The following is a 57,671-nucleotide window of genomic DNA, read 5'->3' on the forward strand; positions in this document are numbered from 1 at the left end:
ACAGCGATAAAATCGGCGCTCACCGTATGGCTTCCCTGGTGCAGCAATTGGTAAAAGGCGTGTTGCGCATTGGGCCCTACATCGCCCCAAATGATGGGGCACGTGGGGTGCGGCACCAGTTTGCGATCAAGCCCGACGCTTTTACCGTTGGACTCCATCTCCAGTTGCTGCAGGTAAGCGGGCACGCTGGCCATACGGGCATCGTAGGGCAGCACGGCGTGGGTTGGAATCTCGAGAAACTGCGAGTTCCACGCACCTATCGCGGCCATTAAAACCGGCATGTTCTCTTCCAATGGCGTTTCGAGGAAATGCTGATCGACCGCGTGGGCCCCTTCCAGCAACCGCTCGAAAGACGCCATTCCCAACTGCATGGCCACGCTGACCCCGATGGGCGACCAGAGCGAAAAACGCCCACCGATCCACTCCTTGAAGTGGAGCTGGTGCGCCTCGGGAATACCAAACTCGCTCATTTTATCCGCGCGGGTCGACACACCCACCAGCTGATAGCGGCAAAGCGTTGCCACGTCGATCTCGAGCGCCTCGCTAAGCCAGCTCAAAGCGGTGTTCACATTGAAGCGGGTATCGGCGGTCGTGAAAGACTTAGAGGCCAGCACCAGCAGCGTGGTTTCCGGGTTGAGGCGCTCCATTAACGGTAGAAGCTGGCTACCATCCATGCTGGAAACGTAGTGTACACTGACGTGCTGTTCGCTGGGGCAGGCCCCCAGGGTCTCGCTAATGAGCTTTGGCCCCAAATCGGAGCCACCCACGCCAATATGCACCACATCGGTCACCGACTGGCCCGTGGCGCCAAACCACTGGCGCGCGTGCAATCGCTCGACCATATCCGAGAGCTTTTGCCGCTGGGTTTGGCAAAACGCGACCGCCTCTTCCATGCCCTCCGGGGCATCGGCATCACTTGGCCAGCGCGCCGCCATGTGCAGCGCCGGGCGCCCCTCGGAAACGTTGACATGGCTGCCCGCAAACAGGGCCTGGCGCTTTTCTTCCAGCCGGCAGCTGCGCACCCAATCCATCAACAGGGTAAGCGTTTGTTCGCTAACACGCTGCTTGCTGAAATCGATATGGAGCGACCCCAGCGAAAATTGCAGAGCCTTGCTCCGACGCAGGGCAACGTCGCTGTCGCCGGCGAGCAAATCGGTGAGGGATTTCGTCTGAATCTGCTCGGCATGCGTCTTCAAGGCATTGAGCGGCGTGTAGACACGCCGGGCAGTCGAGAGCGTGGATACATTCATTGTGTCGTCCTTGAGTCTTTCGAAGATGATTCATTCATCTTGTTACCAGCAATTTTCGAGCCACTTTGGTTGATCCAGCCACCAACGCTATATATTACAAAGCTATAAGCGTACTGCCGGGTCGGGGCAGCTCGAAATTTTTCCGTACCCGCTCACGTTAAAACGCGTTATGTGTCGATAAGCCCCTAAATTAGCTTTATAAGCGCCATCCTGGCACACAACGCCTCAGTGAATGATACGGCGTGTAAGTTGCCAACAGCGTAAGCCATATTGGCAATTTTACAACATTTGAGAGGCTATCCAGCCTCTCAAGCTGAGCGCTAACGGCTTATTGCGCCAGCACCCCGGCCAGAAGCTGCTGGGCGCTGCGAATCAGCTCATCCAGATGCTCGGGGCCCTTGAAGCTTTCGGCGTAGACCTTGTAAAGCGACTCGGTGCCGCTGGGTCGTGCAGCGAACCAGCCGTTTTCGGTCACGACCTTGATCCCGCCAATACTGGCACCGTTGCCCGGCGCGTTAACGAGCACCGCCGTAATGGCATCCCCGGCCAGGGTATCTACGGTAACACTGTCGGCGCTCAGTTTTTTAAACGCGGCTTTTTCCTCCGGGCGACAGGCGGTGTCGACTCGCTTGTAGCTGGGCGTGCCCAAACGCTCGGTGAGTTCCTGGTAGTACGCGCTGGGTGTTTTGCCGGTGACCGCCATGATCTCGGCTGCCAGCAGGCACAGCGCAATGCCATCCTTGTCCGTGGACCAGGCGTTGCCATCGCGGGTGAGCAGGCTTGCCCCGGCGCTCTCTTCACCGCCAAAGCCCAAATACCCTTCGTGCAGCCCTTCTACGAACCACTTAAAGCCGACCGGCACTTCATAAAGCTCACGCCCGTGGGAGGCCACCACGCGGTCGATCATCGAGGACGATACCAGGGTCTTGCCGATCTTGAGTGCGCCCGCCCCGCTGCTTGGCCACTGGGGGCGGTAGCTCAGCAGATAATCCACGCATACCGCTAAAAAGTGGTTGGGGTTCATCAACCCGCCTGCATCCACGATGCCGTGGCGGTCGGCGTCCGGGTCGTTGCCGAAGGCGATATCGAAGCGGTCTTTGATTTCCAGCAGGTTGGCCATGGCCGCGGGGCTTGAGCAGTCCATGCGGGTTTTGCCGTCGTGGTCCGCCGGCATGAAGCCGAAGGCGGGGTCGACGGTGGTATTGACCACTTCGACATTGACCGCGTAGCGCATCAAAATGGCCTGCCATACCGGCAAGGCGGTACCGCCCATGGGGTCGGCGCCCAGGGTCAGCCCCGCCTTTTCGATCGCCTCGATATCCACGACCTGGGGCAGGTTTTCGACATAAAGACCAGTGAAGTCGAACTCGGTGGCGTGTTCCAGCGCCTGTTCGAGCGCTACCCTGGGCACATCATCGATACGGGTGAGGTAGTCGTTGGCGCGCGCTTCGATCCAGCCGGTCGCCTCGGTGTCTGCCGGGCCACCGTGGTAGGGGTTGTACTTGATGCCGCCATCTTCCGGCGGGTTGTGGGACGGCGTGATGATCAGGCCATCTGCCCGGAGCGCATTTTTGTTGGCGTTGTGTTGCAGGATGGCGTGGCTGACCAGGGGCGTGGCGGTATAACCCCGGTCCTTTTCGATATTCACCGTCACGTTATTCGCCGCCAATACCTGAAGCACGCACTCCCAGGCCGGGCGCGACAGCGCGTGGGTATCCAGCCCTAAAAACAGCGGCCCCTGGTAGCCCGCATCCACCCGGTAGTCCACCACGGCCTGGGTAATCGCCCAAATATGCGCAGCGTTGAAGGTGCGATCCGTGGCGCGGCCACGGTGGCCCGAGGTACCAAACGCCACGCGCTCGGCGGCTGCCTCGGCGTTGGGGGTTTGTTCATAAAACGCGTTTAAAAGGGCTTCCACATGCACCTCCTTTGCAAAAAATAATGACGATCCCATAGAGAAGATACTACTACAAACCTCCCGCAAAACTCTAAACGCTTACGCGTAGGTCTTCGTCAGCGATCTCTTTATGCGGGTATCGTGGCCCAAGGAAGGCTGGCGCCTTCCATCGCCCAATGGAATTGGGCTCCTACAAAACCCGCAGGCGATCCGGGTTCGCCACCCGCACCGTAGGAGCAGGCTTTAGCCAGCGATTTCTTTATGCGGGCACCGCGGCCAGGGAAGGCTGGCGCCTTCCATCGCCCAATGGAATTGGGCTCCTACAAGAGCCGACGACGATCCGGGTTCACTACCCGCACCGTAGGAGCAGGCTTTAGCCAGCGATTTCTTTATGCGGGCACCGCGGCCAAGGAAGGCTGGCGCCTTCCATCGCCCAATGGAATTGGGCTCCTACAAAAGCCGACGACGATCCGGGTTCACTACCTGCACCGTAGGAGCAGGCTTTAGCCAGCGATTTCTTTATGCGGGCACCGCGGCCCAGGGAAGGCTGGCGCCTTCCATCGCCGAAGTGTCGGACCACCAATGAATTGGGCTCCTACAAAAGCCAGCGGCGATCCGGGTTCGCCACCTGCACCGTAGGAGCAGGCTTCAGCCAGCGATCTGTTTATGCGGGCACCGCGGCCTGGGAAGGCTAGAGCCTTCCATCGCCCAATGGAATTGGGCTCCTACAAAAGCCGGCGGCAATTCGAGGTTGGCTATATATTCATCCAAAATTCGGCGGTATGTTCAGGGTTGCCGATGCGTTGGGCGTCCTGGGCGGCCTGGGTGGCCATTTGGGCGGTGGCTTGGGGATTTTCCAGCAGTTGGGTGATGGCGGCTTGCCACTGCTTGGGGTCGTCGTTTGCCAACAGGCCGTTTTCGCCGTGGCGTACGACCTCGGTGTAGGGGTAGCGGTTGGAGTACACGCCTACTGCGCCCATGGCGGCGATATCCAGAAACTTGATGAAGGATTTACCCCCGTTGAAGGGGGTATCCCATAGCGGCGCCAGCCCGATGTGTATGCGCTGGCGGCGCTGGTAGGCCTGAAATGCCGGCCAGCCAAGCGGTGTGGGTGTGTCTACCCGGGGAAGCGTTGCCAGTGCGGGGGGCGTGTATTCACCCAGCATGATTTCCAGGCGGGTGTCATCGCGGTGGGTTTGCAAAGCGCTGAGCGCCGGGGCGATATGTTCAAGATCCGGCAGGTGGGCGCGGGTGCCGTGAAAGCCCAATTGCCACGGGCTTTCACTACTCGGGCCTTTCTCGAAATGATGGCGTGAAGGCAGCGGCGCCAGCAAAGCCGGTGTGAGTACCCGAACGTTTTTATGCAAAGCGCGTAGCCGCTGGGCCAGCTGTTCGCTGCAGGCCACAACGGTATCGGACAGAGCAAACAGGCGGGGCTGAAGCGCGGCAATGCGCGCCATGCGTTCGCGGTATGCGCTGGGCAGCGCCGTGTCGCGTGCAGCAGCTGGCAGGTCGTCGTCGATGAGGTAAATGATCGAGCCGAACCGATCACGATGGCGCTCCAGCCACGCAAGCCAGCTCGGCGATAGCGAACGGCAAATCACCAAGTGGTGGTCACGCAAATGCTCACGCAAGCGCCATTGCCGCCACCAGGCCGATACGGAGGTACGCGAAGCAAGCACCCGCTGAACGCGATACCCCTGCGCTTCAAGCAGTGGCGCCGCCGAGGCGAGTAAATAAATATCCTCCGTCGGCCGCGCCCCATCGCTCAATACCGTCCAATGCTGGCCGCTCACAAAGGCTCCTTTAGATGAAGGTGTTGCGGATGATCAACGCTGCCGTTACGTATGTCGCGTGGCACACGCGGGTACAATTCACCATTCACCATTCACCATTCACCACTCACCACTCACCCAACATCAACGCAGCGAGAAATCCTCGTGCACCAGGGTCAGGTTGGGGTTATAGGCGGGGTCGCTGTCCAGCAGCTCGCCCCAGGCTTTACGCATATAGGCGAATTCACGCAGCCAGCGTGCGCGTTTTTCGGGGGTGTTGTCTTGCCCGCGGGAAATCGATTCATGGTGATAAAGCGCCGCGTAAGGGGTCCAGAGATTCCGGTAGCCCGCTTCGCGCACCTTGATACAGAGATCCACATCGTTATAGGCCACGGCCAGGTCCGCCTCGTTCAAGCCGCTCACCTCATCGAACACTGATTTACGCAGCAGCAAACAGGCAGCCGTTACGGCGGAGAGGTTTTGCGTGACCTTCAGGCGGCCCATATAGCCGTCGTCATCGCGCTGAAAGAACCGGTGCGAGTGGCCGGCCATACCGCCCAGGCCCAAGATGACACCGCCATGCTGCACGGTATTATTGGGATAATAGAGCTTGGCGCCCACACAGCCGATGTCCGGACGCGAAACCTGCTCGACCATTTCGGTCAGCCACGTGCCCTCGGTCGGCTCGACGTCGTTATTGATCAACCCGATAATGCTGCCCTTGGCCTGGGCGGCACCGAAGTTGTTGATCGAAGAGTAGTTGAACGGGTGGTTGTAGTGGATCACCCTCACCCGTGAGTCCCGCGCTTCTACATCCTTTAGATACGCAAGCGTTTCCTTACAGCTACTTTGGTTATCCAGAATCAGCAGCTCGAAATGGGTGTAGTCGGTGCGCTCCAGAAGAGCATCCACACAGGGGCGCAGAATATGCACGCCGTCGCGGGTGGGCACCAGCAAACTCACGAGCGGTTCCGGTTCCGGCATGGGCCACTGCACACGCTGGGTGCCGGGCAGTAACCCTTCACTTACGCGGGTATTAGCCCCCAGCGCTTTAAAATGGTGCTGCAGCAGGGATACAAAACTGGTTTCAGCACCACTTTGCGCGCCGTGGTAAGCAATGTGGGGCACGTGGGCAAACCACGCCGGCGTAAACGCTGGTTGCCGGGTAATGCTCAAAAGCTGGGCATAATCGAGCCAGTCCGGGTCTTGGGCGTGCTCGCCGCCAGCCTCTAAACCCAAGGGGTTCAATATCCCGCGCTGATAACACACCCCGCGGCCCATATAGGGCATGGCGTATAGAAAATCGGCGTTGTATTCCGGCTTAAACTGCGGCGAATTGCGCACGCCCTGCTCGTCCAGGCTGTCCTCATCGGCGACCAGCACCTGGGCGGCGGGGTTATCCGCCGAAATGCGCGCGGCGTGGTAAAGCGCGTTGTCCGCCAGGCGGTCGCCTGGGCGCAGAAAATACACCCAATCGCCTGCTGTATGGTCCAGGGCTTCGCTTCGCTGCTCGGCAATCGAGGACGACGGCGTTTCAACAACCTCTAAAAAGGCAAGCTCTTGCTGCCATTCGCTCAACCAGGCCGCCAGGCGTTGGTGCTGACGCGGCGAAAGCAGTAAAAGCGCTTGGCGTGGCGAAAGCGATTGTTCCGCAACGCTGGCAAGCGTGGGATATAGCCACTGTTTGAGCTGCTTGAGCGAGCGCTTTTGTTCGCCGGCAACCGCGATAACGACGCTACAGGCAAAATCTTTATAGGCGGCCGCTTCATGTTCATCCGGCGCGCGGCGCTGCTCGATCTGTTGAATCCACTGCTGATAGTGGCGCCGGGTCGACATGCTAATGAAGGTGCTGTCGTAATCCTCCCGCGCTAGCGTCTGCCATTTGCGGCTCTGTTTGCGAGCCTGCTGTTTGAGGCTGACCAGTACTTCGTCAGTCGTTAGGTCGCGGTAATGCTGGTGGGTACTCACCAGGCGCTGCAAAAGCCGATTATAAGCAAACGTGGGGGTCAGCCAAACAAACCGAAAATGGCTGTAGGAGAACGTACACGCCACATGGGATGGCCTGAGCGTGATCTTCTTCACGCCCCAGGGAACGAACACCAGCCTCTTGGTGGTTTTACCCATCCGCAGTGGAAAATCGACCGTGATCGAGCGCCGGACGGTTTCGATGGTCAGTGTGGCGACGATGCCGCTGATATCCCGGTCGCAGGCGATCTCGAGCATGTTCCAGCCCGCCCAGGGGAGCTGGCCTTCGAGTTTGAACTGCGCTTCTGCGCCCGTAGCCTGCCACTCGCCGGGGCGTTCGGTTGGAACGAGTTGCTGCTGGGGAATGAAGTGCAGCGGTGAACGATGGTGCAGATACCGTTTATTACTTGTTGCCATTTGATTCTTCTTCGTAGTTCTTTTTCATGGTACCTGACACGATCTCACTCATAAAAAATGGACATATTAACAGCCCGATGCGCCCACGGCATCCAGGCAACACGATTAGAGCGCCACCCAGGGCGTTAGGCCAAGCGACTGGATCAACGCATCATCGGTACTTACGCCTACCTGACGCTTGGTCACCTGTTCCTTCTCCTCGGGTGTCAAACGTGCGCGTTTTTCTTCGATTAGCGCTTTTAACGCCTGCTTGGGTTTGGGAACCTGCACCACGAAACGCGCATTGGTTTGTACGACCAGGTACTCGGGTTTAACAGCGTCCACGAGGTCCGGGTCCAGGTTACCAGCGCTATGCACGAACACGATACGAGTGAACAGACGACTCAAATAGCTCAGCATGGAATAGCTGGAAGAAGACCCAAAGACCACACAGGTAGCAGACACCAGCGCCTGTTCGTAGTGAATGACCAGCAAGCGGCCGAAGTTGGGTAAGCCGTTATCGAAATAGCGGTGATTGATGAAGCCAAAAGACTTCAACGCCTCGGTTTCGCTGCGTTTTTCTGGCGAAAACTTACTGCCCAAATCGCCTGTATGCATATAAACCCGATAACGATCACCTTCAAAAACGCCATTGACGGCGTCCGGGCTTAGGCCAAGCGACTGGGCTAGCGCTTTGGTCGCTACCATGGCGCCACGGTGTGTCCAGTGGGTATCGGTTTGAATAAAAGCGTCATCATTCAGCGCTTTCAACTCATTAGCCGGATACACGAACCCGGCGGCGCCAGGCAAGGTTAAAAGCTGGTGGATCGGCCCGCCGGAACCCTCTTCTACAGGATGATAGCGCGGCCCCATCACACTCTCCTTGGAGGGCGCCACGATAACCGCGCTTTTAGCGTTCTGACGCTTTGCCAGTGCGTTCAAGTCGCTCAGGTACGTCTGCCATTTTTCCAGGCCTTCATCGGTCAGTAGTAAACGCCCACGGTACTGATCCACGCTATTATTGGTATCGTTATCCAAAAACAGCCACCCCTGCTTGCCCTCCAATACTTTAAGGGCTTGCTCAGGCGGTACATCATCGGTATTGGCAATATCCACACTTTGCAGCAGCCATAACTTGCCCTGAAGTTCGAGGCAGAGGCTGAACGCTTGAATGTGCGGGGGGATAGTAAAACGAAACCCACAGCAGCACTGAGGGTGGCTGTCAGGGTCGGCCTCTAGCACCCGCTCGATGACGTCCGGGCGTTCTACCTCTAAAGGGTAGCGCAGCTCGAACGTGCTCTCCCACTGCGCAACGATATGGGCACTGGGCAATCGGTCCATAAAGGCGTCGTCAAGAAGCACCCAGCCCTGCACGACGCGGCCAGAAGAAACAAACCGTGGTTCGCGGGTAGTAGAAGGGTAATCCAGCTCCCAACGAAACACCGGCGTACTGCCGGTATCTTCTGAACTCTCGGGCCAGTGCCGTTTTAACCAACGCTTTACATCACCTGTTGTACTCAAACGGTCTATTTCCTTTTAACCTGGAACGAGCTTTAAAACGCTTTATTCAACACCTTGTAACTTTGTTCAAGCGCGACTTTTAAAGTATCGCTACTAAAATCGCTTAGCGCTCTTGCCCTGCCCGCTTCGCCCATTTGCTGGCAACGCTTTGGTGAGCGGCTTAGCTTTTCGATCTTGTTGGCAACGCGGGCCGTTTTCGCGAAGGCCACCAAATATCCGGTACGCCCATTAACGACAAGTTCCGGTATCGCGCCCCACCGGTAGGCCACTACCGGGCGCCCTGCGGCCATCGCCTCGAGCACCGTACGCCCAAATGACTCCTGGAAGCGAGAGAGGTTCACTACCATATCCACCTCAGCCAGCGCTTTTTCCGGGGATTCGACGTAACCGGCGTACACCACATTCCCCGGCGCGCCTGAAGCCTCCTGGCGCGCCAGCAGTTGGCTCAACGCCGGGCCAGGCGGGCCATATAGGCGAAACTTGATATGAGGGGCGCGCTCGGCAAGAAGTGCCGCCACGGCTTCGATATCATCGAGCCCTTTTTTAGCCACGTTGCTGCTCAACATGCCCACCCAAAACTCGCCGGCCGGGCGCACGGGGTGTTGGGCCAAGGCAAGCAGCGGTGCCATGTCGATGGTATTGGGCACCACACGAATAGGCGCTTTAGAAGTACCACGGGCACTGTTGGCAAAGGCTTTAGCCACGGTAGACGAATTGGCGATGATCAAATCAGCGCTGGTATGTACCCGGGTAACGATTTCTTCAGTAGAAGCGCCCAAAATGGCGCGCAGCGCTTCATCATGAGCGGGCAACTCACGCACATGCACCACCCGGGGCAAGCCTGCCTGGCGGGCGGCCTCGAGCGGTTCATCCAATACCAGCGTATTGGCATGGACTGCTTTCACCTCAAAGCGTTTTATCAAACGCTCGATATGTGAAACCGTTTCAAGGTTAGGCGCTTTGCCCTGTTGCCACCAACCATACGGAATGACCGCTAGCGCCGCACAGCGTTCGAGCAGCATGGCCTCGAAACGCGCATTCCCTGCCTCGGGCAACAAAACGATCACGTTCCACTGCAAAGCCTTCATGGCTTCGAGCACATCGAGCAGGCTGCGCTCGGCGCCAAACAGCGTTTTACCCAGTTGATGACCACAAAGCATGACCGTGGGCTGCAAGTCCTTTACGCACTTGCCTTCCCATACGGGCAGCGCTTTCTCACTCGTTGTGCTGCCCGCTTTTTCATTCAGCAAATAGTGGGCCCAGGGCTCTAAACCGCTTTCCTGAAGGGGTTGTTCGAAGCGGCGCCGATAACCCGAGGTGGAAAAGCCGGGGCCCGGGTCGCGCCCTTCCTGGGAGCCCACCGTGCAAAAATGCTGAAAAGGCTCGATCATGGCGGACTGTAGATCAACGTAACGCGCCAGATACCAGCCGGGGTCGAAAAGCGCAGAGGCTTGCAGCGCGTCCTCGGCACTATACACGCCGGGTGGTGGGGCGCTAGTAGCGCGTAACATGGCGCTGGGGGCATAAAAAGGCCGCGCGCCGGGTTTTGGTTTTAGGTAGAGATCCGTGGGGGCATTGGCCTGGGCGTGCCAGCGTTTGGCCGCCGCAATGTAGTAGTAGCGCATGCCGCTAAATTGCGAAGCCAAGTGCGAGGCGCTTTGCTGGCTCAAGGAGTGAATGCTGGAGCGCCCGAAGGAAACGGGAATACCGGGCAGCACCTCTTCAATGCTGCGCGGGCCGAAAGCCGCCTCGATCCGCTGGCGGTATTCGGTATCGGCGTTGACACTTACCTCATCCCAAAACCCCAGGGTGTCGACCACCTCGCGCTTGACCATCAAAGAGGAGATGTTGGGGTACACCCAGCCGTGCTCATCCAACCGCCAGCGGTGAAACAAAAGTTCGGGCGTGGTTCTTACCCAATAGGAGAGCGTCGCCTTTATGCTTTCATCACGGCCTAGCGCCTCGGCCTGGCGAACCAGTTTTTCAGGATGGGACCAATCGTCGCTATCATGAATGGTGATGAACGCTGCATTGGCATGGGCAGCGCCGGTATTACGTGCCGCGTAAGCCCCCTGGTTTTGCTCGTGGCGAACCAGCTTCAACGTTACGTGACCGGGGCAGCGTGCCTGCCAGTGTTCAACGACGGCCACCGAATCATCACCACTGGCATCGTCGACGGCGATGATTTCCAGGCATACGCCTTGCTGAGCAAAAAGCCCCTGCAAAGCGGTGCCCAAGGTACTGGCTGCGTTGTAAACCGGGACAATGACCGATATGAGCGGCGGGGCAACCTGTGGTGTTCGATCACCAGCTGCCGCAGACAGATTATCCAGCGCCAAGGGCTCGTTCTCGAGCGGTTTTACCAGAGGGTTCAAGCCATGGCGTGTGTAAAATCGATTTAGCGTGGTGAGCACTTCGTTTTCGAAACCCGCGTGTTCCACCCGATTGTCCAGAAAGCGCCGGGCGTTGGCATTCGCCAGCGCTGTATCGGCAGTTTCGGGAAAGGCCCGGTTCAAATAGGTGAGCGCTTGCTTTAAAAACGCCTGGTACTGTTTACTCCCGCCCTTTTCAATTAAAAACCGGCAACACGCTTCCACCAAAATAAGCGCTGGATTAGGCGAAAGCGCTACGCCCTGTTGAACCAGCTTTTCGCAGGATTCTATCAGCCTTCCCTTGGGCGTAAGCAGTCGAACGACCCGGTCCCACTGCTCTTGCCAACGGTACCAGCGTGCGAGTGCCAGCCTGGCCGTGTAGCGCTCGGCTGCCGTGGCACTCGGGGCTTCCAGCAGCCCATTAAGCCTGGCAAGAATAACGCCGTGTGCGCCCCGCCAAAGGGCGTGGTCCCACTCCAGGGCACGATTACGTCGAGGCAGCCGGTTTTCGAAGCGGCCGTGGCGCCAGTAGTGCTGCCAAGGGTCCATGCCCGCTTCTCGAACATCCGGGTTGGCATTTAGGTACCACGACGCGTCAAATTCCGAGCGCGCCAACACCTCGTCAGCGTCTTCGCGTTGACGAGGTGTTATGCCCAACAGGTGTTTAAACCGCTCTATCATTGCGGGCGGGGCTCGCGCTCTTCCTTGATACCAGAACGGAGGTAGTGCAGCAGCGGATTAATGCCGGTTGCGGCGATATCCGGATAGGCACGAAGGTAGCCCGCACTATCGAAGTGCGGCGAGGGGTCGCGCCCTTCAAAGCCGCCGAATTTCAAATAATGAAGCGCCGGTTTCTGGCCATACTGCGTTTCGCTTGCGATATCCGGGTACTGGTTTAGATACCACTGACCATCGAACCACTGGCTGGCTTCGAGTTCCGCTACTTCTTCTTGCTGCTTGCGCTGGGCGCGTTTGCGCTGGCTACGCGTTCCCTTTTTTAGGGAGCTACTCGGCGAGGCGTTCGACGCCTCTTGAGCCTTACTGGCGCTTAGCTGTTCCTGCTTTAAAGCTTCAAGCTGCGCCTCTTTCTTTTCCATGGCGGCGGTCAAATCGCCCAGCTCTTCAAAGCGAGCAGCCAACTCTTTATCTCGGCTTTGCAAAAGCTCTTCCAGCTTGGCAATCTTCGAAAGCGCCTTGTTCTCGCGGGCCGCAGCATCGCCATAGGCCGCCTCGGACGCATCGACACTATCGCGTAACTCGCTGATCTGCTCTTTGCGCTCTTCGTCTTTTACTTGGGCTTTAGCCAACTGGCGGCGGAACTCTTTCGCTTCAACCTTCTTCTCTTCATTGCGCTCGTGGAGTTGCGCGGCTCTGCGCTCTGCGTTCTCGCGCTTTTTATCCGCCTCCTCCACCATATTGGTGAGCACCGCTAGCTCGTTAAAGCGGGTACTGATACTGGCGTCTTTTTCGGTAACCCAAACCTCTAAAGCTGTTTTTTCGGCGTTACTTGCCTCGAGTGCGCTTTGTGCTTCGGCCAGCGTTTTGCATACCTGCGCAAGCTCCTCGTTGAGGGTTACAAACTCTTGCTCCCGTGCCTGAAGCGTTTCACTCAGCCTACTGGCCTGCTCGCTACTGGCATTTCGCTCCTGGGATACTTCATCAAGGCGCTGCTGTACATCACTCAGTTTCGCCACGTTCTGATCATTCAGTGCCTGGTCCGCTATGCCACGCCCCAAGCGCGCGAAGATATCGCGAACGGCCCGGGCAGCGCTGGTGGTTTTCCAACGCGCTAAAAGCGTTTCGATGAGCGCGGCAGGCGCCTCGCCTACGATGACGACCCCAAGGCCTTCACCGTGGTGAAACGAAATAGTGCGATAACGTTCTTGCAGGCTGACAAACAGTTCGTAGTTAGCGTGCTGGGCTTCACCACCGTTAATGCCGGAAAGCAAAACGACGCCCTGCGCTGAAATCAATCCAAGCCAGCGCTCGAGGATGAGATCCATATTTTCGTCATTGGCGGCGAGGTCCAATGCGATAATATCGATACCCGGCTGCATGTGCCTGGCAGCACGCGTGGGCGAAGTATTCACCAAGCGGTGGCACCCGCCATAACGGCGCTCAGCGGCAGTGGCAATGTCATTTGCACTTCTTTCATCGCTTACCAGTATGCACTCGGCGTCCGGGTCGGTTCGCATCGTCGCTTGGCAAAACGCCAGGTGCGGGCTACCCGGCCGCGCTCCCAGCGTGACACAACGCTTGGGTTGCATCGTCTCCATCAGCCAAAATATCCAAGGCAGATGCTGCAGCCAGGGGGAAATCTCAACGCTGTCCGGCTGCCAAAACATGGAGCCCTGGGCCAGCGACTGCAAAGGGGCCATAGAGGCAGCCGTCGTTTTTCTTTCAATTTTCATCAAATCATTCCATCGCTTTTAAGCACTACTTCAACGAATTCGAGTCGTCAGGCTGCTATCTTTTTCGGCTACCTTATACCAGGTGCAAATCACCGGCCCAATAACGGCTGGAAAATTTATTTCTCAGCACGGTGTCACGCTCGGAGAGTTTCAAGTTGCTTTTTACAACGCTTTCTTTTATGCCTTTCTTGGCATACTCCAAACTATCTTCATGGTTCATCAAATAAACGATACTAGGCGTTCTGATTAGAACAACGTCACGATTCAACTCTTCGCAGGTTGAATAAAACTTGCCATGGCCATCGAATTTGGAGAAAACCGTACCCTCATCTTCCCAGCTATTTGGTAACTCTTCTTTGGTAAACACGGGTAAAAAACAGGAGCCACAGTGGCGCGCAAACCTTTTATCGAGGAGCTCCATATCGCCATTACGAGCATCAAGGCGGTAGCCGGCATCGATGACGATCGAAACGGCCGGGTCGGCCTTTAAAGCTTCTTCAACCAAATCAGCGCTCACCAGGTCATCGGCATCGACGAAAGCTAGCCGGCACCGCTTATCGCAGTGCTGCTTTACCCAGGAAGCGGCTAAACGCCTTTTTTTAAGCTTATCCCAGCCTTTTCCGCGTTTGCTGGGAGGGCTAAAGGGTGCCGTAATGAACGTGATAGAACGCCAATCTATTTTTTCCATTTGTGGCTTTTCATGGCCAACTATGACGATATGAAATTTTTGACTGGTCGACTTCTGAATAGTGGCTACTGTTGTCTCGAGCATTTGGCATACCCGCTGCCAATCCGCCGCGTTCACTTGCGACTTTAGCGATATACAAAATACAACCTGATCATCAACAATCATTCAAACCACCTGATAAAGAAAGCTTAAAACCAAGCTTCGTCTTTTTTCTATAATCCGGATGAAACAAACGCAAATCGCTTCTTCATGTCATCCAGGTCGTTCTGGTCCAGAGGGGCCATTCGGTCCTTGTCACGCTCTCTTCCTGCGTGGGCAACCAGGTCACTATGGGCGTGCTCGGTTCTAATGAACATGCGCCTTCTCGAATCCATCACCACCGGGTAGCGTTTATCGACGTTTGTATGGTTGCCGGTCGAGAATACAGCGAAAGGCTCTTCGACTTCGTCTTTCGAAGCGACTGTCTTGACGAAAGCCAACCCTTGCGCATTGTTTATTTGCCGATGCTGGTAGTGGCCAGTATACGCATTGCCATCGTAAACACTTAAAATCCCCTCGGGAAACGTAACGCAGTAATCTTCGTGGTGCGGCTGCATATGCTGCTCGAGTACATCGCAAAAATCACTGGCTAACGCATCGTCATCATCCAACCGGACCGTTGCGTAGCATAGCGGGTATTCAAGCGTCTCAATCTCTTTGGCTACTCTAAGATCGATTTGCCTATTCAATGCTTTTTCACTGCGCACCTTGACAATTTTCAGCCATGTTCTTTCGTCGGCCAATTCCCGCAGGCGTGATTCGAACTCATCGGGTAACTCCTGGGAAATAAACACCAGCGCGGTGGCGCGCGCGGGGTCTACCATGCTATCCAACCCCGGCAGCGTAACATTCTCAAAAAGCGCCTGATGCGTTAGCAACCTGTCTCTATCGAACAGGTTCTTTTTGTAGACCTCCATTTCCACACTGTTACCAATCGCCCAGGCACTCTTGCTTTTGGTAAAAACGCTATACCGAATGAGGAAAAAACTATGCTTTCTCATGGTTTGATGTCCTTATCCCATTTTGGATTGGCCGGTTTCAATCAAGCGCTGCTCTTCAGCAATGCCCAGGCGCGCCAGGTGAACGTCGTAGCCAAACAAACCTCGAACGACCTGGAGCGCCACACGCACCTGTTCCTGGTAACGCGCGGGATCATTAACCAGTTCTTCGATCACAGGAACCACCTCTTCCGGGCGCGCATATACGGCAGCTTCACCGAACAGCGGCTTGTATTTCGGGTCGATGATGACCGGCACCCCCGCGGCCATGGCTTCGAACATGACCCGCCCAAACGCCTCTATCCAATCCGAATGGGTATAGTAGACGTAAAAATCGAGCTCGCGTAAGAACGTCGCTGGGTGAACCGAGCCAAATTCGTGCACGACCCAGTTGCCGGGCAAACGGCCGAGTATCTCTACCGGTGTTTGCGCCCCGCCCAGCACTTCGATCGAAAACCGGGTGTCGTCCGGGTAGAGTTGGGAAAGTACTTCAGCGGATTCCGGCCACTTGACGTACTGGTCGCGGGAATGGCGGCCAATGCGAATAGGCAGCCCTTGCACGGCGTGCGCCGAGCGCTGCCACTCATCTACGTTGATGATATTGACCCAGTCTTCTTCTGCCAACGCCACGCCGGTGAGCTCGCTGGCGTGATGGTCATGAAGCGAGGCGCGTACCAGCGGTCCGATAGGATACCAGCGCGGCTCTTTTCCAAAGGCCTGAACGATATGCTCCTGGCAGGTGGGGATATCATAAAGCGTGGCGCCGGTTTCACTGTATTCGCGTTTCGGCGGTTGATTCACGATGACCGAAATACGCGCTGCATCCACCTGGGGCAGTCGGTCGGGCAGGTTTTGAACCACCGGTGGATGACGAATCACCAGGTGGTCACAGGTGACCCGCTCGCCTGGTACGATAAACGACACCCCTTCGCCATCTACCAAATCGCGCACGTTTTCGTTAATCGTGCGCCCGGGGTTCAAATCGTAACGCGGCATGTTGAGTAAGCCGGTGCGCAGGCCAAAATGCGTTTGCGCCTTGATCTCTTCAATGTTGGAGTGGCTGGTACCGCCAGGTAAACGAAAATCCGAAGCAATGATGACGTCATAGTGGGTACGTGAGACGCCCTTATCCGCCCGCATGGGGCCTGGCTGGGCAAACTGCTTCCCGGCCCCCTCTTTGCCATAGCGTAGCGGCGTTGCGTTTATATCCGCACGCTTACGCCAATAAGCTGCCGACTCGTCGTACTCCTTGCGGGCACCGGTTTTGAAGCCCAGGTAGCCGAAGTCGCTATCGGCGGTCAATGAACCCGCTGCCTGGCGCTGAAAGCAAAGCGGTGCGCCGTCTAGCGTGGCTACAGCCTCTTGCCCAAATGCCTGGCGCAGCCGGGCCAGAAACTCGGAATCTGCCGCGAAGCGCACTTTGTCCCAATAACCCAGCTTCTCCTGTACCGGTACACGGCGGAACATAAGAGAAGAGAGGTTCATAAGAAGGAAAGAGCGCGCCTTGGGCCGCAAATAGATGCCGCCATCTTCACGTAAGCGAATTTGCGACGAGCAGTTGGCGATAACGCCGGGGTTCGCTTCTAAATGTTCTAGCTGGGTTTCGATCTTGCGTGGGTGTGACCAGTCATCGGCATCGTGCGTGGTGACGAACTCGCCCGTGCAGTGGTCCAGCGCACGGTTGCGTGCGGCGTAAGGGCCTTCATTCACCTGGGTGGTCAGCACGCTAATGCGCGCATCCTGTGCGGCATAGCGCTGTGCGACGGCCACGGTTTCATCGGTGCTGGCATCATCGCTAACGATGATCTCAAGCTCACGATGAGACTGGGCCAGCAGTGACTCCAGCGCGGTAGGCAGCATTGCCGCCGCATTATAGGCGGGAATGATAACGCTTACACGCGCCGTAGACGTACTCGCGCTTGTCGCAGTAGCGCCTACTCGTTCGTAAAAACTGGCGTCATCATGAGCCAGCTCGCCGTCGCGGCGAAAATAGAGCGTTTCCAGGTGATGCCGCTGATAAAGCTGGTTGAGAACCTCCAGACGGGCTTGGCTACCTTGCGTCAAATTCAGGTGGCAAAGCGCCCAGTCGTCGTCTCTTAAGCTGGCGGGAACGCTTGCCAGCAGCTCCGCTCCTGTATCGAGCTGGCCTAACCGCGCGTATACTTGGGAGAGCAGCTTTTTGGCGGTTGCCTGCGGCTGTTCATCCTGGGTCGACTCGATATACGCCAGGAAGAACCCGGCGGCTTTTTCCTGAGCGCTACTCTCCTGATTGCCGGCGTACCAAAGCCCCAGTTCCCAAAGCGCAAACTGGCGGGCGATGCCGCTTTCTTCCTGGGCAATGGTTTCAAGCTCCGGGATGGCGACATTGGCCATTTCCAGGCCATAGGCGCGTGCGACCAGGTCTTTAATACGCTGGTGCTGCTTCTTTTTGGTACGGCGACTTTTCAGCTGTGCAGATTCGGCCGCTTGAAGCGACACCCGCGGCGCAGGCAGGCGGTCTTCTTGCTGGCCGTGCATTAAATAGTGGACGAGGGGGCTTTCGCCGGATTTAGCGACATCCGCGTAGGTACTCAAATAGTAACGTGGGTCGAAAAAAGGCGACGGCATGCGCCCCCAGGGCTCACCGTATTTCACGTAGTGAACCACCGGGTCCATCCCGGAGCGCGCGACATCCGGGTAACGCTTTAAGTACCACTTCTCATCGATAAACCCGGAGTGGCGGATAAATTCGATACGCTTCCAATACATGGGTTTTCCCTGAGATCTGAACAATAATTCCGTTTAGTAGCTAACGCGAAAGGCACCCTATTTTGCGGATTAAAGCGTGATTTTCTATCAATTTTTAATCAATCCTGACCGAAAAGGTCGCGTGTGTAGACTTTTTCACGTACGTCGACGATCTCGTCGACCAGCCGATTGGCGATGATCACATCACAACGCGCTTTGAACACGTCCAGATCTTTAATGACTTCAGAATTGAAGAAATCAGTTTCTTCCAGCACGGGCTCATAGACGACGACTTCGACTCCCTTGGCCTTGATACGTTTCATCACCCCTTGCATGGCGCTAGCGCGGAAATTATCCGAACCCGACTTCATGATTAACCGATACACGCCCACTACCCTGGGATTGCGGTTCAACACAGACTGAGCGATGAAGTCCTTGCGCGTACGGTTGGCATCCACAATGGCGCTAATCAGGTTATTGGGCACATTTTCATAGTTGGCCAAAAGCTGCTTGGTGTCCTTGGGCAAGCAATAACCACCGTAACCAAAGCTGGGGTTGCGGTAGTGCGTGCCGATGCGCGGGTCGAGCCCTACCCCTTCGATGATCTGCTTGGCATCCAACCCGTGAGTTTCCGCGTAGGTATCTAGCTCGTTGAAGTAAGCCACGCGCATGGCAAGGTAGGTATTGGCGAATAGCTTGATTGCCTCGGCTTCGGTGCTATCGACAAACAGCGTGGGAATATCCTGCTTGACTGCGCCCGCCTTCAACAGCCCCGCGAAGCGTTCTGCGCGTTCAGAGCGCTCGCCCACCACGATACGTGAGGGGTGCAGGTTATCGTAAAGCGCCTTTCCTTCACGCAGGAATTCTGGAGAGAAAATAAGGTTTTGGGTGCCAAAGCGCTCGCTTGCCTCTTTGGTGTAACCTACCGGCACCGTGGATTTGATCACCATGACCGCCTTCGGATTGATGCGCATGACATCCTGAATGACCGATTCGACGCTGGAGGTATCGAAATAGTTGGTAACGGCGTCGTAGTTGGTAGGCGTGGCAATGATGACATAATCGGCATTGGCATAGGCCGATTCCTTGTCCAGCGTCGCCTTGAGGTTCAGCGTTTTATCACGGAAGAACGCTTCGATTTCAGCGTCTTCGATCGGCGATTGCCGAGCGTTGATCAGCTCTATCTTTTCGGACACTACATCTACTGCTACCACCTCCTGGTGCTGAGCTAGAAGCACAGCGTTGGAGAGGCCTACGTACCCCGTACCCGCAATGGCGACTTTCATGAACTCTATCATTACTTTATAACCCTGCTAAATTTTTTTCCCAAGACCAAGCATGCCGTATAATAGTTTCTAAGTCAGTTAAACTAGGCTTCCAACCAATTTCTATTTTTGCCATGGTAGCGTCTGCTACAAGTCTTGCTGGATCCCCTTCTCTTCGCGGCTTATCAACAACAAAAATTTCTTTATCATCCTCTGCTACGATTGCTCTAGCTGTTTCAATAACTTCCTGCACCGAAAAACCATCACCATTACCAAGATTATAAGCCGAAGCTCCTTTTTTTCTACCTGAAACCAAAGCAGTTGCAGCAAGTTCATGAGCTTGGCACAAATCCATTACATGCACATAATCCCGGATGCAAGTACCATCAGGAGTGTTATAATCACGGCCAAAAACACAAATATTTTCTTTTCTTCCGGATGCAGCTTGTAAAACTAGTGGTATAAGGTGAGTTTCAGGATCATGCTGTTCACCAATTTCGTTTTCGGGATCTGCTCCACAAGCGTTAAAATAGCGCAAAGATATAGAGTTCACACCATAAGCGTTAGAATAGTCCTTCAAAAGACCTTCAACTATAAGCTTACTCGTTCCATATGGATTAATGGGTGTTTGCTGATGATTTTCATCAATTGGTAAGTATAAAGGCTCACCAAATGTAGCAGCTGTAGACGAAAAAATTATATTTTTTACACCATGGGTTCTCATACAGTCCAGCAGGTTAAGAGTGCCAACTACGTTATTACGATAATACTTGGCTGGAGAAGACATGGATTCACCTACCAAACTTTTCGCTGCAAAATGCATTACGATATCAAAAATATCGACTTGAGACTCAAAAATTAAATTTAATTTATGCTGATCTAATAAATCACAATTAATATACGTTCGGCTTTTAGCTGAATTAACGTTACCAGTACTAAGGTTATCAATAACAGTTACCTTATGTCCAGAGCGAGCTAGAACTTTCCACATATGGGAACCAATGTATCCAAGCCCGCCCACTAATAGTACATTCATATTTAAAACTCGTTTAACAGTAAAGTTAAGACCAACCCTTAATTTCTTTCTCAAAAGCCTGAGATAACCATGAAAATGAAAACCTTCTCAGTTCATAAAGTTTTGACTCTATAGAGGTCCAATCAATAGGTTCATTGAGCAAATAAATACTGTCGTTTAGCTTGTCTTTTGTAACAATCCTATTTCCCAAACCCAATTTTGAAAATATCTGAAACCTAGAATTACCGCGCGATCCTTTTGGACAACATAAAAAAGGCTTATTAAAAATTACGGCCATGCAAGCTCCATGAAAAGAATCTGTAATAAGAAACTCTGATTGGGAAATACTTTTTACAAAATCTGAAAGGTCAGCATTATAGAAAAGGTCAAAACCTTCAAACTTTGAAACTCTATCCTTATTGATACCTGTTGTCAAAAACCTCAACTTTTCAAGACCTAATTTAATTTTTACCTCATTAGAAAATCCGAGAATATCAGAATCAGGATCTAATAAGTATCCTATAACAAAATTTTGAGTAAAACTAAAAGTCGATTTTTCGATCAATTCATCATAAAAACTACGAGGTGCCAAGAAAACTGGATCGAGAATCTGAGTTGAATTTAAACCAATGCTTTTTAATATATCGACACCAAGTTCTTCTCTTACGGAAAGATAATCAAAAGAACCCAACAAGTAGCTAACTATGTTAGCCTTCTCACCATCAAATGGAAGCTTTGCTTCATGCCCTCCAAAAGAGGTAGCAACAGAAATCTTTTTAACTGATTTATCACCACAGCCTAAAAATTCATACTCTGGATGAAAAGGGATCCATTTACCAGCCCAAAGCTGATCAGAAGCCATTACAAAAGTATCACAATGATGCCTCAGCTCGTTCAACTTTTCTACTGGCCTGTATTTTGTATAAGAAAAATATGTTTTAGTAATATTATAATTTTTCTGATTGGACTCATCTATTTTATCTTTTCCAGGTTTTCGTACTACTACAACGCTTAGCCCATTATATTCAATTAACTGATGAAGGCATAAAAAAGTCAACACACCACCTAAATTCGCTTGATTATGCCAACCAAACAAAGCCACATCATAATATTTTTTCTTATTTTTTACAGGGGGGTAGGAATGATCGTTTATATACTTATAAATATCAATTTCACGTTGCATTGGACCAGTAAACAGCTTCAAATCGGATGTTTCTAAAGCAGACCGAAAAGTTTCTAAGCTTAAACGTGACATTTTCTTTCTTTGTCTTACTAATTCGCCACGCATATCATTTGAACGCTCATAATCAGCTGAAACTCTTTTGATGGGTGCTTTAATATTATAAAAAGCGTCATCAGCTAGCCTAGAGCTTAACCCTATGCGTCGATGCCTTATACCGCCAGCCTGTGACTTTAAAGCATCTGCAATACTCAAATCATCTAAATTTAACTTCCCTAACTCATTTCCAGATTTAAGTAGTTCAGTTAACTCTGGATTTCTTGAAACGACAATATTAGTTCCTCGCCAATCATTAATATACCGAGGAAGCCAAGCATCGCCGAATACAATGTCTGCAGTCTCAGCAAAAACATCATCACAATAATTACAAGCGTTAGGCTGAAAGAAAGCATGTCCCCAATTACCGCCCATCAGTGATGATGTAGGTTTAGACACATGCTTAAGATCAGTAGAAGTAGCTATTAAATTGTATCGACTAGCTCTTTTATTAGGTATCTTGACTCGAAAATCGATTGACTGCAATTCCTCAGGCATAGCTCCTGCTTGCCAAGCCATAGATTGGGCGAAAAAAGCGCTTTTCATATGGCCACAAACTAATCCAAGAAAATACTTAATACAACTTTTTAACTCGGCATCATTTTGGGCCAATAGCCTAACTGATTTAATAAAGCAAGGAACGCCAATAATAGCATATCGAATATCAATATTTTCTCTTACTTTATCAAACACTTCACTCATAGTAGTAGAGTAATAAAAGCTCTTTCGCTTATCTCTAACCTGTTCAGCCGAATATGATATGCAATAATCGAAAAGGTCTTTACTCTTTTCAGAAGCACCAACGTGAATGACGGCATCAATTTTATTTTTATCAAATAACTCGGTAACCACCCAAGAAGTTAATCCCCCAGAGCTACTTCCCATTACATGTTTATCGTCTGCTTGGCGCCCAGCAAAAGCTGCATGATAATTACCAATTACAGGTTCATAAGGTAAATTTTTTGAATCCAGCTGAGGCGCTCCTAATTTATCTTCATTTTCAGACAGATCAGAAAATGGACAAACTGAATTTGCGGCAGCAAGATTAGTTTCATCAAGCTTATTAATATCGGAAAGATTAGCTGTATAAATACCATGCCGAGATTTTTCAATACCAACTTTTCCATTAGTGATAATTGAACATGCTCCACATCCAATACAAATATTTTTTTTAAGAACATCTTTAATAGTAAAATGTGATTTAGTCACAGTTATTTCATCCTTCAGATAAAAACATAGGGGCGAACCATCTAGCATCTCTGTAGCTATCTTATTTTTATAGTAAAAATTACTTTAATACAAAATATCCTTATTCATATAAACAATAATCTTATTGTTTAATGAAGATCACTTTGCGAAATAAAGCTTTCACCTTAAAAATAGCTATAATTTTTCTTAAGAGTAGTGCAGAAGCTCTTCACAACAAGTTAATAATTATTTCTTTAAAACTTAAAGCTATAATTTAAAAAATATATTTATCTATTTAGCTTAACAACAAAATCTCCATTCATCGCTTTTTCCATCCTTTCATTATCGAATACTATCATATTTCGATAAATATCCTTTAACCCTTCTTCACCTTGTTCTTGATATGCTTTTGATAAAATTTCCATTTGTTTATCTCTATGCCCACCTAAAATTCTGCAATATGCTGAACCTTCAATTCTACGAATTTGTTTTCTTTTAAAATCTTCAAATGTCATAGCATCAAAGTGCAAAAGACATAGCCCCTCAATTTTATGATTAATTCTTCTACCTGGTTCGGCTACTTTTGGGCCATGTATCGGAGGTCGAGATTTTAATGTAGCAACTCTAGAAAAGCTTTTACCTTCCGTATGCCCAAACAATCCATGCTTAGTTGTTTTTCCTAATTCTCCATATAAATCTATGATTAGGGGATGTGATTTACGGTTTATACCTTTTAAAGCCTTTTTAAAGTATACTGTGTCAAAGGCATTATCAGCACCGGGTTCCTCATTCAAATAAACCGCCTCAAGTGGAGGCATTAAAACTGAATCAACATCTTCAGGCACAGCAGCTAACTCAGACGCAACATCCATCCCTCTTGTAATATGGATTAACTCGTCCATATCAATATGAGTTGTCCAATCAGTCCATGTCCATCGATGCGAACGAGTCAAGTTCACCCTTTGTCTATCATCAACACCTTCTGGTCGTTTTCCTTTCCAGTAGTCGTCATCACATATTGTGTTCTTTACCCGCTGATCTTTATAAGGATATGCCATAGTAGGATCATCAAAAAACAAAAATATTCTACTTGCACCAAGCTCTAGATGATGTTCTACAACTTTATTAATGATATCTTGAGGTGCTCGCGCGGTACATACGACTGACCAGCTTCCATTATTATCTAAGCTCATAATAACTCCGTTTTACCAAGTTAAAGATTTTCAGAATATTGATAAAATGCACTATTGTATTTAATATATAAAATTTAAGGACTTTAGAAAAACTAATTATTTTCTAAGAGCCCAAGGTGTATCGCAATATGGATTTAAACTCCGCGTCGCTTCACTCATCCTTAGCCTAAACACGTCAAGTTGAGTTTTTAATGTCCTATCTTTTGAAGAGGATATTGTTTCTGGTGCGCATCTCATTAGATAAAGAGGTACATTTACAGCACCAATAGAATTTATACCATATTGTTTTTTAATGCGGTTAATGTATTCTGTATCTCCACGTGTACGAACATCAGCAAAACCGCCAACATTTATATATGTTTCTTTTTTGAATAAACTTGTTGCTGGACTTCTATCAAATTGAATAGGATTTACCTTATCAGGCACGTAATACATTTCCTCCGTAAACCGTGCCTGCATACACATTACCAGTTTTAATTTACTAGAAGACTTAAGCAAGGCAAGTTGTTCAGCTAATCTGTTAGGATGTGAAAAATCATCATCATCTTGAATTGCAAAATAATCACAACTGGGATTTTCCTCAATTGCTGTATTTCTTGAAATATACTGACCTCGATTAACACTATTTTTAATGAGTTTTATCCTATTATCATTAAGGCTCATCACTAGCGAAGCTATATTTTTTGAATTTTCTTCATAACTACAGTCATCTACTAAAATTAACTCAATGTTAGTATAAGTCTGTTGTAAAATAGATTTAACAGCAACTTCAAGCTTATTTATTTCTGGGTTATATGTTGTAATTAATACTCCTATTTTTTCTTTTAATTTATTATAAGTTTTTTGGGGTGGGGCTGCTAAAAGCTCTTGATAAAAATCATTTAAAGAATTTTGCTTAATAGCCATATCATTAAATGGAATGTTTTCTGAATCTAAACACATTTTTTGTATTTTAAACCAAATCAAGTAAGGCGGCGCCAAAGTGTATAAGCAGTACCTCACAGAAGTTTCAGAAATAACTTTAAGTTTGCTCAGCACATCAGGTAAGCAAACATAAGCTATTCTAGATGCTATTGAAACTATAGAAAAGATGCACACTTCATCTAAAGCTCTATCTTTTATAAAACTAATCAACATATTAGTTGGAAATTCAACAGAGCTCGAATCTAAAATATCTTCTCTTCGCAACAAAAAAGCCGTTTGTTTAATTAATCCTCCAGTACGACCTATTGATTTATTAAACAAATGGCAGTATAAAGAAAAGTACTCTTCTTCCGATAAATAATTTAAAATAAAACTTCTGGTATTTGGTTGACTGGCTAATTTTATTAAGAAGACACAAATTTCATCAGAATTCTCATATCTTTTATTTGATAAGATCAAAAGTAGAATTTCTTTTTGATCACTTTCTTGTAAGAAAAAAAACTTCCCCCAATCTGAAGCTACTACAAAGTCTAAAAGTTTCTGTTCCTTAGTACTTAAAAGACATTCTTTCATAAGTATGGCAAGATCGTCCTTCATATAAGCAATCTCGTGCGTCTGCGCGGTACTATATATTATTGACAATAATACTGATTTGATATCAACAGTTAAATTACTTTCCATTATTTTTTTTAAAAACCCTGCTCTTACAGTTAAATCATCTACTTCAAAAGAAAACTTATATAAAAAACTACAGTACTGCTCCTTTTTATCAATTAAATTATTATTTATGAATTCTTTCGCGATATCTAGATCAAGTATATAATCCCAACCGTAGGATTTTATTTTGGAATTTTTAATATTCATGTTAACGTGTCACCCAAGGAAAGCCTGATTCATCCAATTTCTGAATTAGTTCTCTTCTTTGATCTGCATGATCCGAAGCGTGACGTTTCCAAAGAGCATGCTCATCATGTCCATATTCTCTTCTAATATGGCCATTAAAAATACTTTTTTTATCAACTTGAGGAGGTACTACAGTATTAATATCACCATACATTTTCAAAGTTGTTGCTAACTGAATATCATCAAATGTTTTCTGAGTATTTCCATATCTAGATGCTTCAACCACATACTTTATCCATTCTTTCTTGAAGAAATAAGAATTACACACCCAATCGCAAAACTCATAAGTATTTACTGATAGATTTTCTATGCTTTTCCAAGCTTTCTCTTTCTTTTTAGGAGCTGCACGACGTCCTGATGGGCCGACTAGGGCATTAAATTTACGACTAGCAGCAAAGCAAGATTCAATCCAGCGAGATCCCGGTATCACATCATCATCAAAAACACATACATAACAGGAATCTACAAGATATCCAACAATCCATCTAAAGTATAATGAATTAATATCTGACCTAATTACTTTTAAGTTAAATTTTTGAATTATAAAGGGATCAATCTCGATGTGATTTTCGTTCTGAATAATTATAATACTATCAGGCGGTATCGATTGATTTTTGATTGCCATCAGCTGCTCAGGCAAATAATCCTGACGCTTGTAAAGCGTTATTATTGCTGTCCATCCAGTATCATCGTTTTTATAGATTATTTCAGCTAAATTTAGATTGAAAGAACCACTATCTAAATCTAGTTGTTGGCACCTTATAGCCATTGAATTAGCCACAAAACTTAGTTTTGGATTAATCGCTGCTAATTTATAGTATATTTTTTTTGCTAAGCTATATTCTCCCTTTTCGAATAGAGCATTTGCTGTGCGAAAAGAGATATCTTTGCTAACGATGTCTTTTTTACTTCCGTAGCCCACATTCCAAGCTGAATTTTCTACTTGCAGCTTTTTATGACTCTTAACATCGTATGTTTTCTTGAATTCTTTTTGAAGAGCCATCATTTGTTCGACAACTAATGAATTTTGTTCTCTAATTTTCCTATCTTCAACAGATTCAGAAGAAGAGTTTAATGATGGATCCAGTTTTAAGTTTTTTGACATGATCTTAGCCCTATGTCTTTTAACGATTATATAAGCACTTCGAGAAGTAATCAAAGAATGGCTTTTAATAAATATACGAAGCAAGCTATAATTTGCCAAATAAAAAGAAACAACACTTCAATATTTATCTATATGTTTCAAATATTATTTTTTACAAAATTTATATTTTATGTCAAATCTTACAACATAAAATACGAAAAATTAATTTATGCTTCATTGTACTTTTATTTTAGACTAACAACTTTAGTTTTAATTATTTTTTAATGTTAAAATTGATCTATTTGAAATATGGCGTTTTACTTAAAGTACACCCTCCCTTGTCTTTCGCAGAAAGAGTAGGGCCGTCTTCATTTTTAAGCGGCCACTCAATGGCTAAGCTCGGATCGTCCCAGCGTAGCGATACTTCGTCATCTGGAGCGTAGTAATTGGTACATTTATACTGAAACTCGGCTTCCTCACTCGTGACGTAAAACCCATGCGCAAAGCCAGGCGGTACCCAAAGCTGTTGCTTGTTTTCAGCACTTAGCGTGGCTCCCACCCACTGGCCAAACGTGGGTGAGCTTTTACGCATATCTACCGCTACATCGAATACTTCACCCTGGGTAACACGCACCAGCTTTCCTTGAGGATGATTTAACTGGTAATGAAGGCCGCGCAATGTACCTTGCGACGATTTGCTGTGGTTGTCCTGCACGAACTGATAGTTGCCACAGTTTTCTTCAAATTCATTTTGGCGGAAGGTTTCCATAAAGAAGCCGCGCTCGTCGCCGAATACTTTTGGCGTGAGCAGAACGACATCGGGAATGGCGAGTTTTTCGTAGTGCATGTTGGATCCTTTTTGGGCCACGGACACTCACTGAAAGCACGGAAAGAAAAATAAAGGGGGTGGACCTATCCGTGTTTTCCGTGCTTTCAGTGGCGAGTTGATTTCCGTGGCATGCTTACTTTTTCTTGAGCAGGCGCTGCAGGTATTGGCCGTATTGAGTCTTGGCCAGCGGTTTGGCAAGCCTTGCTAAACACTCATCGCTGATCCAGCCATTTTGCCAAGCGATTTCTTCCAGACAGGCTATTTTTAAGCCCTGGCGGTGCTCAATAGTCTGCACGTACTGGCTGGCTTCCAATAGGCTGTCGTGGGTGCCTGTGTCCAGCCACGCAAAGCCACGGCCCAGGCGTTCTACTCGCAGGTCACCCCGTTCGAGGTAGGCGTTATTGACACTGGTAATTTCGTACTCGCCTCGCTCGGAAGGCTCTACGCCCTTGGCGATCTCGATGACGTCATTGTCGTAGAAGTAAAGGCCCGTCACCGCGTAGGCAGACTTGGGCTTCTTGGGTTTTTCCTCGATGGAAATCGCTTTGCCCGCGTCGTCGAACTCGACCACCCCGAAACGCTCCGGGTCTTTGACCAGATAACCGAATATCGTAGCCCCACTGGGCTGTTCACTGGCCCGCTTGAGCTGCTCGGAAAAGTGTTGGCCGTGAAAGATATTGTCGCCCAGCACCAAACACACAGGGCTGTCCCCTATGAATTCCTCACCGATGATGAACGCTTGCGCCAAGCCATCCGGGGTGGGTTGTTCGGCGTACTCGAGCGTAAGGCCGAAATCTTCACCATTACCCAGCAGGTTTTCGTACTGGGGAAGGTCTTCCGGGGTGGAGATAATCAGAATCTCACGAATGCCTGCCAACATGAGTACCGAGATCGGGTAGTAGATCATCGGTTTGTCGTAAATCGGTAGCAGCTGTTTTGAAACGCCGCGGGTAATCGGGTGCAAGCGCGTGCCGGAACCGCCGGCCAGAATAATGCCTTTACGTTGCGTGCTTTGGCTCATGAAAAGCCTCTTCCTTAAGTGTTAGCCACGGACACACACTGAAAACACGGACAAGGTATAAAGCCCGGTGTTTGCTGTTCAGCTTTAGGTGCCGCTGTATTCCATGGCCGGTTAATTCTCGAGGTGCTCTTTTAGTGTCAGCGCTAGCTGGCTTTGCCAGTGCGGTAGTGTGACACCCAATGCGGCCTCAAGTTTAGTCAGGCTCATGCGTGAATTGAGCGGACGCTTTGCAGGCGTTGGGTAGTCTGCCGTGGGTATGCCGGCGGTGTTCTTGGGCTTAATCGTAAGCTCCTGCCCGGCCCTGGCGGCTTGGCTAAAGATTTCACAGGCAAAGCCGTGCCAGCTGGTTTCGCCGCGTGGGGCCAGGTGGTAGATGCCTTGCGGGATGTGAATGGTTATTGGTGAGTGGTGAGTGGTGAATGCTTGCGCGGTTACTTGGGCGATTAAGCGGGCGGGGGTAGGTGCGCCTATTTGATCGTTGACGATACTGAGCGTCTCGCGCTCCTTGCCCAAGCGTAGCATGGTGTTCATGAAGTTGTTGCCGCGGGCGGCGTATACCCAGCTGGTGCGAAAAATCAGATGATTGGCGCCGCTCTCAGTAATTGCGTTATCCCCTTCCAGCTTGGTTTGGCCGTAGATACTCAAAGGGCCGGTGGGGCTGTCTTCCTGCCAAGGGCTTTCGCCATTACCGGGGTACACGTAATCGCTCGAGTAGTGCACCAGGGTAATACCGTTTTGGGCGGCGTATTGGGCCAGCTGCGCGGGTAGTTCCGCATTCAAGCGCTTGGCTTGCTCGGGTTCGCTTTCGGCATTATCAACGCCGGTATAGGCGGCGGCGTTGAGGATCAGCGCGGGTTTGTGCTCAGCCAGGTATGCATCAACTGCATGAGAGTTGGTCAGGTCGAGCTGCTGGCGTGTAGGGGCGAGGACGTTACCGAACAGCGCGAATTGGCGCTGGAGTTCGAAACCGACCTGGCCATTGCCGCCGGTAATGAGGATGTTCATGGGGAACCCTTTTTTGCCACGGAATTTCACGGAAAACACGGAAGAAGAACATTGAATAGTCCGTATTTTCCGTGAGTGTCTGTGGCTAATCAAATGTCATGGCACTCTCATTTCACCACGGAATTTCACGGAAAACACGGAAGAAGAGCATTGAATAGTCCGTGTTTTTCGTGAGTGTCCGTGGCTAATCAAATGTCATGGCACTGTCATTTCACCACGGAATTTCACGGAAAACACAGAAGAAGAGCATTGAATAGTCCGTGTTTTCCGTGAGTGTCCGTGGCTAATCAAATGTCATGGCGCACTCATTTCACCACGGAATTTCACGGAAGACACGGATCAAAAATTAAACGACGATGCGCTTGATCCATGCTTTTGGGTAGGTGAAATTGACTAGTAAGCCTACCGGTAAGCCTGTTGCTCGTAGGTAGTTGATTAACTGCGCCTCGGCCAAAGGTGACAACTGTGCTTGAGCCTTGAGCTCGAGAACTACGCGGTTCTCAACCACGAGATCGAGCCGGTGTGCGCCTACCAAATGATCTTTATAGTAAATATTCGCCGGTGATTCAGCTTGTACGTCGAGCCCTGCGCTTTGCAGTTCGATCGCCAGTGCTTTCTGATAAACGCTTTCCAAAAAACCAGGGCCTAGCTGTTTGGATACTTCAAAAATGGCCCCTCTTATTCTGTAGGTAAGCGCTTCTTCCGTTAGCATATGGCCTCACCTCTTCTCTAGATCGCGTAGCGGTTTTTCGAACGCTTTTTATCCGTGTTTTCCGTGAGTGTCCGCGGCGAATCTACTCATAAGCTACCCAAGCGCTCGCCCTGGTAGCTGCAGTCTTGTACGCGTTTCCACCATGTTTCGTTATCCAGATACCACTGTACGGTTTTGCGCAGGCCCGTCTCAAAAGTTTCTTGCGGCACCCAGCCTAGCTCGCGTTCGATTTTGCTGGCATCGATGGCGTAGCGTAGGTCGTGGCCCGGGCGGTCGGTGACGAAGGTGATGAGTCTTTTGTGTGAATCGTGATTTGTGAATGGTGAGTGGTGAGTGGTGAGTGGTGAGTCGTGGATGCTCGCGTCTTCCTTTGGGGGCATTAGTTCATCCAGGATTTCACAGATGGTTTCTACTACGTGCAGGTTTGTTTGCTCGTTGTGGCCACCGATGTTGTAGGTTTCACCTACTTGACCTTCGGTTGCGACCTTGATGAGTGCACGGGCGTGGTCTTCGACGTACAGCCAGTCGCGGACCTGCTGGCCGTCGCCGTAAACCGGTAGCGGTTTGCCGGCCAGGGCGTTGAGGATTATCAACGGAATTAGTTTTTCAGGAAAATGATACGGGCCGTAGTTGTTGGAGCAGTTAGTGATCAGTGTGGGCAGGCCAAACGTACGCTGCCATGCGCGTACCATGTGGTCTGAACTGGCTTTGCTGGCGGAATAGGGGGAGCTGGGCGCGTAGGGGGTTTGCTCAGTGAATAGTGAATGGTGAGAGGTAAATGGTGTACCCGTAATTTCCTCACCCTTTGAGCCTGGTTCGGCAAGATCACCATATACTTCATCAGTGCTTATATGGTGGAACCGGAAGTCTTCCTTACGCTCGCCTTCCAACGTGTTCCAGTAGCTGCGCGCGGCTTCCAGCAGTACGGTGGTGCCGACCACGTTGGTTTGGATGAATTCCGCCGGGCCATCTATCGAGCGGTCCACGTGGCTCTCGGCGGCCAGGTGCATCACGACATCGGGCTGATGGGTTTCGAACAAGCGGCGCATAGCGGGGGCATCGCAAATATCGGCCTGCTCGAAGGTGTAACGCTCGCTGTTCGCTATGTGCCCTAGAGATTCCAGGTTACCCGCGTAGGTCAACTTATCGACATTCACTACATGGTGCGCGCTGTTTTGAATCAGCTCACGCACTACGGCAGAGCCAATAAAGCCGGCACCGCCGGTAATCAAAAACGTCTTGGTTTTCATAAACTCTCTGGCCAGGTATCAGGCGCGTTTTTTCTTCTTCGATTGGCGCTCGTTTTCTTCCAACGCCTCCAGGTGCAGGCGTACGTCTCGCGCGGTTTTGCCCGCGGTGCTGACTTCCTGCTTGGCCGCTATAATTTGTTCAGCCGGTGCGCCCTGCTCTTGTAGCTCACTTAGCGTTTCCTGTGCGCCCTTCAATATCAGGTGGCTCTCGGCCAGGTAGTGGCGCGTGCCAATAACATCCTTGGGGAATTCGCTTTCGCCCGCCGCTTTTTTGGCGTCTACATCCGCGTGGTAGGCGGCTATCGCTTCTTTGATGTCGTCATACCAGTAGGCGCTTCCCCCCTTGAGGTAAAGGCCGGCTTTACACAGGTCAGTCAGGATACCTTCGCTGTGAGACACCATAATGAGCGAGGCTTCGCCTACCTTGGACTGAAACAGCTTTTTGGCTTTGTCCTTGAAGGCGCGGTCGCCCACGGCGGTGGCTTCATCGGAAATGTATACGTCGAAATCGAAGGCGAACGATAGCCCAAACGATATGCGCGAGCGCATACCGGATGAATAAGTTCGAATAGGCTCATCGAACGCGGCGCCTATTTCGGCGAAGTCTTCGACGAAATCGATAATCTGCTGTACTTCCTGATTCGTACTGCCCTGTACGCGTGCCACGAACTTCACGTTTTGCCGGCCAGTCATGCTGCCTTGCATACCGCCGGAAAGCCCGACCGGCCAGGAAACGCGGCTATGGCGAATGACCTCGCCCCGCTCGGGCTTGTCCATACCGGCGATCAGACGCAAAAGCGTCGATTTACCCGCGCCGTTGGCACCGATCAACCCCACGCTTACGCCGGTGGGTATCGTGACGTTGATGTCCCTGAGTACCCAGTCGCTGCCGTGGTGGTTGTGGTAGCGCTTGTAGAGGTTTTTGATTTCGATCATTTGTTTGTGAATGGTGAGTAGTGAGTGGTGAGTCGTGAGTCGTGAGTCGTGAGTCGTGAGTCGTGAGTCGTGAGTCGTGAGTCGTGAGTCGTGAGTCGTGAGTCGTGAGTCGTGAGTCGTGAGTCGTGAGTCGTGAGTCGTGAGGGATTATCGGCTCTGCAAATTTCGAATCAACCCACCTAATAAACCTGAAACTCTATGAATTAGCTCGACTACCTGCGTTACGTCTTCAAGGTATCCAAGTCGCAGGGAAATTAGCAGCTGTGTCTCAATCTCACTTAGTGAGCCGCGTGCAATGAATAAAAACCGAATAAAATCTTTCGAGCTGCCCCTGGCCGCGCCTTCAGCAATATTACTGGGAATAGAAACTGCGGCACGACGTAGCTGACTTGTTAGTCCGAATTTCTCATTGGAGGGAAACTTGGCTGTTAATCTATAGACTTCTTCTACCAGGTCCATGGCTTGCTGCCAAACCCTCAACTCCTGATGCTTACGCATACCAACTCACCATTTACCGTTCTCGATTCACCACTCACCACTCACGATTTACGACTTACGCCCTTACACTCACCGACCGCCCCTTACGCTTATACATGGCTTCGAGTTCTTTCTTGAGTGCTTCGCGGGCGCTTTGTTCGCCGTGTACCAGGTGAATGGTGTGGGGCCAGCGGCGCATGCGTTTTACGAAATCGAGCAGGTTCTTTTGGTCCGCGTGGGCGGAGTAGCCGCTAATAGAAGTAACGCCTGCGTTTATGTCGATACGCTGGCCGTCTATCTCCACCCAGCCGCCCTTGGGGCCGTATTCCTGAATGGTGCGGCCAGGGGTGCCGGCGCCTTGGTAGCCTACGAACAGTACCTGATGGCGGGCATCGCCTAGCATGGCTTTTAGGTAATTCATGATGCGCCCGCCCGCGCACATGCCGCTGGCGGCGATGACCACGGCGGGCCTGCCGCTTTTGGCCAGGTACTCTACGGTTTGCAGGTGTTCTTCGTGAGAATCGACCGTGTAGAGGTTGGCGAAGTTTAGCGGGTGGCGCCCGCCTTTCAGGCGCTTTTGGGCTTCATCGTCCCAGTAGGGTTTGAGCTCGCGGTACACCTTCGTGAAGCGGGCGGCGAGTGGGGAATCGACGATGATTCCCAGGTCTTTCCACTGGGGCTTATGAGCATCGAAAATGATGCTTTCGAGCTCGTACAAAAGCTCTTGGGTACGGCCAATGCTGAACGCGGGCACCATGACCGTGCCATCGTTTTGTAGCGCTTGGGTGATGGCACTTTTGAGCACCGCACGCCGATTTTCGCGATTGGGGTGGGTGCGGTTGCCGTAGGTGCTTTCGAGTACCAGATGGTTACAGCCGTGGGGCGATTTGGGCGCAGGGAGTAGCGGCGCGTGGGGGGCGCCCAAGTCGCCAGAGAACACGACTCGCTCTTTTTGCTGACTGGAGAGGTCCTGATGGCTTACTTCTACGTAGCTCGAGCCCAGTATGTGCCCTGCCCGCTTTAGCTTTATGCGGGTATTGGCGTTTTCATCTGCTACTACCGTGTGCCACTTGCCGTAGGCCACGCTTACAATTTGGGATTCGAGCTGTGCCTGGAAGCGCTCGATCAGTTGGGCATCGCGGGTGAAGCCTATTTTAAGCGCGTCTTCGATCACCAGCGGTAGCAGTTTAGCCGTGGGTTTCGAGCAAATAATGGGGCCTTTGAAGCCCGCCGCCAGCAAGTAAGGCAGCCGCCCTACGTGGTCGATATGTACGTGGGTAATGATGAGTGCTCGTACCGTGGATATATCGAACTCGATTTGTAGCTGCTCGAACGAATCTTCACGGGCATCCTCGCCCTGGAACAGGCCGCAGTCTATTAGCAGCGAGTTTTCACTGTTCACTATTAGCTGGTGGCAGCTGCCGGTGACGCCCTGGGCGCCGCCGTGGTGTGTGATGTCGAGCATTGAGGTCCTTTTCGTGCTTTCTTTCAGGGTTGTAACGTGTAGGCGTATGATAGCGATATCAAAGCGGCTCTCGCCGCCCTTTGCAGGTGTCTCATTTGCTTGTTGCTCGCTCTTTCTTTATGCCGCACCACGGGGTAATGGCCCCGATTTATTGTTACACCTTATTATGAGGGACGCGCAAACCTCACTTTAGACCGGTCCCATTTTTTAAGCACTGACTCCACAAACCAGCTTGAATCAATTTTTTCAAATTCGCTTTCGTAGATATCCAGAAAACCATCAGGTGTCGCCTCTGCAAAATGAAGATGCCTTTCACTTGAATTATCAAAAAAGTAGGCTCTTCGACATTTCACAACCATTTCATACAAAAGTGACAAACTTGCTTGATAACGACTTGTTATTTTATCTGAAGGGACATCGTGCCCTCCGCTAGAAACCCTTTGTGCAACACGCGCTTGATTAATTTCAGGGCTAGAGGTGCAAATATAATAAAGGTAGGGTTCGAATCCTAAATCAAGTGCCTTTTCTACGAAGTTTAGATGGCTACTATGGCTCATAACGGATTCGTAGGTAAGAGAAAGGCCAGATTCCAGCCAGTCTTCTCTTAGGCCTATGGCAATCGCTTGGGCAGATATCGCAGCAAAGTAAGCTTCAAAATCCTTGGCAAACTGATTTGAGGAGGCATCATCATGAGAAATTGCGGTTGATGTTCTTTCTAACACGCTATTTAGCTGAATGTGCTTAGCAATGTCATCAGGATTTAAATACTGCCCCAGTGGTATTTTTTTACTAAGCAAAAATTGAGTCAAGGTAGTTTTACCCGAGCCATTCGGGCCAGCAATTAGCCTTAACCTTGGCACAAATACTCCCTAAGGTTGAAAGGCTGTGTTTCTTTTAATTTTTTAAGCTGTTTGACCTGATGATCGGGCGTCTCTTCAACTAAATAGCCATCACGTTCATATACAACAGAGACGCCTGCTGCCAGGGTTTTTCGAATAGCCGCACTAGAGGATTCGCTCGCAAACCGCATGAGTGAGCGGGTGTCTTGCATTGGATCTTTCCTCTTCACCTTGCGCACAACCACTAGCTTTTCGGGGTTCGATTTTACACTCATGATTTTTCCATCTCAGCAAAGACTATGAAACCTTAGATCTATTATAGACCGTGTGGTTTCGAAGCAAGCAGGCTTTAGCCAGCGATTTGTTGAACGGGGCTCCGTTAGCAAGGGAAGGCTGACGCCTTCCATCGCCGGATGAATCCAGCTCCTACGGGGGTGGGTGGGCCACTGCTTGGACGTAGGAGCAGGTTTTAGCAGCAATTGGGTGTATGTGGCGCCGCTAGCTTGGGAAGGCTTTGCCTTCCATCGCCCGATGAATCCAGCTCCTGCGGGGGTGGCAGGATCACCTTTTGGCCGTATGAGCGGGCTTTAGCCGGCGATTTCTCTGCGGTGGCACCGTGGCCTGGGGAAGGCTTTCGCCTTCCATCGCCGGATGAATCCGGCTCCTACGGGGGTGGCGGGATTACCTTCTGACCGTGGGAGGATGCTTTAGCCGCCGCCTGGCAGGTGCCTCGTTGTTGCTCGTTACGCCGCGCTACGGTATATGCACGTGTTTACGATTCACCACTTACTATTCACCACTTACTATTCACTACTTACTACCTACTCACCCCTAATCACGGTGGTCCTTCACGATCATGATGATCATGCTGAGGATGAACGCGAGGAAGATAGTGATGATGGCGAATACCGTGCTGTTGTAGAGCCGGTTGGGCGATACCGGGTATTCCGGTAGTAGCGGGCTTTGCAGCACGCTGACCTGCTTGAGCTGGCGGGCGGCTTCCAAGCGGGTGTTTTCGAGGGCGGCCAGGGCGCTCGAGTAGGTTTCCTGGGCGAACTGGGCTTGCAGCTCCAGGGTTTCGTACTCGGCGGAAACGCGGTTCAGCGCGCCGCCGGCGGCCTGGGCCAGGCGTTCGCTTTGCTCGCTGATTTGGTCGCGCAGCGCGGTAATGTTGCGCTCGACCTGCCGGAGCTCGGCAGATTGGGAGCTCTGGAAGCTGGCCAAAGCATCGCGCTGGGCTTGCAGGCGTGCCAGGTCCCCTTCCAGCGTGGCCACAACTTGGTTCAGGCTTTCTACCGTGGCCGTGGGGGATATCAAACCGTACTCGTTTTGAAACTCGAGAAGTTCGCTACGGGTTTCACGAAAACGCTCTTCAAGACGCACCATTTGCTGCTCCAGAAAGCGCACCTGCTCTTGTGCCAGGCGGTGGCCCATGGCGTTCATGTGATCCTCACCGGCCTCCAGCAGCATGGTGGTCATTTGCTGGGCGAACTCGGGCGTATAGCCCTCTACCTCTATATTGAGCACGCCGGCATACTCGTCCATCTCGATCTCGACCCGGCGTTGATAGTAGGCGTGCAGGTCTTCGATGGGTGCATCGGCATGCCAAAGCTTTGCGAAAATATCGCCGTGGGTGCTGTAGTGTTCGCGAAAGCCAAGTTCCTGGTCCAGATTGCGCAGCATATCGACTGACAACAAGTGCTCGCGTAGTAGCAATAAATCGTGCGTATTGCCGCCCCCGCCGCCCCCCATGAGTGAGGCAAAGCTTATTTCTGGGGCGGCCACTTGGGGGCTTTCCAGCACTACCGTTGCGCGGGAGACGTAGCGGTCCTGGGCCCACACAAACCAATAAAACGTGACCAAGACGATGGCAATGAGCGCTAGTGCCCAGTGGGGCGACTCTTTTACAAAACGAGAGAGAGAACCTTGCATGAATTAGCTTGCCTTTAACCGGTCAACAAAGCGCAGGTGCATGATGAGCCCTACCGTAATAAGCGAAAGCGTGAAAAACCAGAAGTAGAGCATGCTGGTGCCGTGCACTACCTTGTAGTTGTCGAAAAAGCCCAAACGGAGCGTTTCGAGGCCGTGGGGGATGGGATTGAGCATCAAATATTCCAACAGCCAATGGGGTAAGCTGTTGAGCGGTATAATAACGCCAGAGATAATCAGTAGCGGCAAAGTAATCATGTTGATCACCTTACCGACCTCTGGTACCAAGGTAGCTGATACAGATGCAACCAGCCCTAAACCTAGACCTAAAAACCAAAGAGATATCCAAGCCGCCATGACACGAATGGCATTATCCGGGTACATATCCAGCCCCAGCATTAGCCCGCCCACTATGAATATCAAGAATACAAAAGAGCGCAGCATGCCTTCCAAAAAATTACGCGTGAATACGGCATCGACAGGCTGCACTTGTCGATAGGCAAAAAGTGCTTTGTTGCTATTAACGGCGCCCATGCCGCGCGCAAGGCCCTCTCGTACCAAGTAGAATCCCATTAGGCCTGCAATTAGCCAAGGGATAAATTCAGCGTTAGCTACTAGCTGGCTACCTCGAATAAAGCTACGTATAGCCACCATAATACCGACGACCGCCACCGGCTCGAAGATCATCCAGAACCAGCCCATGCGGTCAGACATGGTGCGCGAGATGGCCTCGCGCATGAACATGGCGTACCACACACTGCGGGTTACCTGCCACGGCGTGCGGGCGCCGCGGCGTGCCGTTGGGTTATCGGCCATGGTTAAAGATCGACCGCGACGCGCGTGGCCACGGCTACCTGGTAGAGAATTTGTGTCAAGGTAGCGGCTAGCTGCAGGTTGTGCGTTGGCGCGGCGGGCATAACGAGAATTTCATCACCCGCACGCAGGTTGACCTTGCGCGCATTTTCTACCGCGCCGTTTTGGCGGACGATCAGGATATGGTCGTCGTCGGCACGGTTGGTAAAGCCGCCGGCGCTTTCGATATAGTCGATTACGTTCATGCCGGGGCGATAAACGGCGGCCTGAGGCACCAGTACCTCACCACTGACCAGCAGAGAATCACTGATTTCGGGGATGGTGATGACATCGCCATCCTGGAGGCGAATATCCGAGATTTTGCCATCATACGCCACGACCATACGACCGCTTGGCTCCAGCTCGCGTGCACGCTCGACAAAGTTTTGAATGAGCTCCGCTTCCTGGGCGCGTACCTGGGCTTCTTCGTTAGTGCTCGAGGGGGCGCTTAGGTAAGTCGTTTCCAGCCGGCGCAGGCTATCTTCCATGGATTGGCGTTGCTGCTCTTTTACACTTTCACGCTGAATAGAGACACTTTCAACCGCCGTCATGCGCTCGGGTACGGCCACGGCGTCCAGGAGTTCACTTAACCGTGCATTACGCGGCAACGCATAGCGTGAGGGGCCGTAGTAGCTACCTTCTAACTCGACCACGATCGTCTCGCTGCGCTGGTCGGCGCTAAAGGTAACTTCATCGCCGCTGCGCACGGTTTGACTCGAGAACTGGCCCAGCGGAAAGTACTGGGCGATGGGGCCGCTAGGGCGGTCGCCACGAAGCAGTACGTGGGAAACCCCGCTTCTTAGCCGCGCCAGGTTGACAAGTTCATCCCCGCTTAGGGTGTTACCGGTCAGTTCGTAGCGCAGCTCGCGGTGTACGTCTCCCACTACGGCAATCGCCGGGCCACGCTCTTCAACCACGATCGTGTCGCCGTCCTGGAACTGCGGGCGGGGGATGGTGCCGTTGATGAGAAAGTCATAAAGGTCGACGGTGGCGATCTGGCTGCCATCACGCATCACGCGAAGCTGACGGTAGCTACCCAGGTCCTGGTCGATACCGCCGGCTTGGTCCAGAAAGTACAAAAGCGAATCATCCGGCGTACCGGCATAGCGTCCGGGGTTTTCCACGTAGCCGGTAACATACACCGCCACAGGCTGTACGCCCTGCAGATTGGTATAGACTTCGACGTTATCCGGGTACACCGAGGTAATCGCCTGGCGTACGGTGTTATCCACCTGCTGGCTGCTCAGGCCTTCCACATTGATAGGGCCAGAACCGGGGATGAAGATATTGCCCTGGGCGTCCACGGGCAGAGAGCGGTCCAACTCGATCGCCCCCCAGGCACGTACGGTAACCTGGTCGCCAGGCTTGATGCGATAGTCAGCATTCATGCCATCGCCTATCGCGCCGCGAAAGCCGCCGGTAAACAGGTTGAAACCAAACGGCGGGAGTAGGTCCGGGTTTCTGGGTTGATTTCTGGGCAACGGGCCATAGGTGCCGCTTCGCCAGTCGGCGCGGGGCGCATCTTCTACTTGCTGCTGCCCCTGGGCCGCCTGCCCCCCTTGGCCTTGCCCCTGGCCCTGGCGCTGGCTTTGGCTTGAAGACTGGCCGCTGCGTTGGTTGGAGAGCGTATTGTCGGGCAGGCTCAACACCTGGGCCTGGGCGGTCGTTCCCAAGGCCATCAAACAGCTCAACGAAACGGCAGCAAGCGTTTTGGTAACGCTCAGGCGTTTATGAAAGGTAAATACGTTCATTGCAACCGCCCTTCTACCGTTTGTGTGACGACACGCTGATTGACCCAGCCCTGGGGCGTTTTACATGCCAGCGCCCGGCGGTTTTCACCTTGCGTGGCTATAATTTGCAGGCGTCGGCATTCGCGCCCGCTTGCCGCCAGGTACGGCTGGTCGGCGACGATTTCAACGTTGTTACCCCAGGGGCTGCTAACTGCACTGACGACACCCCCGGCGGGCGACTGCTCTAAAAAGCCATTGATGGTGTCGTTGTTGATGGCTTGGGCACTGTCGTTGTTCAGCGCGTACTGAAGCTGCGATTCGCTACCCGAGGGGTAACGGGTGGCACACCCGCTCAACAAAGCCAGGCTAACGGCGGTGAGCAGCAAGCGCACGGATACCGTTTGGATACGTGGGGTATAGATCATTTTGATTCCCAGAAAAAAGGCACGCTACCGCCCGGGGATTAAACCGGGCGCTTTCCCTTGCCCTACACTTTACTATGTAAAAACGTGGGGTGCGCTATCGCAGCGCCGTAAAATAGACGGCCATTGTATGTGATTCCTCTTTAGCGCTCCACCTCAACAAATCTTTTACAAATTCCACGCTTAAAACGTTTATTCACTATATGTTGTTTTATTGATACAAAAAAAGCCGACCTTTCACCGGGCCGGCTTTAAAGCGAAGGTGGCTTAAGCGCTCGCGTTAAAAGAGCTAGCGCCCACCTGCGATCCAGTAAACGTCGTCAGAGGGTGCACGAATGGCCGTTGAATCGGCTTCGGCGACTTCCAACTTTACTACTCGAAACATTTTTATGCACAATAAAAAACCGGCCCCAAAAGGGGCCGGTTCCATATACTGCAGGGGGTACTTCTTAAGCGCTCGGGTCAATTAAGCCGGGCTTAGAAGAAGTAACGCGCGCCTGTCAGCCAGTATACGTCGTCAGTCAGGTCGCTAAGCGTACCGTCGCTGCCGAAGAAGTCGTCGTTACGGTTAACGCGCGGTGCGTCAGCGTCAGCCACTTCCAGGAACACGTCGAAGTTGCTGGAAACGTTGTAGTACGCGCCAGTCGCCCAGGAGCGGCTGGTTTCGGCATCGTCACGCTCGATGTTGTAGTAATCGACGTTGAATGCCCACGGGCCGGTAGTGAAGGTACCACCAACGCCTACGGAGTCGTAGCCGCCACCGCGAGTATCTACTACGCCCAGCGGGCCAGTGCGTACTGCGTCGCTGCTGTTGTCACGACCTTCGTAACCCAGACGAGCAGAGAACTGATCGGTGAAGTCATAAGAACCGATCAAGCCGTACAGCATTTCGCCGTTACCGCCATCGCCACGGGCAACGTCATCGATGAAACCTAGACCAACGGTAACCGGGCCTTCAGCGTAGCGAACACCACCCTGTGCGGCAGTTACGCTGCCTTGATCAGACGTTTCACGACCGACTACGACATCACCAGAAACCGGATCAGTAATGGTTTCGTCGACCATGCCGCGCTCGCTGTAGTGCTTCGCCTGTACGAATACAGTGAAGCCTTCCAGGTCAGGCGTGTAGTAACCGATCGAGTCGCCGCGAGACTGCTTCGCATGGCCACCGAACCTGTAACCCTGGTCGACGTAAACGTCGAACGGCAGAGAAACGAACTGGTTGTAGAAGCTGTCGAAGTTACCTGCTTGGAACGTACCGAACTGCTGGCTGGTCATACCGAGGTAGGACTGGCGAGTTTCGGAGAACGCGTCGAAGTTGTTGCCGTTACGGTTACCGGATTCGTCGGCACGGAAACGCCACTCAAGACGACCGAAAGCGGTCAGGTCACGAGTAACTTCCTGGCTCAGACGGAAGCCAAGGCGCGAAGAGATGTCGACAAATTCCGGATCGTTGTCGATTTTTACGCCGCCGTCTTCTTCCGGGCCGCCGCCTGCAACGCCGAGTGCGATACGGCCGTACAGGTCAACTTTGGTGCCGTCTTCGTCGTAAACAGTGGCTGCTTGAGCGGCAGCAGAAGCGCCCAGAGCGGCGATGACAGCAGTCGCTAAAAGTGTCTTTTTCATGATGTAGGTTCCTTAACTAGCTTACTGTTTCGATCGTGTCTGCCAGACTCTTATAAGCCTGCAGGTTGGCCTTTGGGTCATGCTCTTCTGCCATCCGCCGGTTGAGCCAGCGATATGTGGCATGTCCTCTCTAAAGCCTTGTTATAGTCCAATGCTCGCAAGTCAAACTCTATACCGGGATTCGAGGGAACGCAATAGAAAAAAACAGTGTTCTTTTACGATTTGCGCTTTTTTATGGAACCCACGGCCTGTTGATGAGTCTCAGCGCCCTTCGAATTTCTGCATTAGCCCTTTTATTTTCTCTTCCATGCTAAGCGGTTTTGCTTCATCGCTTTTTTCCGGCGCCTTGTTTTGCGAAGCGCCTGGCTTCATGGGGCCAGCAGAAGCATTATCGGCCTTGCGGTCTTTTGGGTTCGGTTTTTTAGCCGCTTTGTCGTGCGCCTGGCTCGAAGCTTGACGAGCGGGTTTCTCGCCCGCCTGGTCCTTGCGCCGCTCGTTGGCGTGAAGCGATGCCTCTTTATCTACTTTCCCCGCGGGCAAGCCATCCAGGTCGACCCGTTCTGCGCCTTCGCGCATGGATTTCACGTAGCGCGGCAAATTGACGTAGTTGGCAAGCGCCCGGCGTATCAGCTTGCCAGACCAGGGCTCGCGCTCGGCCAGGTCATGATGAATACCCACCTTGAGCGGTTTGGTGTGCCCTTTGAAAAACGCATCGGGGTAGCGCTCGTACCACTGCTTTAAAAGCGCGTGGGGCGAAGGCTGCTGTGTACCGGCGGATTCCTGAGCGTTCGATGGGTCGGCTTGTCGAGCTTTCTGCGCTGGCGGCTCTTCTACTTGCGGCTTCGATGCCAAAGGCTCGAACGCACTGTCCGATTGCCCCGAATGGGCTTGCACCGGGTTCTGGGCCGAAGGCGTCACTTGCGGCTGCGGCGCCTTCTGTAACGCATCGGCCGTTGGCGGCTGTGCGATTTGGCTTTCGCCCGCCACGGCTGAAGGCGGTGTAGATGACACCGCCTCGCGGGCAAGCTGCTCGCGAAGCGCGGTATTTTCCCGGCGCAGTAGCTCGAGTTCTTGTTGAGTGCGCTGGAGGTGCGTCTCCAGTGATTCGATCAAACTATTTACGCTGGCGGCCATGGCGCCCTCCCTGGAACTGGTCAGTCGTCAATACGCTCGTAAACGACAAAGTCATAATGCGGCTGCCCTTCGCCGGGCGTACCCGCCACGCGCTCTACTTCTCGAAACGTTTGCGGCGGTATTGCCGGAAAAGTGGTGTCGCCTTCTACCTCGACATCCACCTCGGTGACGTAGAGGCGCTGGGCATAGGGCATTGCCTGGCGATAAATCTCGCCGCCCCCCATTACCATGATCTCTTCCGCTGCTTCTATCGTGGCTTGCTGGTCGGCAAGGGTCAGCGCACTTTCAAGATCATGACAGACACGCACCCCGTCGGCGTCGAATTGCGGGTCTCGGGTCACCACGATGTTCAAGCGGTTGGGCAGCGGCTTGCCAATGGAAGCATACGTTTTACGTCCCATTACCAATGGTTTTGCCTGGGTCTTACGTTTAAAGAACTTCAGGTCTTCTGGCAAGTACCAGGGCAAATTACCTTCAACGCCAATCACGCGGTTTTTGGCCATGGCGACGATCATTGCCACCGGCACCAGGGGCTCATGGTCGAGTTGCGGGCTCATACGGCCACCTTCGCTTTGATGTGGGGATGAAAGGCGTAGTCGTCGATGCGGATATCGTCGAAGGTGAAATCGAACAGGTCCGTGACCTCCGGATTCAACCAGAGCCTGGGCGGGCTATAGGGCGCGCGGGCCAACTGCTCTTTCGCCTGGTCGAAATGGTTACTGTAAAGGTGGGCATCGCCCAAGGTGTGAATGAACTCCCCGGGCTTTAGGCCACTCACCTGGGCCACCATGCACGTAAGCAGCGCATAGCTTGCGATATTGAATGGTACGCCCAGGAAAATATCCGCACTGCGCTGGTAGAGCTGGCAGGAGAGCCGGCCATTAGCCACGTAGAACTGGAACAGGCAGTGGCACGGCGGCAGTTTCATTTCATCGACCTGGGCCGGGTTCCAGGCCGACACCACCAGCCGGCGGGACTGCGGCGCGGTGCGGATCTGCTCGAGTACGTTGGTTATTTGGTCGACCCCTTCGCCGCCTTTCGGGTCGGGCCAACTGCGCCACTGGTAGCCGTACACCGGCCCCAGGTTGCCGTTTTCATCCGCCCACTCGTCCCAAATGCGCACCCCATGCTCTTTCAGGTAGCCAATATTGGTATCACCTTTCAAAAACCATAAAAGCTCATGAATGATGGAGCGCAGGTGCAGCTTTTTGGTGGTTAAAAGCGGGAACCCGCGGGCCAAGTCGAAGCGCATCTGGTGGCCAAAAAGAGACCGCGTGCCGACGCCGGTACGGTCATCCCGGTCGGTGCCCTGCTCCAGCACGGTATGCATCAGGTCCAGATAAGGCTGTTCCAGCGCGGTGGAGGTCGCTTGAGGTGCGGCGGTTGCAGGCGTTGAGGCAGTCACAGGGTTTCCAGAGTTGCAGATCATTAAAGGCTTTATTCTAGGCAGGGGCCGATGAGAAATACAACGCCGCCCGCCCCAGGTATCCGTTCGTTCAACAAGGCCCTGACAGGGCGCTAAAAGGTGCTGGGCACGTTAAACCACTTTCGCATCGACCGGGTTGGTGCGCGACCACACCATGAACGCCACGCCCAGCGCGATCATCGGCAGGGTCAACAGCATCCCCATGGTGACCCAGCCAAAGGCGATAAACCCGATGTGGGCATCCGGTAGGCGCACGAACTCCACCATAAAGCGGAAGACACCGTACCCCAGCAGGAAAAGGCCCGAAACGAACCCGCGGGCACGCGGCTTGGCCGACACCCACCAAAGAATCACGAAGAGCACCAGGCCTTCCAGCAGCGCCTCATAAAGCGCAGAAGGATGACGTGGTTCTGGCCCCATACCGGGAAACGGCATTCCCCAGGGTAGCGAGGTAACCCGCCCGGGCAACTCATGATTGATAAAGTTACCAATGCGCCCGGCCCCCAGGCCGATAGGCACCAGCGGTGCGATAAAATCGGTCAGGGTGAAAAAGGCCAAGTGCTTGCGCCGGGCGAAGAGCCAGGCGGCGAGCAGAACGCCGATCAGACCGCCATGAAAGCTCATGCCGCCGTCCCAAACACGGAAGACCCAGAGCGGGTCCGCCGCCCACTGCCCCAAACCGTAGAACAGCGCGTAGCCCAAACGCCCACCGGCGACCACGCCCACGGCGCAGTAAAACAGCAGGTCGCTGATATCGTCGTTGGTCAGGCCAATGCGCGCCGCGCGTTTGCAGCCAAGCCACCAGGCCGCCACGAAGCCGACAACGTACATCAGGCCGTACCAGTGAACCTGCAGGGGCCCGAGAGAAATCGCTACCGGGTCAATCGCTGGGTAATTGATCATCAACCGCCTCTAGGTAAATCAAGACAAACAAACCAGTTCAGGTCATCGCGGGCTTATACCGCGCTGCCTTTTCGTTTTTTAGTTCAGCGCCGTCAAGCCAGTATAAAGCGAAGCCCCACGACGGCCAGCAGCAGCGCAAAGGATAACCGCAATACGCGAGCCGACAACACGTGGGCCAGCTTAACGCCTACGCGGGCAAAAGGGACACTGGCCAACACGATGCCGAAAAACGCCGGCCACATGATAAAGCCGGTGGACCAGGCCGGCAGTAACGCGTTGTTCCACCCCACTACGATAAAGGTGAGCGCGCCGACCAGCGCAATGGGCAGCCCGCACGCCGCCGAGGTACCCACTGCCTGGGTCATGGTGGCGCCGCAGCGCGAAAGCCAGGGCACGGTCATCGCCCCGCCGCCGATACCGAATAGTGCCGAGATGCCCCCGACGACGCCGCCGGCGATCGTCATGGCGATTTTACCCGGCGCTATCGAGCCCGGCTTTGGCTTGAGCCCTAGAACCATTTTGCCCGCCAGCAAAAGCACGAACACGCCAAAAAGCGTGCCCAGCACCGTGCCGGAGAGATTCCCTGCGATGAAGACGCCACCAATGGCGCCCAGCATCAGGCCCGGTAAAAGCGCCATGAACCAGGGCCGGTGAATGCTGCCCTTGCGGTAATGCCCCAGGGTCGACGACGTACCGGTGACCACGATGGTGGCAAGCGAGGTACCCACGGCCAGGTGCATGGTGATTTCTGGCGCCACGTTTTGCAGATTGAATGCAAACACCAGGGCGGGAACGATGATCAGCCCGCCGCCAACGCCGAACAGCCCGGCCATGGTGCCGGCCGCCGCGCCCAAAAGGAGATAGCCCAGTAGTGTGATCGCAATGCTCATGATGCAGCGCTCTTACTGATTGAGAGAGGGTGTTTTGCGCTTGCCCCCGCTGGAAGGCGGCGGGCAATATGAGCAGATGATAACATTTAGCCCCTTTCGATGGGGCGCTATGGTCCACTTTTGAAAGGCGATCGACGCCATGTGCTTACTTACCTTTGCCTGGAACCCGGGCAGTGCCACGCCCTTGAAGCTCGCCGGCAACCGCGACGAGTTTCACGCCCGCCAAACGGCGCCGCTACACCACTGGCAAGACCACCCGGACATTCTGGGCGGGCGCGATTTACAGGCCGGCGGCAGTTGGCTGGCGGCCAATCGCCGCGGCGTGGTGGCGGCACTGACCAACGTGCGCGAGCCCGGCGCGGCGCTACCCGCCAGCGCCCCTAGCCGGGGCGAGCTCGTCTTTCGGGCATTACGTGCCGATGACCCGGCCGCCTGGCTTCACCAGTTGGTCAAAGACGAAGCCGCGCACTTTGGCGGTTTCAACCTGCTGGTGGCTCACAACGCGACGCTTTGGCACGTGCATCGCGGGGTCGCGGGCGTTTTTATCGACCGTGTGCCGCCGGGTGTGCACGGGCTTTCCAATGCAAGCCTCGATACGCCTTGGCCCAAGCTGAGCGCCGCCCGCCAGGCGCTCGAAGAAGCGGGAAGAGACTGGCAAGCAGCCACCGCCCGGGCACTGCATGACCCCAACACCGCCCCGGACGAAGCACTTCCCCATACCGGCGTAGAAGCAGGCCTGGAGCGTCGCCTTTCGGCGGCGTTCATCGTCGGGGAAGACTACGGTACCCGCTCGACTACCTGGCTGCGCCTGGACGCCCAGGGCCACACCCACATGACCGAGCAACGGTTTGGCCCCATGGGGCGGCGCGAGGGAGAAACCACCCTGGCCCAGCCCCACGCGCCGCTTTAAAAACGCGTTTAGTCGCGGGGTGGCAGCAAGTGGGTTAGCTGCCACTCGTCCATGCGCTTGTTCAAGTGCTGGCGCACCAGGGCCGGGGTATCCAGCGCCATGATCTCATCCAAAAGCGCTTGGGCATCGGTGAGCGGCACGCGGCGAATCGCGGCGCGCACTTTCGGCAGGCTAGGCGCATTCATCGAGAGGCTCGAAAAGCCCATCGCCATGAGTAACAGCGCGCCGGCCGGATCGCCGGCCAGTTCGCCGCAAAGCGAAATCGGCTTTTTCAAGCGCAAGGCGTCCTGGGAGAGCTCCTGGAGTGCGCCGAGAAGCGCCGGGTGCAGCGCATCGTAAAGGCTCGAGACCCGTGGGTTGTTGCGATCCACCGCCAACAGATACTGGGTCAGGTCATTACTACCCACCGAGAAGAAATCGACCCGCTTGGCCAGCGCATCCATTTGGTAAATGGTGGCGGGCACTTCGATCATGACGCCTACCTGGGGGCGCCCGACGACGATCCCCTCCTCGCCCAGCTCGAGAATGGCGCGGTCCAGCAGCCGCAAGGCTTCGTCGACCTCTTCCACGTTGGTAATCATGGGGAAGAGAATATAGAGGTTATCGATCCCGTGGGAGGCCTTGAGCATGGCGCGCAGTTGCACCATTAACACTTCCGGGTGGTCCAGCGTCACCCGCATGCCTCGCCAGCCCAAAAACGGGTTGGCTTCCTCGATGGGAAAGTACGGCAGGTCCTTGTCACCGCCGATATCCAGCGTACGCATCACGACCGGCAGCGGCGCGAAGCCTTCCAGCTGCTCGCGATACATGCGCATTTGTTCTTTCTCGCCGGGAAAGCGCTCGGCGATCATGAACGGCACTTCTGTCCGGTAAAGCCCCACCCCACCGATACGGCTTTTGAGCAGCGCACTGGCATCCACCGCCAACCCCGTGTTCACCATGAGCGGCAGGTTGTGGCCATCCGGCGTTTCGCTGGGCAGGTCCTGCTCGTGCTCGAGCATGTCGCTCAGCGCCTGCTCTTCGGCAATCAAACTGGCATAGCGCGCTTTGAGCTCTGGCGAGGGGCGCACGAACATGCGCCCGCGGTGGCCATCCAGCACGACCGGAGCGCCGTTCAAGCGCGGCAGCGGTAAATCGACCATGCCTAGCACCGTGGGGATGCCCATCGCCCGGGCCACGATCGCCACGTGAGAGGTGCTCGAGCCGCGCACGGATACCAGCCCTTTCAGCTTACCTCGGGGTACTTCACCCAGCATGGCCACACTGATTTCGTCACCGACTAGAATCGCGTTATCCGGGTAGGTTTCCGGGGTCGAGGGGGTATCCTGCTGAAGATGTGCCAGCACTCGGCGGCCAAGGTCGCGAATGTCGGCGGCGCGCTCGCGCAGGTAGTTGTCGTCCACACGTTCGAGATACTGAACGTGGCGGCGTACCACATCCGCCAACGCCCCCGGCGCCCACTGCCCTTCGCGAATGCGCTTTTCGACCTCTTCGGAAAGCGCCGCCTCGCCCAGCATCTGCTGGTAAACGTCAAACAGCGCCAGCTCCTGGGCGGAGATACGACTGGCCAGGCGCTCGGCGGCGGCGCGGATTTCGCGGCGGGTTTGTGCAATGGCCTCTTTCAGGCGGGCAACTTCGAAATCCTGATCGCTTGGAACCAGATCCGGCACGCTGTTCAAATCCGCCGGTGGGCTGATCACGACGGCTTCGCCGATCGAGACCCCCGGTGAGGCCGCCACCCCCTTGAACATCGCCTGGCCGCCAGGTAGCGCCGGGCGCGAGAGATTCCCGGTGGCTAGCGCGTGGGCCAGCACCCCGGCCAGTTGGGCGGCCATGGTCACCAGGAACGCCTCGTCTTCGTCATCGTAGCGGCGCTTCTCGGCTTGCTGTACGACCAACACGCCCAGCATTTGGCGCTGGTGAATGATGGGCACGCCTAGAAAGCTCGAGTAGCGCTCCTCGCCGGTGGCCTCGAAGTAGCGAAACTGGGCGTGGGCCCGGGCGTCTTCCAGGTTCAGCGGCTCGCTGCGCTTGGCCACCAGCCCCACCAGGCCTTCGCCCAGCGGCAGCACTACGCGACCCACGGCTTGAGTGCGCAGGCCGATGGTTTCCATCAGCACCAGCGACTCGACATCGCTATCGTAAAGATAGAACGAGCAGACATCGGTCTGCATTGCCTTGCGGATACGGCGCACCATGGTAGACAGCGCGGCTTCTAGCGTTCGCGCGCCGTTCACTTCTTGTATGACGCGCCTCAATACCTCCAGCATGGATGTTTTAGACTTCACTTTTGTTGTCCTCGCTGAGGGGTAGGCGGCACGGCGAGCAGCGGCTTGGCCAGTAGCGCTTTTCGATTGCGCTATTGACCCTATGCCGACCCGCCGTGTTGTTCACGCTATTCATCTCCCAGTGCCAAGCGCTGCACGCGAGGGGAAAGCTCGCGCAAGGCCCGCCGGTAGACTTCCCGCTTGAACGGCACGACCTGACCCAAGGGGTACCAGTAGCTGACCCAGCGCCAGCCGTCGAATTCGGGTTTGGGGGTTGCCGTCATGCTGATCCGGTTCTCCTGACACCGAATCCTGAGTAAAAACCACTTCTGCTTTTGACCGATACAGACCGGTCGCGAGTGGGTACGAATCATGCGTCGTGGCAGACGGTAGCGCAGCCACCCCCGGGTGCAGGCGACAATGTCAACATCGTCGGCGGTCAGGCCGATCTCCTCAAACAGTTCACGATATAGCGCTTGTTGTGGAGTTTCGCTTGCTTTAATGCCTCCCTGGGGGAACTGCCACGCGTTTTGTCCTACGCGACGCGCCCAAAGCAGCTGCCCCTGGCTATTGACAATGATAATGCCAACATTGGGGCGAAAGCCGTCAGCGTCGATCACGGACTTCACCTTCTTGAATTTTCAGTTGTCCCCATTTTTCCACAAGGCAGACAAGCGTATCAATACAATATAACGCTCAGGGACAATAACGGGGGAAACGGGGGAAAACAGTGCGTTCGCGGTGGGCAGCGACTTGGGTCTCTGAGATAATTCTGTGCGCTTAACGTTAAGCGGCCTGAATCCAAGACCTATACACCAACAAGGGGAACACGGTGAGCCTGGCCATTTTCGATTTGGACAACACGCTACTCTCGATTGATAGCGACCACGCCTGGGGCGAGTTTTTGCTGGAACAGGGCGCCGTGGACCCGGTGGCGTACCGCGAAGCCAACGACCGTTTCATGGCCGAATACGAAGCGGGCACGCTGGATATGGCGGCATTTTTGGAAGTGGCCTTGAAACCGCTGGCCGAAAACCCCCCGGAGCAACTGGCCGCCTGGCACCAGCAGTTCATGGCCAGCAAGATCGAACCGCACATTCTCGCCAAGGGTGAAGAGCTTCTGGCCCGCCACCGCACCAAAGGCGATACGCTGTTGATCATTACCGCGACCAACCGTTTCATTACCGGACCGATTGCCGAACGCCTGGGCGTGGATGACCTGATCGCCGTCGAGCCGGAAATGGTCAACGGGCGCTACACCGGCAAGGTCACCGGCGTACCGAGCTACCGCGAAGGTAAGGTCACCCGTTTACAAGCGTGGCTGGAAACCCAGGACCACACCCTGGATGGCACATGGTTCTACAGCGACTCGCACAATGACCTGCCGCTTTTGGAACAAGTCGAACACCCGGTCGCCGTCGACCCCGACGCCACCCTGCGCCAGATTGCCGAAGAGCGCCAATGGCGGATCATGAGTTTGCGGGATGATTGATGGGTGAATGGTGAATGGTGAATGGTGAATGGTGAATGGTGAATGGTGAATGGTGAATGGTGAATGGTGAATGGTAGGAGCAGGCTTCAGCCAGCGATGCAGCGCAACGCGCTGCCGGGGTTGGTGATTATGGCAACCTGTAATGCCTTCGTCACCCAAGGGCGGCTAACGCCGCCATCGCCCAATAGAATTGGGCTCCTACAATGGAGCCGTGCACTCATCTATTGTAGGAGCAGGCTTCAGCCAGCGATGCAGCGCAACGCGCTGCTGGGGTTGGTGGTGGTGGCAATTTAAATGCCTTCATCACCCAAGGGCGGCTAACGCCGCCATCGCCCAATGAATTGGGCTCCTACAATGAAACCGTGCCCCCATCTATTGTAGGAGCAGGCTTCAGCCAGCGATGCAGCGCAACGCGCTGCCGGGGTTAGAGATTATGGCAACCTGTAATGCCTTCATCACCCAAGGGCGGCTAACGCCGCCATCGCCCAATAGAATTGGGCTCCTACAATAAAACCGTGCATCCATCTATTGTAGGAGCAGGCTTCAGCCAGCGATGCAGCGCAACGCGCTGCTGGGGTTAGAGATTATGGCAACCTGTAATGCCTTCATCACCCAAGGGCGGCTAACGCCGCCATCGCCCAATAGAATTGGGCTCCTACAATAAAACCGTGCATCCATCCATTGTAGGAGCAGGCTTCAGCCAGCGATGCAGCGCAACGCGCTGCCGGGGTTGGTGGTGATGGCAACCTGTAATGCCTTCATCACCGAAGGGCGGCTAACGCCGCCATCGCCCAATAGAATTGGGCTCCTACAATAAAACCGTGCATCCATCCATTGTAGGAGCAGGCTTCAGCCAGCGATGCAGCGCCACGCGCTGCCGGGGTTGGTGATTATGGCAACCTGTAATGCCTTCGTCACCCAAGGGCGGCTAACGCCGCCATCGCCCAATAGAATTGGGCTCCTACAATAGAGCCGTGCACCCATCTATTGTAGGAGCACGCTTCAGCCAGCGATGCAGCGCCACGCGCTGCCGGGGTTGGGGGTTGCGGCAACCTGTAATGCCTTCATCACCGAAGGGCGGCTAGCGCCGCCATCGCCGATGTGTCGGACCACCAATGAATTGGGGTCCTACAATGGAACTGTGCCCCAATTCTCTTGCAGGAGCAGTTTTGAGATAACAAAAAACCCCGCAAGCATGCTTGCGGGGTTTTGGCGTTGCGTCACGCGTGGCTTAGCCGAGCAGGTGCTCGACGGCGGCGCGTTCTTCGCGTAGCTCTTTCTCGGTGGCCTGCACTTTCTCTTTGCTGAACGCGTCCAGCTCGAAACCCTGTACGATTTCGTACTTGCCGCCTTTGCAGCGAACCGGGTAGGAGAAAATGATGCCTTCTTCGATGCCGTAGCTGCCATCGGAGGGGATGGCCATGCTGACGATGCCGTCAGAGCCCAGCGCCCAGTCGTGCATGTGGTCGATGGCGGAAGACGCGGCAGACGCGGCGGAAGAAGCACCGCGCGCCTTGATGATAGCCGCGCCACGCTGCTGCACGGTGGGGATGAAGTCGTTTTCGTACCAGTCGCGCTCGACCAGATCGGTGGCGGCCTTGCCGTCGACCTTGCACTGGGCGATATCCGGGTACTGAGTCGCGCTATGGTTGCCCCAGATGACCATGTTGTCGATATCGGTGACGTGCTTGCCGGTTTTCTGGGCCAGCTGGGTCAGCGCGCGGTTGTGATCCAGGCGCGTCATCGCGGTGAACTGGCCCTTGTCGAGATCCGGCGCGTTGCAGGAGGCGATCAGCGCGTTGGTGTTGGCCGGGTTGCCGACGACCAGCACTTTCACGTCGCGGCTGGCGTGGTCGTTCAGTGCCTTGCCCTGTACGGAGAAGATCGCCGCGTTGGCTTCGAGCAGGTCTTTACGCTCCATACCCGGGCCGCGCGGGCGGGCGCCAACCAGCAGCGCGAAATCCGCATCCTTGAACGCCACGTTCGGGTCGTCCGAGGCAACGATGTCCTGGACCAGCGGGAAAGCACAGTCGTTGACTTCCATCACCACGCCGTTTAGCGCGTCCATCGCCTGAGGAATTTCCAAAAGCTGGAGAATGACGGGCTGATCCGGCCCCAGCATGTCGCCGGCGGCAATGCGGAAAATTAAAGAGTAGCTGATTTGGCCGGCACCGCCGGTAATCGCAATACGTACTGGATCTTTCATCATCGCTCCTTGGTTGGTTCGCCTTGGGGTGGTCGACAAAACACAAGACGCCAAGATGGTATGCCCACTTTAAAAAAAACTCAATCAGACAAAGGCCACAGGCGATTTTGCCGCGATTCAAAGGCTCGCCGCCCCGCCGCGAGTGCGCTATGGTGGGAGCCGATTCTAACGTTCGTTTGATATTGAGACCGACCACCCCATGCGACGAATCCCCCTTTCCTACGCCCTGGCGAGTGTGTTCGTGCTGGCGTTGATCATATGGCTGGCGTTGGGCGACTTTCAGCGCTTTCAAAGCACGCCGCCCAATGTAGAGACCGAGCAAAGCGATGAAGCGCCCCGCGTCGAGGTCACGCGCCTGCAAAGCACGCCGTATATCCCCGAGCAGGTGATTCAAGGCCAGCTCGAGGCCCACCAGGAAACGCTCTTGCGTGCCAACGCCGCCGGCTACGTTACCGAAAAGCCCGTGGCCCAGGGCGAGCAGGTGCGCCAAGGGCAAACGCTTTTGGTACTGGATAACGACGCCCTACCCGAGCGCCTACAGCAGGCCCGGGACGAGCTGGCGGTGGCCCAGGCCGAATACGCCGGCGCCCAGGACCTGCGCCGTCGCGAATTCATCTCCGAGCCGGACCTTCTTCGCCTGCAAAGCGCGCTTAGCGCCAGTGCGGCCCAGGTGGCGCAGCTGGAGCGCCAGCTAGCCGACACCCGCCCGACCGCACCCTTCGCGGGCGTGGTCGACCGGGTTCAGGTCGAGCTTGGCGACTTGCTCCAGCCCGGCGAGGAGTGGGGGCGGTTGATCGATGACCAAACGCTGACCGGTACGGCCTGGGTCTCGCAGCAGCAAATCAACGACCTGAGCGTGGACTTACCGGTCACCGCGCGGCTTTTGAACGGCAATACGCTGGAGGGCCAGGTCTCCCACATAAGTAGCCGTGCCGAGGAGCAAACCCGCTCGTTTTATATCGAGGTCACCCTCGACAACCCAACGCGGCAGCGCCTGGCCGGCGGCAGCGCCGAGTTCACCATCACCCTGCCCCCGCGCCAGGCCCACGCGCTCTCCCCCGCGCTTTTGAGCCTGAACGACGAAGGCGAGCTTGCCGTCAAACACTTGGGCGAAAACGATGAGATCAAACAAACGCCGGTGACGCTGTTAAGTGCAACGCTGGAAAGCGCCTTTGTAGCGGGTTTGCCGGATTCGCTGGAGCTGGTCACCCTGGGCGCCGGGCTTGTTGACGTGGGCGATACGGTCACGCCGGTGTACGTAGACGACGCGACGAACCAGCCCGGCAGCGCCGCGGCGCCAGCGAGGCCTTAAATGCGTTCACTCATTCAGGCCGCGCTTACTCATACGCGCACTACGCTGCTGTTACTGGTGGGGCTTTTGCTGGCCGGGGTCACCGCTTGGCAGGTCATCCCCAAGGAGGCGAACCCGGACGTTACGATCCCGCTGATCTACGTGTCGCTGACCCTTGAAGGTGTCAGCCCCGAAGACGGTGAGCGGCTTTTGGTGCGCCCCATGGAACAGGAGCTTCGCGGCATCGAAGGGCTTCGTAAGTTCACCGCCCAGTCCAGTGAAGGCCACGCCTCGGTCACGCTGGAGTTCGACCCGGGCTTCGACCCCAATACGGCGCTTTCGGACGTGCGCGAGCGCGTGGACATTGCCAGGGCCGAGCTTCCCGATGAGGCGGACGAGCCCCGGGTGATGGAAGTCAACGTCTCCGAGTTTCCCGTGCTGAGTATCGGGCTTTCCGGCCAGTTGGATACCCGGGAGCGCATCGCCATCGCAAGGCGGTTAAAAGAGGAAATCGAAGGCATCGCCAACGTGCTCGAGGTCGAGATTGCCGGCGAGCAGGAGGATCTTCTCGAGATCGTGGTCGACCCCCTGGTACTGGAGAGCTACGGCATCGACTTCGATGCGCTGTTCAACCAGGTATCGCGTAATAACCGCCTGGTCGCGGCGGGCAGCTTGAATACCGGCGCCGGGCGTTTGGCGCTGAAAGTGCCCGGTGTCATCACCTCGCTCGAAGACGTCATGAACATGCCGGTGAAGATCGACGGCGACCGGGTGGTGACGTTTGGCGACGTCGCCTGGATTCATCCCACCTTCAAGGACCCGGAAGGCTTTGCGCGCATCAACGGCGAGCCTGCGGTGGTACTCGAGGTATCCAAGCGCGCCGGGGCGAACATCATCGAAACCATCGACGCCGTTTGGTCGCGCTTCGACCAGGCGGGCGAGCTGTTACCCGATTCCCTTCGCGTGACCCCGATTCTCGATGAGTCGACCACCGTCGCCAATATGCTGTCCGAGCTTTTGAACAACGTATTGACCGCGGTGGTGCTTGTACTGATCGTGGTGGTCGCGGTCATGGGGCTGCGCATGGCGTTGCTGGTGGGCCTGACGATTCCCGGCGCCTTTTTGACCGGTATTTTGCTGGTATGGGCCTTCGGCTTCACGCTCAACATCGTCGTGCTGTTTGCGCTGATTCTGGTCGCCGGGATGCTGGTGGATGGCGCTATCGTGGTGAGCGAACTGGCGGATCGCTACCTAAAAGAAGGCCAAACCCCGTTCGATGCCTGGCTCAACGCTGCCTCGCGTATGAGCTGGCCGGTCATCGCCTCGACCGCGACGACCCTGGCCGTCTTCGTTCCACTGCTCTTCTGGCCCGGCGTGGTCGGTCAGTTCATGAAGTACCTGCCCGCCACGGTGATCCTTTGCCTTCTCGCCTCCCTGGCCATGGCGCTGGTGTTTCTGCCCACGCTTGGGCGGCTGATCACCCGTCAAGTCCCCAACCCAGAGGAGCAAACCGCCACGCTTGGCCAAAGCACCGCCCTTGGCCGCGGCTACCGGCGGCTGCTTGCACGCCTTCTACAGCGCCCGGGCTGGGTGCTGGGGTTTTCGCTGCTGGTCATCGCGCTTTTATATACCGGCTACGCGCGCTTCAATCACGGCATCGACTTCTTTCCCAACGTCGAGCCGGACAGCGCCCAGGTACTGGTGCGCGCCCGGGGCGACTTCTCGGTGGACGAAGCCGACGCCATTTTAAAGCGCGTGGAGACGCGCCTGGGCACCATGAGCGAGGTGGAAGCCCTCTACGCGCGCTCGTTCGTAGCTAACGAACAGACCGGCGACGATGTGGTCGGCACGCTGCAGTTTCAGTTCATCGACTGGTACCAGCGCCGCCCGGCCCGCACAATTCTTGCCGACATGGCCGAGCGCACCGCGGACATCCCCGGTATTACGCTGGAGTTTCAGGAACAAGAGCAAGGCCCTGGCGGCGGCAAGCCCATCGTGCTGGAAATCAGCGCCAACGACCCGGCGCTCGCCGATGCGGGGGTGGATCAGTTGAGCGAATTAATGCGCACCCTGGGCGGCTTTACCGATATTCAGGATAACCGTAGCCTGCCCGGCGTGGAGTGGCAGATCAATGTGGACCGCGAAGCCGCCTCGCGCATGGGGACCGATATCACCACCATCGGCAGTGCCGTACAGCTTCTGACCACCGGCTTGCAGGTAGCAAGCTACCGCCCGCCCACGGTGAGCGACGAGGTGGATATTCGGATTCGCCTACCCGAGCGCTTTCGCACCCTGGATCAGCTCGAGCGCTTGACCCTCAATACCGAGCGCGGCCAGGTGCCCATTTCCCACTTCGTCACCCTCACGCCCGCGTCCAAGGTCGGCACGCTGAACCGTATCGACGGCCGCCGGGCGATTACGCTGGAAGCCGACCTGGCGCCCGGGTATCTGGCCGACGAGCGCCTGCGCGCGCTGTTCGAGGCAGGCCAAGGGCAGTTACCCGATGGGCTCATGGTCAACGTCGCCGGCGAGCAAGAAGATCAGCAGGAATCGATGCAGTTTCTGGTCAGTGCGTTTTTGGTCGCCGTTGGCCTGATGGCGCTGATTCTGGTGACTCAGTTCAACAGCTACTACCAGGCGGCGCTGGTGCTCTCGGCGATCGTGTTTTCCACCGCCGGCGTATTGATGGGGCTTTTGATGACCGGCCAGGCCTTCGGCATCGTCATGGTGGGCATGGGCGTGATCGCCCTGGCGGGGATCGTGGTGAACAACAATATCGTCTTGATCGACACCTATAACGAGCTGCGCGGCCAAGGGCTTGCGCCCGGCGAGGCCGCCCTGGAAGCGGGCGCCCTTCGCCTGCGCCCGGTACTGCTCACCGCGATCACCACGGTGCTGGGCCTGATGCCGATGGTGCTGGGCATCAACGTCAACCTTTTCGCCCCGGCGCTGGGCTTCAACGCCCCCTCCGCCCAGTGGTGGACCCAGATGTCCAGCGCCATTGCGGGTGGGCTCACCTTTGCCACCGCCCTCACCCTGCTGCTTACCCCCTGCATGCTGGTAATTGGTGGGACGTTTCATCGGCAACCGCGCAAGGCGTGACGATTCGATAAAAACGCTACCGGCTCTAAAGTTTCATGAGGCATCGTCGATAACACTCAAAACCAGACAA

General features: G+C 54.1%; 43 protein-coding genes (1 of these 43 running past the window's edge). 4 read left to right on the top strand and 39 right to left on the bottom strand.

Annotated elements, in window-relative coordinates:
* The 36 genes from pgi to ACWFVE_RS10480 form a co-directional block, all read right to left on the bottom strand.
* On the bottom strand, window positions 1-1,250 hold the 5' portion of the coding sequence (gene pgi / locus ACWFVE_RS10305) for a glucose-6-phosphate isomerase (protein ID WP_447529181.1). The gene continues 424 nt to the left of window position 1, outside the view; the window shows 1,250 of its 1,674 coding nt (coding positions 1-1,250); the start codon lies at window positions 1,248-1,250; the stop codon falls past the left edge of the window.
* 328 nt (window positions 1,251-1,578) lie between these two features.
* On the bottom strand, window positions 1,579-3,204 hold the full coding sequence (gene pgm / locus ACWFVE_RS10310; protein ID WP_447529182.1) for a phosphoglucomutase (alpha-D-glucose-1,6-bisphosphate-dependent): 1,626 nt from the start codon (window positions 3,202-3,204) through the stop codon (window positions 1,579-1,581).
* Window positions 3,205-3,902: 698 nt separating this feature from the next.
* Window positions 3,903-4,943 carry a glycosyltransferase family 1 protein gene (locus tag ACWFVE_RS10315; RefSeq protein WP_447529183.1) on the bottom strand — a complete coding sequence of 347 codons (1,041 nt, stop codon included), beginning with the start codon at window positions 4,941-4,943 and terminating at the stop codon, window positions 3,903-3,905.
* Window positions 4,944-5,066: 123 nt separating this feature from the next.
* On the bottom strand, window positions 5,067-7,304 hold the full coding sequence (locus ACWFVE_RS10320; protein WP_447529184.1) for a glycosyltransferase family 2 protein: 2,238 nt from the start codon (window positions 7,302-7,304) through the stop codon (window positions 5,067-5,069).
* Window positions 7,305-7,409: 105 nt separating this feature from the next.
* A complete protein-coding gene (locus ACWFVE_RS10325; protein WP_447529185.1) occupies window positions 7,410-8,804 on the bottom strand; it encodes an alginate O-acetyltransferase AlgX-related protein in 1,395 nt (464 codons plus the stop codon).
* A 32-nt stretch (window positions 8,805-8,836) separates the two neighbouring features.
* Complete coding sequence (locus ACWFVE_RS10330) at window positions 8,837-11,857, bottom strand: glycosyltransferase (protein ID WP_447529186.1); 3,021 nt, start codon at window positions 11,855-11,857, stop codon at window positions 8,837-8,839.
* Entirely contained in the window at window positions 11,854-13,587 is a 1,734-nt protein-coding gene (locus ACWFVE_RS10335) for a hypothetical protein (protein ID WP_447529187.1), read from the bottom strand. The genes ACWFVE_RS10330 and ACWFVE_RS10335 overlap by 4 nt, the downstream gene beginning before the upstream one ends.
* A gap of 73 nt (window positions 13,588-13,660) precedes the next feature.
* A complete protein-coding gene (locus tag ACWFVE_RS10340) occupies window positions 13,661-14,440 on the bottom strand; it encodes a hypothetical protein (protein WP_447529188.1) in 780 nt (259 codons plus the stop codon).
* Between the two features lie 47 nt (window positions 14,441-14,487).
* Window positions 14,488-15,315 (bottom strand): glycosyltransferase, encoded by an 828-nt coding sequence (locus ACWFVE_RS10345; RefSeq protein WP_447529189.1) that lies wholly within the window; start codon window positions 15,313-15,315, stop codon window positions 14,488-14,490.
* Between the two features lie 12 nt (window positions 15,316-15,327).
* On the bottom strand, window positions 15,328-18,060 hold the full coding sequence (locus ACWFVE_RS10350) for a glycosyltransferase (RefSeq protein ID WP_447529190.1): 2,733 nt from the start codon (window positions 18,058-18,060) through the stop codon (window positions 15,328-15,330).
* Window positions 18,061-18,158: 98 nt separating this feature from the next.
* On the bottom strand, window positions 18,159-19,325 hold the full coding sequence (locus tag ACWFVE_RS10355) for a nucleotide sugar dehydrogenase (RefSeq protein WP_447529191.1): 1,167 nt from the start codon (window positions 19,323-19,325) through the stop codon (window positions 18,159-18,161).
* A gap of 16 nt (window positions 19,326-19,341) precedes the next feature.
* Window positions 19,342-20,340 (bottom strand): UDP-glucose 4-epimerase GalE, encoded by a 999-nt coding sequence (gene galE / locus ACWFVE_RS10360; protein WP_447529192.1) that lies wholly within the window; start codon window positions 20,338-20,340, stop codon window positions 19,342-19,344.
* Window positions 20,341-20,365: 25 nt separating this feature from the next.
* Window positions 20,366-22,804: a Coenzyme F420 hydrogenase/dehydrogenase, beta subunit C-terminal domain gene (locus tag ACWFVE_RS10365; RefSeq protein ID WP_447529193.1), complete on the bottom strand. Its 2,439-nt coding sequence runs from the start codon at window positions 22,802-22,804 to the stop codon at window positions 20,366-20,368.
* A gap of 266 nt (window positions 22,805-23,070) precedes the next feature.
* Complete coding sequence (locus tag ACWFVE_RS10370; protein ID WP_447529194.1) at window positions 23,071-23,976, bottom strand: glycosyltransferase family 2 protein; 906 nt, start codon at window positions 23,974-23,976, stop codon at window positions 23,071-23,073.
* Window positions 23,977-24,072: 96 nt separating this feature from the next.
* Window positions 24,073-25,764, bottom strand: coding sequence for a glycosyltransferase family 2 protein (locus ACWFVE_RS10375; protein WP_447529195.1), 1,692 nt, complete (start codon window positions 25,762-25,764; stop codon window positions 24,073-24,075).
* Between the two features lies 1 nt (window position 25,765).
* On the bottom strand, window positions 25,766-26,908 hold the full coding sequence (locus tag ACWFVE_RS10380; protein ID WP_447529196.1) for a hypothetical protein: 1,143 nt from the start codon (window positions 26,906-26,908) through the stop codon (window positions 25,766-25,768).
* A 277-nt stretch (window positions 26,909-27,185) separates the two neighbouring features.
* On the bottom strand, window positions 27,186-27,734 hold the full coding sequence (gene rfbC / locus ACWFVE_RS10385; RefSeq protein WP_447529197.1) for a dTDP-4-dehydrorhamnose 3,5-epimerase: 549 nt from the start codon (window positions 27,732-27,734) through the stop codon (window positions 27,186-27,188).
* 115 nt (window positions 27,735-27,849) lie between these two features.
* Entirely contained in the window at window positions 27,850-28,737 is an 888-nt protein-coding gene (rfbA, locus tag ACWFVE_RS10390) for a glucose-1-phosphate thymidylyltransferase RfbA (protein ID WP_447529198.1), read from the bottom strand.
* A gap of 111 nt (window positions 28,738-28,848) precedes the next feature.
* Window positions 28,849-29,742: a dTDP-4-dehydrorhamnose reductase gene (gene rfbD, locus ACWFVE_RS10395; RefSeq protein ID WP_447529199.1), complete on the bottom strand. Its 894-nt coding sequence runs from the start codon at window positions 29,740-29,742 to the stop codon at window positions 28,849-28,851.
* 346 nt (window positions 29,743-30,088) lie between these two features.
* A complete protein-coding gene (locus ACWFVE_RS10400) occupies window positions 30,089-30,454 on the bottom strand; it encodes a GxxExxY protein (protein WP_447529200.1) in 366 nt (121 codons plus the stop codon).
* Window positions 30,455-30,540: 86 nt separating this feature from the next.
* Complete coding sequence (rfbB, locus tag ACWFVE_RS10405; RefSeq protein ID WP_447529201.1) at window positions 30,541-31,704, bottom strand: dTDP-glucose 4,6-dehydratase; 1,164 nt, start codon at window positions 31,702-31,704, stop codon at window positions 30,541-30,543.
* Window positions 31,705-31,722: 18 nt separating this feature from the next.
* A complete protein-coding gene (locus tag ACWFVE_RS10410; protein WP_447529202.1) occupies window positions 31,723-32,640 on the bottom strand; it encodes an ABC transporter ATP-binding protein in 918 nt (305 codons plus the stop codon).
* Window positions 32,641-32,787: 147 nt separating this feature from the next.
* Window positions 32,788-33,138 (bottom strand): four helix bundle protein, encoded by a 351-nt coding sequence (locus ACWFVE_RS10415; protein ID WP_447529203.1) that lies wholly within the window; start codon window positions 33,136-33,138, stop codon window positions 32,788-32,790.
* A 55-nt stretch (window positions 33,139-33,193) separates the two neighbouring features.
* A complete protein-coding gene (locus ACWFVE_RS10420) occupies window positions 33,194-34,582 on the bottom strand; it encodes an MBL fold metallo-hydrolase (protein ID WP_447529204.1) in 1,389 nt (462 codons plus the stop codon).
* Window positions 34,583-34,746: 164 nt separating this feature from the next.
* On the bottom strand, window positions 34,747-35,391 hold the full coding sequence (locus ACWFVE_RS10425) for a hypothetical protein (RefSeq protein ID WP_447529205.1): 645 nt from the start codon (window positions 35,389-35,391) through the stop codon (window positions 34,747-34,749).
* Between the two features lie 38 nt (window positions 35,392-35,429).
* Window positions 35,430-35,696 (bottom strand): hypothetical protein, encoded by a 267-nt coding sequence (locus ACWFVE_RS10430; RefSeq protein WP_447529206.1) that lies wholly within the window; start codon window positions 35,694-35,696, stop codon window positions 35,430-35,432.
* A 556-nt stretch (window positions 35,697-36,252) separates the two neighbouring features.
* Window positions 36,253-37,353 (bottom strand): chain-length determining protein, encoded by a 1,101-nt coding sequence (locus ACWFVE_RS10435; protein WP_447529207.1) that lies wholly within the window; start codon window positions 37,351-37,353, stop codon window positions 36,253-36,255.
* A gap of 3 nt (window positions 37,354-37,356) precedes the next feature.
* Window positions 37,357-38,166, bottom strand: coding sequence for an ABC transporter permease (locus tag ACWFVE_RS10440; protein WP_447529208.1), 810 nt, complete (start codon window positions 38,164-38,166; stop codon window positions 37,357-37,359).
* A 2-nt stretch (window positions 38,167-38,168) separates the two neighbouring features.
* Entirely contained in the window at window positions 38,169-39,953 is a 1,785-nt protein-coding gene (locus tag ACWFVE_RS10445) for a polysaccharide biosynthesis/export family protein (RefSeq protein WP_447529209.1), read from the bottom strand.
* Window positions 39,950-40,357: a DVU3141 family protein gene (locus ACWFVE_RS10450; protein WP_447529210.1), complete on the bottom strand. Its 408-nt coding sequence runs from the start codon at window positions 40,355-40,357 to the stop codon at window positions 39,950-39,952. Before ACWFVE_RS10450 ends, ACWFVE_RS10445 begins: the two co-directional genes overlap by 4 nt.
* Window positions 40,358-40,831: 474 nt before the next feature.
* Window positions 40,832-41,980: a porin gene (locus ACWFVE_RS10455; protein WP_447529211.1), complete on the bottom strand. Its 1,149-nt coding sequence runs from the start codon at window positions 41,978-41,980 to the stop codon at window positions 40,832-40,834.
* 261 nt (window positions 41,981-42,241) lie between these two features.
* On the bottom strand, window positions 42,242-43,114 hold the full coding sequence (locus tag ACWFVE_RS10460) for a ProQ/FINO family protein (protein ID WP_447529212.1): 873 nt from the start codon (window positions 43,112-43,114) through the stop codon (window positions 42,242-42,244).
* A 20-nt stretch (window positions 43,115-43,134) separates the two neighbouring features.
* Complete coding sequence (locus tag ACWFVE_RS10465) at window positions 43,135-43,671, bottom strand: dihydrofolate reductase (protein ID WP_447529213.1); 537 nt, start codon at window positions 43,669-43,671, stop codon at window positions 43,135-43,137.
* A complete protein-coding gene (locus ACWFVE_RS10470; RefSeq protein WP_447530526.1) occupies window positions 43,668-44,444 on the bottom strand; it encodes a thymidylate synthase in 777 nt (258 codons plus the stop codon). The genes ACWFVE_RS10465 and ACWFVE_RS10470 overlap by 4 nt, the downstream gene beginning before the upstream one ends.
* A gap of 207 nt (window positions 44,445-44,651) precedes the next feature.
* Complete coding sequence (gene lgt / locus ACWFVE_RS10475) at window positions 44,652-45,443, bottom strand: prolipoprotein diacylglyceryl transferase (RefSeq protein WP_447529214.1); 792 nt, start codon at window positions 45,441-45,443, stop codon at window positions 44,652-44,654.
* A gap of 92 nt (window positions 45,444-45,535) precedes the next feature.
* A complete protein-coding gene (locus ACWFVE_RS10480; protein WP_447529215.1) occupies window positions 45,536-46,333 on the bottom strand; it encodes a sulfite exporter TauE/SafE family protein in 798 nt (265 codons plus the stop codon).
* A gap of 139 nt (window positions 46,334-46,472) precedes the next feature.
* On the opposite strand from ACWFVE_RS10480, the gene ACWFVE_RS10485 reads away from it, so the two are divergent.
* Complete coding sequence (locus ACWFVE_RS10485; protein WP_447529216.1) at window positions 46,473-47,243, top strand: NRDE family protein; 771 nt, start codon at window positions 46,473-46,475, stop codon at window positions 47,241-47,243.
* Between the two features lie 8 nt (window positions 47,244-47,251).
* On the opposite strand, the gene ptsP is transcribed toward ACWFVE_RS10485, so the two are convergent.
* Entirely contained in the window at window positions 47,252-49,513 is a 2,262-nt protein-coding gene (ptsP, locus tag ACWFVE_RS10490) for a phosphoenolpyruvate--protein phosphotransferase (protein WP_447530527.1), read from the bottom strand.
* A 125-nt stretch (window positions 49,514-49,638) separates the two neighbouring features.
* Entirely contained in the window at window positions 49,639-50,130 is a 492-nt protein-coding gene (locus ACWFVE_RS10495) for an RNA pyrophosphohydrolase (RefSeq protein WP_447529217.1), read from the bottom strand.
* A gap of 212 nt (window positions 50,131-50,342) precedes the next feature.
* On the opposite strand from ACWFVE_RS10495, the gene ACWFVE_RS10500 reads away from it, so the two are divergent.
* A complete protein-coding gene (locus tag ACWFVE_RS10500) occupies window positions 50,343-51,002 on the top strand; it encodes a histidinol-phosphatase (protein WP_447529218.1) in 660 nt (219 codons plus the stop codon).
* Window positions 51,003-52,233: 1,231 nt separating this feature from the next.
* Here ACWFVE_RS10500 and ACWFVE_RS10505 read toward each other — a convergent pair.
* Complete coding sequence (locus ACWFVE_RS10505) at window positions 52,234-53,208, bottom strand: malate dehydrogenase (protein ID WP_447529219.1); 975 nt, start codon at window positions 53,206-53,208, stop codon at window positions 52,234-52,236.
* Between the two features lie 199 nt (window positions 53,209-53,407).
* On the opposite strand from ACWFVE_RS10505, the gene ACWFVE_RS10510 reads away from it, so the two are divergent.
* A complete protein-coding gene (locus tag ACWFVE_RS10510) occupies window positions 53,408-54,520 on the top strand; it encodes an efflux RND transporter periplasmic adaptor subunit (protein WP_447529220.1) in 1,113 nt (370 codons plus the stop codon).
* Window positions 54,521-57,601: an efflux RND transporter permease subunit gene (locus ACWFVE_RS10515; RefSeq protein ID WP_447529221.1), complete on the top strand. Its 3,081-nt coding sequence runs from the start codon at window positions 54,521-54,523 to the stop codon at window positions 57,599-57,601. It abuts the gene before it with no gap.
* The last annotated feature ends 70 nt before the right edge of the window (window positions 57,602-57,671 follow it).

The sequence above is a fragment of the Vreelandella mediterranea genome (assembly GCF_970647075.1).

Excerpts from the sequence above, each read along its gene's own strand:
- pgm (WP_447529182.1), bottom strand. The coding sequence starts at position 3,204 with ATGGGATCGTCATTATTTTTTGCAAAGGAGGTGCATGTGGAAGCCCTT.
- ACWFVE_RS10320 (WP_447529184.1), bottom strand. The coding sequence starts at position 7,304 with ATGGCAACAAGTAATAAACGGTATCTGCACCATCGTTCACCGCTGCAC.
- ACWFVE_RS10330 (WP_447529186.1), bottom strand. The coding sequence starts at position 11,857 with ATGATAGAGCGGTTTAAACACCTGTTGGGCATAACACCTCGTCAACGC.
- ACWFVE_RS10335 (WP_447529187.1), bottom strand. The coding sequence starts at position 13,587 with ATGAAAATTGAAAGAAAAACGACGGCTGCCTCTATGGCCCCTTTGCAG.
- ACWFVE_RS10340 (WP_447529188.1), bottom strand. The coding sequence starts at position 14,440 with ATGATTGTTGATGATCAGGTTGTATTTTGTATATCGCTAAAGTCGCAA.
- ACWFVE_RS10345 (WP_447529189.1), bottom strand. The coding sequence starts at position 15,315 with ATGAGAAAGCATAGTTTTTTCCTCATTCGGTATAGCGTTTTTACCAAA.
- ACWFVE_RS10350 (WP_447529190.1), bottom strand. The coding sequence starts at position 18,060 with ATGTATTGGAAGCGTATCGAATTTATCCGCCACTCCGGGTTTATCGAT.
- ACWFVE_RS10355 (WP_447529191.1), bottom strand. The coding sequence starts at position 19,325 with ATGAAAGTCGCCATTGCGGGTACGGGGTACGTAGGCCTCTCCAACGCT.
- galE (WP_447529192.1), bottom strand. The coding sequence starts at position 20,340 with ATGAATGTACTATTAGTGGGCGGGCTTGGATACATTGGTTCCCATATG.
- ACWFVE_RS10370 (WP_447529194.1), bottom strand. The coding sequence starts at position 23,976 with ATGAGCTTAGATAATAATGGAAGCTGGTCAGTCGTATGTACCGCGCGA.
- ACWFVE_RS10375 (WP_447529195.1), bottom strand. The coding sequence starts at position 25,764 with ATGAATATTAAAAATTCCAAAATAAAATCCTACGGTTGGGATTATATA.
- ACWFVE_RS10380 (WP_447529196.1), bottom strand. The coding sequence starts at position 26,908 with ATGTCAAAAAACTTAAAACTGGATCCATCATTAAACTCTTCTTCTGAA.
- rfbC (WP_447529197.1), bottom strand. The coding sequence starts at position 27,734 with ATGCACTACGAAAAACTCGCCATTCCCGATGTCGTTCTGCTCACGCCA.
- rfbA (WP_447529198.1), bottom strand. The coding sequence starts at position 28,737 with ATGAGCCAAAGCACGCAACGTAAAGGCATTATTCTGGCCGGCGGTTCC.
- rfbD (WP_447529199.1), bottom strand. The coding sequence starts at position 29,742 with ATGAACATCCTCATTACCGGCGGCAATGGCCAGGTCGGTTTCGAACTC.
- ACWFVE_RS10400 (WP_447529200.1), bottom strand. The coding sequence starts at position 30,454 with ATGCTAACGGAAGAAGCGCTTACCTACAGAATAAGAGGGGCCATTTTT.
- rfbB (WP_447529201.1), bottom strand. The coding sequence starts at position 31,704 with ATGAAAACCAAGACGTTTTTGATTACCGGCGGTGCCGGCTTTATTGGC.
- ACWFVE_RS10410 (WP_447529202.1), bottom strand. The coding sequence starts at position 32,640 with ATGATCGAAATCAAAAACCTCTACAAGCGCTACCACAACCACCACGGC.
- ACWFVE_RS10415 (WP_447529203.1), bottom strand. The coding sequence starts at position 33,138 with ATGCGTAAGCATCAGGAGTTGAGGGTTTGGCAGCAAGCCATGGACCTG.
- ACWFVE_RS10420 (WP_447529204.1), bottom strand. The coding sequence starts at position 34,582 with ATGCTCGACATCACACACCACGGCGGCGCCCAGGGCGTCACCGGCAGC.
- ACWFVE_RS10430 (WP_447529206.1), bottom strand. The coding sequence starts at position 35,696 with ATGAGTGTAAAATCGAACCCCGAAAAGCTAGTGGTTGTGCGCAAGGTG.
- ACWFVE_RS10435 (WP_447529207.1), bottom strand. The coding sequence starts at position 37,353 with ATGCAAGGTTCTCTCTCTCGTTTTGTAAAAGAGTCGCCCCACTGGGCA.
- ACWFVE_RS10440 (WP_447529208.1), bottom strand. The coding sequence starts at position 38,166 with ATGGCCGATAACCCAACGGCACGCCGCGGCGCCCGCACGCCGTGGCAG.
- ACWFVE_RS10445 (WP_447529209.1), bottom strand. The coding sequence starts at position 39,953 with ATGAACGTATTTACCTTTCATAAACGCCTGAGCGTTACCAAAACGCTT.
- ACWFVE_RS10450 (WP_447529210.1), bottom strand. The coding sequence starts at position 40,357 with ATGATCTATACCCCACGTATCCAAACGGTATCCGTGCGCTTGCTGCTC.
- ACWFVE_RS10455 (WP_447529211.1), bottom strand. The coding sequence starts at position 41,980 with ATGAAAAAGACACTTTTAGCGACTGCTGTCATCGCCGCTCTGGGCGCT.
- ACWFVE_RS10460 (WP_447529212.1), bottom strand. The coding sequence starts at position 43,114 with ATGGCCGCCAGCGTAAATAGTTTGATCGAATCACTGGAGACGCACCTC.
- ACWFVE_RS10465 (WP_447529213.1), bottom strand. The coding sequence starts at position 43,671 with ATGAGCCCGCAACTCGACCATGAGCCCCTGGTGCCGGTGGCAATGATC.
- ACWFVE_RS10470 (WP_447530526.1), bottom strand. The coding sequence starts at position 44,444 with ATGCATACCGTGCTGGAGCAGGGCACCGACCGGGATGACCGTACCGGC.
- lgt (WP_447529214.1), bottom strand. The coding sequence starts at position 45,443 with ATGATCAATTACCCAGCGATTGACCCGGTAGCGATTTCTCTCGGGCCC.
- ACWFVE_RS10480 (WP_447529215.1), bottom strand. The coding sequence starts at position 46,333 with ATGAGCATTGCGATCACACTACTGGGCTATCTCCTTTTGGGCGCGGCG.
- ACWFVE_RS10485 (WP_447529216.1), top strand. The coding sequence starts at position 46,473 with ATGTGCTTACTTACCTTTGCCTGGAACCCGGGCAGTGCCACGCCCTTG.
- ptsP (WP_447530527.1), bottom strand. The coding sequence starts at position 49,513 with ATGCTGGAGGTATTGAGGCGCGTCATACAAGAAGTGAACGGCGCGCGA.
- ACWFVE_RS10505 (WP_447529219.1), bottom strand. The coding sequence starts at position 53,208 with ATGAAAGATCCAGTACGTATTGCGATTACCGGCGGTGCCGGCCAAATC.
- ACWFVE_RS10510 (WP_447529220.1), top strand. The coding sequence starts at position 53,408 with ATGCGACGAATCCCCCTTTCCTACGCCCTGGCGAGTGTGTTCGTGCTG.
- ACWFVE_RS10515 (WP_447529221.1), top strand. The coding sequence starts at position 54,521 with ATGCGTTCACTCATTCAGGCCGCGCTTACTCATACGCGCACTACGCTG.